The organism is Halosimplex carlsbadense 2-9-1 (assembly GCF_000337455.1).
GTDB lineage: Archaea > Halobacteriota > Halobacteria > Halobacteriales > Haloarculaceae > Halosimplex > Halosimplex carlsbadense.
Map to the genome: position 1 here is coordinate 57,672 of NZ_AOIU01000049.1, position 57,671 is coordinate 115,342.

Annotated in this window: 37 protein-coding genes and 1 pseudogene (2 of these 38 cut by a window edge); 17 read left to right on the forward strand and 21 right to left on the reverse strand. The window is 56.5% G+C overall.

Annotation, left to right across the window (positions count from 1 at the left end; all coding sequences use genetic code 11):
• A protein-coding gene (locus C475_RS21835) for a hypothetical protein (protein ID WP_049931198.1) crosses the window boundary here: on the reverse strand, positions 1–833 show its 5' portion. It extends 163 nt beyond the left edge of the window; only the first 833 of its 996 coding nucleotides appear in the window; its start codon is at positions 831–833; its stop codon lies off the left edge, out of view.
• A 100-nt stretch (positions 834–933) separates the two neighbouring features.
• Here C475_RS21835 and C475_RS21840 point away from each other — a divergent pair, with 100 nt between their 5' ends.
• Complete coding sequence (locus C475_RS21840) at positions 934–1,506, forward strand: hypothetical protein (protein WP_006886100.1); 573 nt, start codon at positions 934–936, stop codon at positions 1,504–1,506.
• Between the two features lie 85 nt (positions 1,507–1,591).
• Here the strand turns inward: C475_RS21840 and C475_RS21845 are convergent, their stop codons facing one another.
• The 6 genes from C475_RS21845 to C475_RS21865 all read right to left on the reverse strand — a co-directional run bounded on the left by C475_RS21845 (position 1,592) and on the right by C475_RS21865 (position 14,723).
• Positions 1,592–5,410: a hypothetical protein gene (locus C475_RS21845; RefSeq protein ID WP_049931199.1), complete on the reverse strand. Its 3,819-nt coding sequence runs from the start codon at positions 5,408–5,410 to the stop codon at positions 1,592–1,594.
• Positions 5,410–5,997, reverse strand: coding sequence for a BREX protein BrxB domain-containing protein (locus tag C475_RS21850; RefSeq protein ID WP_006886102.1), 588 nt, complete (start codon positions 5,995–5,997; stop codon positions 5,410–5,412). The genes C475_RS21845 and C475_RS21850 overlap by 1 nt, the downstream gene beginning before the upstream one ends.
• Positions 5,994–9,713: a hypothetical protein gene (locus tag C475_RS21855; RefSeq protein ID WP_049931237.1), complete on the reverse strand. Its 3,720-nt coding sequence runs from the start codon at positions 9,711–9,713 to the stop codon at positions 5,994–5,996. Before C475_RS21855 ends, C475_RS21850 begins: the two co-directional genes overlap by 4 nt.
• Positions 9,713–10,552, reverse strand: coding sequence for a BrxA family protein (locus C475_RS22700; protein ID WP_006886104.1), 840 nt, complete (start codon positions 10,550–10,552; stop codon positions 9,713–9,715). Before C475_RS22700 ends, C475_RS21855 begins: the two co-directional genes overlap by 1 nt.
• 63 nt (positions 10,553–10,615) lie before the next feature.
• Entirely contained in the window at positions 10,616–12,325 is a 1,710-nt protein-coding gene (locus tag C475_RS21860; RefSeq protein ID WP_006886105.1) for a DUF4143 domain-containing protein, read from the reverse strand.
• Positions 12,326–12,425: 100 nt separating this feature from the next.
• Complete coding sequence (locus tag C475_RS21865) at positions 12,426–14,723, reverse strand: MBL fold metallo-hydrolase (protein ID WP_161625242.1); 2,298 nt, start codon at positions 14,721–14,723, stop codon at positions 12,426–12,428.
• 131 nt (positions 14,724–14,854) lie between these two features.
• Here C475_RS21865 and C475_RS21870 point away from each other — a divergent pair, with 131 nt between their 5' ends.
• From C475_RS21870 to C475_RS21885, 4 genes are all read left to right on the forward strand, one after another.
• Positions 14,855–16,069 (forward strand): hypothetical protein, encoded by a 1,215-nt coding sequence (locus C475_RS21870; protein ID WP_049931203.1) that lies wholly within the window; start codon positions 14,855–14,857, stop codon positions 16,067–16,069.
• Positions 16,070–16,258: 189 nt separating this feature from the next.
• Positions 16,259–18,265: a PD-(D/E)XK nuclease family protein gene (locus C475_RS21875; protein ID WP_085946116.1), complete on the forward strand. Its 2,007-nt coding sequence runs from the start codon at positions 16,259–16,261 to the stop codon at positions 18,263–18,265.
• Positions 18,258–19,166 (forward strand): PD-(D/E)XK nuclease family protein, encoded by a 909-nt coding sequence (locus C475_RS21880; RefSeq protein WP_006886110.1) that lies wholly within the window; start codon positions 18,258–18,260, stop codon positions 19,164–19,166. The genes C475_RS21875 and C475_RS21880 overlap by 8 nt, the downstream gene beginning before the upstream one ends.
• Positions 19,163–22,624, forward strand: coding sequence for an ATP-dependent helicase (locus tag C475_RS21885; RefSeq protein WP_006886111.1), 3,462 nt, complete (start codon positions 19,163–19,165; stop codon positions 22,622–22,624). Before C475_RS21880 ends, C475_RS21885 begins: the two co-directional genes overlap by 4 nt.
• A gap of 81 nt (positions 22,625–22,705) precedes the next feature.
• On the opposite strand, the gene C475_RS21890 is transcribed toward C475_RS21885, so the two are convergent.
• Positions 22,706–23,170: a hypothetical protein gene (locus tag C475_RS21890; protein WP_006886112.1), complete on the reverse strand. Its 465-nt coding sequence runs from the start codon at positions 23,168–23,170 to the stop codon at positions 22,706–22,708.
• A 73-nt stretch (positions 23,171–23,243) separates the two neighbouring features.
• Complete coding sequence (locus C475_RS22705; protein ID WP_082223408.1) at positions 23,244–24,380, reverse strand: hypothetical protein; 1,137 nt, start codon at positions 24,378–24,380, stop codon at positions 23,244–23,246.
• Positions 24,381–24,556: 176 nt separating this feature from the next.
• On the opposite strand from C475_RS22705, the gene C475_RS24765 reads away from it, so the two are divergent.
• The 3 genes from C475_RS24765 to C475_RS21910 all read left to right on the forward strand — a co-directional run bounded on the left by C475_RS24765 (position 24,557) and on the right by C475_RS21910 (position 29,487).
• The gene (locus C475_RS24765; protein ID WP_204366209.1) at positions 24,557–25,522 is read left to right on the forward strand and encodes a hypothetical protein; all 966 of its coding nucleotides are present in this window, start codon (positions 24,557–24,559) and stop codon (positions 25,520–25,522) included.
• Between the two features lie 32 nt (positions 25,523–25,554).
• Positions 25,555–27,069 carry a Piwi domain-containing protein gene (locus C475_RS24770; protein ID WP_204366210.1) on the forward strand — a complete coding sequence of 505 codons (1,515 nt, stop codon included), beginning with the start codon at positions 25,555–25,557 and terminating at the stop codon, positions 27,067–27,069.
• A 156-nt stretch (positions 27,070–27,225) separates the two neighbouring features.
• Complete coding sequence (locus C475_RS21910; RefSeq protein WP_235728496.1) at positions 27,226–29,487, forward strand: tyrosyl-DNA phosphodiesterase; 2,262 nt, start codon at positions 27,226–27,228, stop codon at positions 29,485–29,487.
• Positions 29,488–29,672: 185 nt separating this feature from the next.
• Here C475_RS21910 and C475_RS25395 read toward each other — a convergent pair whose 3' ends face one another.
• From C475_RS25395 to C475_RS24560, 7 genes are all read right to left on the reverse strand, one after another.
• Positions 29,673–30,047 (reverse strand): HNH endonuclease, encoded by a 375-nt coding sequence (locus C475_RS25395; RefSeq protein ID WP_082223409.1) that lies wholly within the window; start codon positions 30,045–30,047, stop codon positions 29,673–29,675.
• A 502-nt stretch (positions 30,048–30,549) separates the two neighbouring features.
• Positions 30,550–32,043, reverse strand: a complete 1,494-nt coding sequence (locus tag C475_RS21915; protein WP_006886118.1) for an ATP-binding protein — start codon at positions 32,041–32,043, stop codon at positions 30,550–30,552.
• A 188-nt stretch (positions 32,044–32,231) separates the two neighbouring features.
• Positions 32,232–34,115 (reverse strand): hypothetical protein, encoded by a 1,884-nt coding sequence (locus C475_RS21920; RefSeq protein WP_049931212.1) that lies wholly within the window; start codon positions 34,113–34,115, stop codon positions 32,232–32,234.
• Positions 34,115–36,415: a VirB4 family type IV secretion system protein gene (locus C475_RS21925; protein ID WP_006886120.1), complete on the reverse strand. Its 2,301-nt coding sequence runs from the start codon at positions 36,413–36,415 to the stop codon at positions 34,115–34,117. Before C475_RS21925 ends, C475_RS21920 begins: the two co-directional genes overlap by 1 nt.
• A gap of 6 nt (positions 36,416–36,421) precedes the next feature.
• Positions 36,422–38,017 carry a DUF7139 domain-containing protein gene (locus tag C475_RS21930; RefSeq protein ID WP_049931215.1) on the reverse strand — a complete coding sequence of 532 codons (1,596 nt, stop codon included), beginning with the start codon at positions 38,015–38,017 and terminating at the stop codon, positions 36,422–36,424.
• Positions 38,018–38,473, reverse strand: coding sequence for a hypothetical protein (locus C475_RS21935; protein ID WP_006886122.1), 456 nt, complete (start codon positions 38,471–38,473; stop codon positions 38,018–38,020).
• Positions 38,474–38,684: 211 nt separating this feature from the next.
• Complete coding sequence (locus C475_RS24560; RefSeq protein WP_152436589.1) at positions 38,685–39,284, reverse strand: hypothetical protein; 600 nt, start codon at positions 39,282–39,284, stop codon at positions 38,685–38,687.
• Positions 39,285–39,616: 332 nt separating this feature from the next.
• On the opposite strand from C475_RS24560, the gene C475_RS21940 reads away from it, so the two are divergent.
• The 5 genes from C475_RS21940 (at position 39,617) to C475_RS25225 (ending at position 43,639) form a co-directional block, all read left to right on the forward strand.
• Complete coding sequence (locus C475_RS21940; protein ID WP_006886124.1) at positions 39,617–39,985, forward strand: hypothetical protein; 369 nt, start codon at positions 39,617–39,619, stop codon at positions 39,983–39,985.
• 124 nt (positions 39,986–40,109) lie between these two features.
• Entirely contained in the window at positions 40,110–42,434 is a 2,325-nt protein-coding gene (locus C475_RS24565; RefSeq protein WP_006886125.1) for an RHS repeat domain-containing protein, read from the forward strand.
• A gap of 45 nt (positions 42,435–42,479) precedes the next feature.
• Positions 42,480–42,983, forward strand: a complete 504-nt coding sequence (locus C475_RS21950) for a hypothetical protein (RefSeq protein WP_006886126.1) — start codon at positions 42,480–42,482, stop codon at positions 42,981–42,983.
• On the forward strand, positions 42,931–43,509 hold the full coding sequence (locus C475_RS25400; protein ID WP_394295286.1) for a DUF192 domain-containing protein: 579 nt from the start codon (positions 42,931–42,933) through the stop codon (positions 43,507–43,509). Before C475_RS21950 ends, C475_RS25400 begins: the two co-directional genes overlap by 53 nt.
• Positions 43,418–43,639, forward strand: coding sequence for a DUF192 domain-containing protein (locus C475_RS25225; protein WP_161625243.1), 222 nt, complete (start codon positions 43,418–43,420; stop codon positions 43,637–43,639). The genes C475_RS25400 and C475_RS25225 overlap by 92 nt, the downstream gene beginning before the upstream one ends.
• A 201-nt stretch (positions 43,640–43,840) precedes the next feature.
• Here the strand turns inward: C475_RS25225 and C475_RS22725 are convergent, their stop codons facing one another.
• From C475_RS22725 to C475_RS23620, 3 genes are all read right to left on the reverse strand, one after another.
• Positions 43,841–44,260, reverse strand: a complete 420-nt coding sequence (locus C475_RS22725) for an arsenate-mycothiol transferase ArsC (RefSeq protein ID WP_152436590.1) — start codon at positions 44,258–44,260, stop codon at positions 43,841–43,843.
• Positions 44,261–44,299: 39 nt separating this feature from the next.
• Complete coding sequence (locus tag C475_RS21965) at positions 44,300–45,301, reverse strand: arsenic resistance protein (RefSeq protein ID WP_006886128.1); 1,002 nt, start codon at positions 45,299–45,301, stop codon at positions 44,300–44,302.
• Between the two features lie 227 nt (positions 45,302–45,528).
• Complete coding sequence (locus tag C475_RS23620; protein ID WP_152436591.1) at positions 45,529–45,789, reverse strand: hypothetical protein; 261 nt, start codon at positions 45,787–45,789, stop codon at positions 45,529–45,531.
• Positions 45,790–45,981: 192 nt separating this feature from the next.
• On the opposite strand from C475_RS23620, the gene C475_RS21970 reads away from it, so the two are divergent.
• From C475_RS21970 to C475_RS25475, 3 genes and pseudogenes are all read left to right on the forward strand, one after another.
• Positions 45,982–46,329 carry a hypothetical protein gene (locus C475_RS21970; protein ID WP_006886129.1) on the forward strand — a complete coding sequence of 116 codons (348 nt, stop codon included), beginning with the start codon at positions 45,982–45,984 and terminating at the stop codon, positions 46,327–46,329.
• Between the two features lie 309 nt (positions 46,330–46,638).
• Positions 46,639–50,724 (forward strand): ATP-binding protein, encoded by a 4,086-nt coding sequence (locus C475_RS21975; RefSeq protein ID WP_006886130.1) that lies wholly within the window; start codon positions 46,639–46,641, stop codon positions 50,722–50,724.
• A gap of 1,446 nt (positions 50,725–52,170) precedes the next feature.
• Positions 52,171–52,348: pseudogene (locus C475_RS25475) on the forward strand (phage NrS-1 polymerase family protein); the annotation flags it as partial.
• 1,049 nt (positions 52,349–53,397) lie between these two features.
• Here the strand turns inward: C475_RS25475 and C475_RS23630 are convergent.
• Positions 53,398–53,580 carry a hypothetical protein gene (locus C475_RS23630; protein ID WP_152436593.1) on the reverse strand — a complete coding sequence of 61 codons (183 nt, stop codon included), beginning with the start codon at positions 53,578–53,580 and terminating at the stop codon, positions 53,398–53,400.
• Positions 53,581–54,035: 455 nt separating this feature from the next.
• On the opposite strand from C475_RS23630, the gene C475_RS21995 reads away from it, so the two are divergent.
• Positions 54,036–55,640 (forward strand): hypothetical protein, encoded by a 1,605-nt coding sequence (locus C475_RS21995; protein WP_006886133.1) that lies wholly within the window; start codon positions 54,036–54,038, stop codon positions 55,638–55,640.
• Positions 55,641–56,439: 799 nt separating this feature from the next.
• On the opposite strand, the gene C475_RS22730 is transcribed toward C475_RS21995, so the two are convergent.
• A protein-coding gene (locus C475_RS22730) for a DUF4365 domain-containing protein (RefSeq protein WP_161625244.1) crosses the window boundary here: on the reverse strand, positions 56,440–57,671 show its 3' portion. Its footprint extends 712 nt past the window's final position; 1,232 of the gene's 1,944 nt are visible here — the last part of the coding sequence; its start codon lies off the right edge, out of view; the stop codon is at positions 56,440–56,442.

A 57,671-nucleotide genomic window follows, 5' to 3' on the forward strand; every position in this document is an offset into this window, starting at 1 on the left:
TTCTCCGTCTCTTGGTACCGATCGGAACCGTTCTCCCGCATCAGTTCCACAGCCCTTAGCAGCTCGCTCTCCTGATGCTGGGAGAGGTCTGGATGACCACGGACCGTCTCCTCGTCGAGGGTGACGCTCTCGATAGAGCCGGTGACTTTCGGGACGGTTGTTTTGATCTCCCCATCCTTGTAGAACGCGAGGTGGGAGACCGGTTTGAAAGAGCGATTCGGCTGGCAGAAGTAGAGATCATACTTGTGATACTCCGGCCACGCCTTGCGGGCAGCGACGACCAACACTCGATCTTCCTGCCCGCTTACGAGTGATTCGTCGTAGATGAATCGGACGAGTTCACGAAGCAGGAAGGCTTCGCGTTCGGTCGGAACGTACATGCTCGCTTCGGCACTCCCAACATCCCGCTCTAGCACCGATTCAATGCTCCCGACGAGGGTATCAAAACTCGCCCAGACGATCCGTTCGTCGTCGATTGCCTGTACTTCGGGGGGAACCCGGGTATCTGGCGTGAGGATTATCAACCGCTGAAGATCAGATGGGTCTTCATCCAGTGCCTGCAAGTGATTGTCCAACTGCTCTCTACGGACAGCGTCACGACTGGTCTTCGTCTCGAACCACAACGCCGTGGAAGCCCGGATCGCAGCATCTGGAACTGAATCCGTCCCTGTAACCTGATTATCGAAGCCAACTAGAGAAAGGTCAGACTCGTCGGTGATTGCTTCCAGGATATCTTCGGCTAATCGGCTATTCACGTGCTCGAGAACCGCTAATAGTGTCGAAGTTACTCGGTTCTCGCCCTGAGTGTAGGTGGAGAAGAGAGGATTTGGCATACCAGCCGCGTACACTTGGGTATCACAAAGAAGTTGGTGAGGTCGTCTCCATGCTCACTAGAGCGGATGATTCTTTGTAGCCAGGAGACACAGCGGTAGTATGTCCAAACCTGATATCGTCGCCCTCGACGATGCTTCCACGTACGCTTATTCCTCCCATATTAGCATCGAGGGAACAGAAATCCGAATCGGAGATTTACTCCTTGTATTCGAACACGATGATGAGCAGTCGGTGAACTTCTTCGAGCGTGTCTACGGATTCAATTGGCCTGGTGCTATTACACATCAGATCAATGGCCCCGTTCCTGCCGACATACACGAGTTCGAGGACCTTGCGGACGATCTTGCAAATGGGAGGATTGCGGTCGCGCCTGAGATCGAACAGGCTAGCTTTTTCGTCGACGACGACACGGTCCGAACCCTTTCCCTGTACGAATACTCGTATCGAGATGGACAGCAGCCGATTTTGATAGACGAAATCCGAGATCCGCTGAGTCGGGCACCTTCTGACCAGACTGTCACTCTCTGTACCGATGGCAGCGATGTAATCGGGGAGTTATTCGAAGAGAACCCTCCTTCATCAAAGGGCGAAGCTGAGGAGATTCGTACATTTCTGCACTCGGGGGGCTACGATTCGTATGATCTCCCTGAGAGCGAGCAGTTCCAGAAATAGCCATTCGCCGAATTAAATTCCAGACTACCCTCAAAGGGACCAATATCACCAATTACGCAGTGTATGGCCCCTGAAGCGGTAGTCTTCACTCAACTTTGTCGATCAGCACGATCTCATCGTCATCCAGACCATCTAATTCCTCTTGCATCGTTCGCATCCGTTCCAAGATCGTCTTCGCATCTGAGAGCAGTTCTTCTGACCGTTCTTCGGTTGGCCGCTCGTCAGCGTCCACGACCGTAGTCACCTCATCGGTGACTTTCGCGTTTGGCAGTTCCTGGCGGAGGTCCTCTGCGACACGCTGCAATTCCGCCCAGACATCGTCGTCGGCATCCGGTGGTTTCGGATCGTCTGCTTCATCGATGAGTTGTTGTATCCGCTGAAGTGACGGCGGTCGCGATGAATCGAGGACAGTGTCTACTGCTGCGGTCGTGGGTGAGTCTGGATGGTCCGCACGAAGGGTTTCCCTGGCTGCTTCCAACTGGTTCCACGGACTCGAATCCCCATCGAGGATCTCGCGGATCTTCTCGTAGGCTTTCGCTTGTTGGCGCGCACTAGAGGCGACGAGTGCTTCTTCCTCGATCTGGTCAGCGGCCCAAGCAGTTTCGAACACTTGTTCGAGGTGGTCGAACGAAATGCCACTGAACGCATCCGTTGCATCCTCGAATAGCGTTTTGACCGTTGGTTCGTTCTCTCGCACCCACGCGGAGAGGTCCGCACAGATCTCTGCCGGATCCGACACGTCGATCGTTCTGCCCGTGATTCGCCGGTGCTGTTCAGAGAGAACGTCGATACGATGGCCGGTCGCATCAGCGATCCGGGTTGTCAGTGTCTCCTTCGTAGGTACAGATCCACCTTCGGCTGTAGTCTGCATTCGCGACGTAATCGTCGCACTGGGGTACAGCGATTCTACTAACTCTAGCGTCTCGGAAAACTGCGTCCAGAGAGATTTCTCGTCGCCTTCGACCGCAAAGAGCTCGCGCGCATCTGCGAACGTCTCTGCATCCGATTTAACGCCATCCTCGACGAGATCCGATGTGGAGATTTCGCCACCACTGTACGCCGGCGATAACGCAGATTCGAGCGATTCCAGAGAGACATTGAACTCCCGAGATACTCCTTTGAATGTCCGCTTGACGAGGACGCTCTGCTCATCTACCCAGGTCGCGAGCTCGGTGACCCACTCGTCGGGGTCGTCGCCGTCTGGTTCGTGACCCAGAACAGTCGAGACGACTGTACGGATCTCCTTCGGATTGATCGTATCAACGCCGAACCTGACCTGCAACGAAGTGAGTCCACTCTTCGTACGCACCTGCCGACCGATTGCTGCTGGCTCCGTCACGTAGTCGGTGTCCTGTTTCAGAGCGACCTTCTCGTTGGACGTCGCGAGCGTGATGAGGAGCGCTGCGATCGACTCTTGCGGCGTCCCCCGATAGTCTCCGTTGGAGGTGCGGGTTTGCTGGAGAAGCGTCTCCACGTCTACTGCGCTCTGTGATTCGTACTGGTCGATGAAGTCTCGACACCAGCCACTGTCTCCGATCCGACGATCTGCCCTGTCTACTCCTAATATGACTGCATCGCTGTCGGCGAGGGGCCACTCGCCGCTACCGCGGAAGAACTTCGCTAACCCTTTCGCATCGTCGACTTCGACGAGAGGGCGCGATAGTACCTTCCGAGTAGAGCCGAAGACAGACTGAACCTGGTCCTCGACGACTTCTTCGAGTACACCTGGACGTTCACCGCGATACTCGTGAACAGTGTGGATAGACGCACTTTCGAGGAGGTCGCCCACAGACGACTCTAACCGCCGTTTGTCAGTCCGATGTTCCCGTTCGAGCTCCTCGTGTGTCTCAGTCTCCGCTTCGAGGACTTCTCCCATCCCGAGGACGTTTCGAATCCTGTCGAGTGTCGTCTCGGGCACGTCGATCGCGATGAGAATGTGCTCGCCTCCTGCTCGGCCGTCGTTTACGTCCTTCCACGTTTCAACCTGATCAGTGACCGTGTCAGGGTCATCAGCTAAGACGCGGATTCGAACGGCATCGAATTCTGTGGTGGGTGCTCGACCGACGGGGTCGAGAATGGAGTACTCGTACCGAAGTGGAACGAGGCGTTCGTCGCCGACATCGGCCTCGTGAACGCTACTATCGCTCCGGAAGAAGTCGTCGTTTTCGCGGAGTCGCGTTTCTAGCCACGCAGACAACTGATGAGGTGAGATCTGCTCAGCTTTGGTCTGTGCTCGACTGAGAATACTCTCCTGTTCCTCAGAGACCAGTGTATACACTTCGTCACCTTTGTCGTTGGTCTCGGTGAGCACTTTTCGCTTGTCCACGAGTGTATTCAGCGCCGATTCGGTGTTGTCCACCGTCTCATCTACTGAAGAGTGGACGTCGTCGAGCATCAACCGGCCCAGATTCTCTGGTGTAGCTGGGACTGCCGGTGTCTGATTAAGCAGGTACAGTGCTTTCGATACCCGGACCTCCCAGGCGCTCTCATCGCCGTCGAAGGTCGGTATCAACGTATTATCGAGCATCTCTTGCACCCACAGCGGGACATACGTGGTTTCCTCTACCAGTAGATCGAACAGCTCGTCCCACGTCACGAGTGCCCCCTCCTCGGCCGTCGCCCACCCGAATTTCGTGAACAGCGAGCGAACCAACACAAGCAGCGCTCGGCCTTGGATGTAGTCTCGGTCGGTTGCTCGTCCCTGCGTGATCAGTTCCTGCATCACCTTTCGAAGTAAGGTGAGGTCGTACTCGCGGAAGGGGTACGACTCGGCGGGGTCGGGATCTGCACTTTCGACTGCCGAATACGTCTCTAAAGAGAGATCGGGCATCGATGAGACGAGCGAGGAGACCCGATCACTGCTGGAACCGTCTTTCTGCAGCCACCGTTTCCGGACGATAATCTCCGTGTCAGCGCCTTCGAGAGGTACCTGCTGATGCGTCCAGTGATCGTCCGCTGGCTCCCCGATGAGACTCTCGCGTGTCGCCGGGAGCGAATACTGCCCGGTCGTGACAACAACCGGATTCGGGCCATGCTGGAGTGCTTCCATCGTCTCCTCGAACTCTCGGTATCGGTGACGACTATCACCGACGAAGAGTGCAACCTCGTCGAGCCCCAATAGTAACTCCGTCTGTGGTCCGCTTTCGTTCAACGCGTCGGTGACGGCCTCGACTCGGTCGACCAGCTCTCCGGGGTCGAATGATTCCGGGTCGACCTCCTCCTCTGCACGCTCAATGGACGCTTTGACGCCGGATTTTCTGTCGAGATCGGTTCCACTCGTCTCCGACAATGACGGTAGCGTCTCGTAGAGCCAGCGTCGCAGCGACGCTCGTTCTTCGAGGACGTCCTCGAAGGTCTGCCCGTTTTGCTCGGCGGCAATGAGTGCATCCCAGACACCATCGTATTCCATATCGACAGTCCAGGCCCACTCAAGCAGCCAGTTGGGGTCCGTCGGATATCCGAGTTCACGACCAATCGCCTCGAAGATGAGAAACGGGAGAGGCGGTTCCTTGGAGGCGTCCCGGTCGAGAAGGTTCAGGAAAACAGGCTTGAGACGGTCGACGTGCGACTCGTCGATCGACCGGGCTAGGTTGTCGAACCCAGGCCACTGTTGGGCTAATTCGTCTCCAAGGTGCGCGAATTCGGACTCGCTGTCGGCTACGAGGCCGATGAGTTTCAGCAAGTGTGTCTTCCCCGAACCGAAGGTTGCGTGGAGATAGAGGAAACGTGCAGCCTCCCCCGGATGTGTCTGTATGACTTCTCCGAGTTCCGTAAGAACGCGTTTTGCGCTCTCAGTCTCGTGGAACTCTGCAACGTCGGTTTCAGCCCGCTCTCTGGCGTTTACTTTCTGGACTTCTTCGAGTTGTCGCGTGGGGTCACTACGGAATAGCTCTTTGATAGTCATTATTGGAGATGCACCTCCCGAATCTGCCCGTCGATCTGATGTGCCGGGTAGTAGTGTCGTGAATCGCCGCCGAAGAAACTCAATTTCCCGCCGACGACGTCGCCGGGGAAGGGAATGCCGATGGTGGACCTGACGTTGCGACGGTCGAGTTCATCGAGAAGTTCAGATGCACGGGTGAATGGATAGAGGCTGCCGAGATTGAGGAGTAATACGACGTGCTGTTGACTCTGCAGGCGGTCGTCGCCGATTTCGTTCGCAATCATCTCCTCGACGAGCTCTTCCGCTAGACGATCTTGCAGTGTCTCTTCGATACGCTCGGCAGTCGTCTCGCTGCCCAGTGCTACCGATAGGTTGTACACCTTGGTCTTCGGGAGAAGCTCGTCGAGCCAGATTGGTTGTACTGAGACCTCGGTTTCGACGGCTGGTGCTTCGTCAGCATCTACTGCCCATGCACTGAGCCGCTCTGCAACCCGATGCTCGACCGCTGGCTCGACCGCTGCGATGACGAATGGATTTCTGATTCCCGCTTGCCCGTCGGCAAACGTGCACAGTTTCTCTTTGAACGCGAGATACGGCGAGTCTGTCATCGAATGATCACCCCCGAATCAACCGTCTCGATATCCAGCTCTCGGTTCTCTACGAGCCGTTCGAGACGTTGATTGATAGCCTGCCTGTCGTCCGGAAGGGCCCCGATCCGGTCCACTTCGTCAGGTTCCAGATCCCCGACGATTGTCGAGAACCGTTCGAGTCTAGACTCCAGTACAGCGATATCGTCGTCGATAGCCTCTTCACGAGACTCAACGGCTGAGACATCATCAGCCGCCGAAACGAGCGTGTCTTCGTCGTCAGCGCCGAGTACGGAGACTGTTTCCTCGATGGTATGGTACCACCGACGAAGCTCTCGGAGTGGCGTGATGTATGTCCGCTCAAACGCAGGCTGCACACTTGTCGGAAGTTCCGTCGCGTCAACGATCCAGGGGTGGTCTTCGAGACGCTCCACGAACGCACCGAGGCCTTGGTCGTCGACATACTCGTCCCACGATCGCTGAAGCTCGTCGCTGAGTCCCGTGGCCGTCTCGCCGACTAACACCTTCCACCCCTCGGTCGTCCACCAACGCCCTTCGAACGTCGCGAGCGCATCACGTTGTTCCTCTACCAATGACTGAGCATTCTCGTCAATCCATTCGAACTCATTATCGCCCAGAAGGAGATGCACATCGAAGCGGTAGAGTGACACCAGCCGACGATTCCAAACGTCTACAACTTCATCGAGCCATTCCTGTTCGTCGTTGGTCTGTTCAATGGCATCTCCGAGTCCGTCGCCCTGCGACCTGACGACAGCGAGACGATCCGAAGTGGCGTCAATCCGTTCAGATAGCTCGTCAGCGAGAGACTCCAGAAGGCTTCTGACGGCTTTTGACCGGATGTCGGTGTCGGCAATGAGCTGGATATCCTCTCGAAGACCAGTGAGCGCCGAGTGGAGCTGCTGATTTGCTTCCTGAAGGTTGATCAGTCCGTCAGCGACTGTCTCTGTGGTTTCTTTGAAGCCACCCTTTTCGAGGAGCTTCCCGATCGGTTCGCGTGGGAGGAGTTTCAGCCTCGTCGTCGAAAGCCGGTTCTGATCCAACACCACCGAATTTTCGAGGGTATTCCCGTCTTCTTCGATGGGAACAAGCCGTCCTTCCCGACAGAAGCCCCAGATAATGGCGCACAGTGCCGGACGAGCGTCGTCGTAGAACGGCTTTTTGTCTGCAATTCCATCGAGGACCGTATTCAGGTTCAAGCCGTCTTCTTTGTCCTTTAGCTGTCGACCGGTGAGCGCCATCACGTTGCTCTGTATCGTTTTCTTCCCTTGGCTTGCCGTTGGGTCAGAAGACGGTACTTGAATCGTATGTGCCCATGCTGGCAGCGGATCTTCGGTGGAAAGCTCTGCGAGTTCCTGGAGACGATCTTCGTCCACTTGGAGCATCATAGGGTGGAAGTCATCTGGATACCCTACGTCGACTGCAGTCTGCACTGCCTTCGAGAGACTTCCAATATCCGTTCGATCTTTTACGGTGTAGGAACCGCTTTGCATGGCGCTGACGAGCTTACTCTTGACAGCACTGGCTCGCCGTTCGAGGTCACGTTCGACCGCTGAGGGGGCATTGTGTGTCGAAATAGCGTCTCGAAGCGCCCACCACTCAACGAGATGCTTACGAAGGTCTTCGAGGCCGTCGGTATCGATTTCCCAGTAGAGGGTTTCCCCATCCCCGTTGTCAGACGGATAGTCGGGATGAACACCCAGCACTGCGATGGAAACCTCTAGCCCTCCTTCAGCCTCTGTAGTCGTCTCAAAGTCTTCCCCGTCGATACGATACTTGTATGCAACGGGGTATTCGTCACCAGAGTCGCTATATGGAACGGACTCGGGGAGAGCGAGGTCCTGAATGATACGCTCCCAAAGATGCTCATCTAACGCATGGAGGATGGCATCCCAATCTGGATTCTCCTCGTTTGCTTCCGTGTCATCGTAGATCAGGCGCTCTTCCTGTGTGGCGAACCGGTATCTTGCGCCAGATTCGTCCTCAGTGGGTCGAATGAACTTCTGAAGCCGACCGAGTGATTCTTCGACCCGATTTTGCGTGCTGATCCACGACCGCCCGTTAAGATCGGACATGACCGAGACAGCGATGTTCCCTTCGTTCAGGGGGACGATGTCGTGGACGTGCTGTAGTAACAGAACTGCCTTCGCTACAGCAAGGTCGAACTCTTCAAGATTCCCGTCTTCAACCTCATCTGCGATCCCACGGGTCGTGTCCGATCCCTCGATGACTCGCATGTCCTGAGTGAGGATCTCGCGAAGCTCTGGCTTGACTAACTCGTAGAAATCGACCAAGGTAATGACGTGGTCGGGTTTCCCATCCTCAATCCAGCGCTGGAGGAGGTTGTGCATGAGCGCGAGGATTGCGCGAGCAGTTCCTGAAAAGATCGACTTTGCGGGATCTGTGGCTTCTCGCCTGAGATTAAACAGTATCTCGAGAAAGAGCGGTGCGTGATAGGGGAGGAAGGGATAGAACTCGACGAGTGCATCTTCGTCGATGCTGTCGAGTGGTGGCTTTGTGTTCTGTTTAATTTCGTTGTATACCAGTGATTCTGTGGGCTTCACAGAGGCAGTTTCGAGCACCTCATCGACTCGGGATTCGCCCTGGTCGGACTTCTCGAAGAGACGACGCTTGGCGATATCACCTACATGCTTACTGGGAAGTTGATAACGGTGTGGGAATCGATCCTTGACGATGCTAAAGTCTGCACCGTGTGCGGCGAACTTCGGCTGCACGTCTTCGATTTTCGCCTGAGCAGTGGCGACTAACTGAATATCACCATCACCGATATCGTCGATATTTTCTGCGAGCGTCTGAAGTTCGGTCAAGCGCTCGAAGTCAGTCCCGATGAAGAGACTCACTTCGTCAAGGAGTAAAACCAGTTTTACTGGTTTCTCTAGTTCTTCCTCCCGCTCTGCGCGCAATTGATCTAACCGAGTCACCACCTCTTCTGGATCGATGTCAGAGGGTTGAAGATCGGTATACCCGTCCCGGGTTTCGTTGACTTCCTCGAAGAGCTTCGGGAGAACCACATCTGCCAGTGCGTTATATCTCTGGATGTCTTCCCAGAGGTTCTCCGTATCCAAGTCGTACCCACTAGGTCCGGCCGCGACTGTTTCAAGCGCGTCCTGCGCACGAGTCTGTCGTTCAGGCCATGCGTCGGTCGTCCGGAACCACTTCTCGAAATACGCTACATCGAGTTGGGAGGAGAGTCCCTTCGAGATATCGTCGTCAACTCCGGTCAGATCGGGATCCTGATGGGCATGCCTGAGAACGATCTCACTGAAGCTCCGCTGCTTCTGCCCCTGATACTTGAGAAGATTGATCGAGACAGGAATCACGTAATACTCGTCGTGGATTGTACGCCAGTGGTCACGCAATTGGTCCACATCGTCGTCTTCTGCTACTTGCGTAAGGTTGTCCCAGACGTCGTCGTATCGTCCGTCGAGCCAGTCGGAGTCGAGTAGTCCGTCGAGGACGGTCAGCAGGTGGCTCTTCCCACTGCCGTAATAGCCATAGAGCCAATAGTTCGAACCTGTACGCATATCGTCTGCCTGTCCAAGTGTCCGATCGACGAAGTCTCGGATAAAGCGCTGGGAGTCCGCAGTCACGTGGTATGACTGGATGGCGCGTTCGCGATGATCGCGCTCATCCCTGTCGATGCGAACTGATTCCTCGAAGTCTTCTGGAAGGTCTTCGAACCAACTCGCATCGACCATCAACTGACACCTCCCCTGGAGATCCACGAATACGGTTTCTCAGCAGGGCGGAGATCAAGGTCACCGTGGAGTTCGAGATACTCCCATGCAGAGGTGCTAGCAGCTCGGTCAAACAGTTCTTCCCAGCGGTTCTCTGGTTGGAAGAGGTATAGGAACCCTCGTGGGGAGGTGATCCATTCCTCGTCGCCAATTTCGTATGAATAATCCATTGCTACGAGTAGCGGCACAGTCCCTACAGAAGGAGTTGCTCCAGTCACTGCTTGTTGGCCCTCGAGAACCCCTATCTCGCGCATCACTGACCGGATCCCTTCGCACCAACGCTCAGTTGTCGATTCTGCATAATCGAAGCTGCTGCCGTCAGAATACGTCAAGCTGTTGAGGATCTCTATGAGAGTTTCGTTAGAGAAGTCCAATGGTTTTGCCTCCTCGGAAACAAGACGGTCGCTGTATTCGGTGACGACGTATCGAACCAAGGTATCGTCGGAAACAAGATACAGATAGAGGATTTGTGCTTTGTCTCGTGTCGTCTCACATTGCTCGAACACCTGGGGGAGCAAACTGGGGTTCGGGAGCGTTGGCGGTGCGTTCTTGAAGCGAGATGTGAGGACCCGAAATATTTTCTGCGAGCTTCCCCGTGTACTCCGATTCGATAGGCGTTCGTCGAACCAGATGTTCTTCACTTCGTTCCAGTTTCCGTGATCTGCATACAGTCGAGTGAGCTCTTCGGCTCGCTCAACGAGGAGACCACACATCGTTAGATCCATGTTGACTTCGTCTGGTGAGATCGTCCCAGACAAAGAGGGGATGGGCGCGTCACCGCCGTCGGATATGAGGGTCATGTATGGGTGGATTGAACGGACCTACTTTATGTTTCGTCTATCATAGCATACCCACTCAGAACCTTAGCAGATGAGCAAGAAGAGCCAGTACGGCAAATAACAAAGCTTCCAGCCATCTTTCTCGATCACGAGGGACTCGCTTTTTACCAGGTCTTTCGGGAGGCTATCTGTGACAATAAACCGGAAAGGCGCCTGATACTCGAGGTCGATGAGATCCTCCCCATCTTCCTGAGGATGTTTCCCGACAGATGGGTCAAATTCCGACGCGATCGATGTTGACTCGCCGGTATGTGGGTGGTAGGAGAGTACCAGTGGGAGGACCAATTCGTCATTTCGGAGGACGTAATCCACCGTCCCGGCTTCAGTCTCACAGTATTCGACTTGTGGGTCTTCTCCCTCGAAATCATCCTCGACTTGGTATGCAAGCCGCTTGGCGTGGTCGAAACCGACAGTTCGAGCTAGTTTATACTCGAAGTCGTGATTGAGTCGCCCCGTTGGCTCGTACGATTCGAATCCGAAGTGTTCCTGCCGCTGTGAGAGGAGAACGACGTGCCGAGGATTACGCAGATAGAGTCGGGTCCGCCGGTATCGCTGTAGAGAGTAATCGTGTGATTCCGAAACTGAGAGCCCTTCGTCAAGAAGGGAGAGATACGTGTCAACGGTACGGCGGTCCACACCGAGTCGTTCGCTTATGTCAGTGTACTTTAGCTCCTGCCCAGCACGGCTCGCTGCAAGCGATGCGAGCCGATGGAGGTTCTCCGGGTTCTTGATCGATTCATACTGTGCAAGTTCTTTGTAGAGGTAGAGCAGGAAATGCGAGTGGACGAGTTCGTTGTTTACGGAGTAGTCGGGGACTCGCTGGAACAACCCTCCTTTCTGCAAGTATCGCCGTGCAGCTTCGTGTAGTCCGTCCCGGTCAGCCTCAGAGAGTACGTTGTAGTGAAGATCTTCAAGGGCTTCGATAGCGTCTGGGAGCGCTGTGGCATCTGATAGGTTATTTCGAACGTCGCTGATTAACGAATTGTCCTCATCGAAGCTTGTCGTCCGGTGCGTTTCGACTATCGATGCGAGATCCGAATCGACGTCTTCGAACACGGACTTGTTGTAGACCCCGTGTTGAACGGTATCGATGAATTTCATCGGAAGCATAGGTCTAGCCCACTTCACCTGGACCTCGTCACTGCCAGTGACCTCCTCCATATCCACTTCAGATTCAACGATCCCTGTGACTACAAGAGACGTGTCGTCGTCGATAAGATCGAGAAGCTGCTGTTTCTCTTCACCTTCGAGGCGGAGTGCGCCGACGTCGTCAAGTAAAATGAACTTCCGACCGGTCCGTGGGGCAATATGGGTATAGAAGTAATCAACAACATTGCCGAGTGCTGCCATGGCATCTTCCGAAGGCTCAAGATGGTAAAGCGAGTCCTCCAACGGAATGTACAGGACTTGTCGAGGATCAATACTACCGACGAGTTCTAAGTCGCGGTGGCTCGGGTCGAATGCCACCGTGTCCTCACGAAGAAGAGCTGCAACAATCTGTAGTAATAATGTGGTCTTTCCTATCCCCGTTGGTCCGTAGATTGGATAAACGAGACCATCCGTTTCTCCATCGTGTTCTCTATCGAGTTGTTTGAGGCAATTCACGACGTCGGAACGTGGCTCAAGCTCCGTGACCTCGGTGAGATCTGACGGACTGCCGGTTTCCCCATCCCACCATTGGTTATGCTGCTTTGCATCTTCGAGGAAAGAAGCGGTAGACTCAGACGACTCCATCATGTTGCTCTATCCTCCGTGCTGGACATAAATAATCATTCGTTCTGATGTCGCAAATCTGTGGATTTCTGTAATGTAATGCACTGGTTAATCCGTGGGTTCATTGGTCGGTCAGGTGATGTTCGAGCGCAACCTGTACAATCTGGTCGGGATCGGTGACTGCGGAGTCATCATTTTCAGCGATGGCGTCTACGAGAGGCACGAAGGTATCGAAACCAGCGACTGATATCGTTCGAGCCTCGGGGTCGATGCCTAGACCCTTATAGAGAGCCCGTCTGACAAAAGTCGATACATCTGCATCGTCAGCCATTGACTGTTCGATTACCTGCTCTAGAGCGGAATCCGCATCGATAGTTGTCGCCGGCGCATCTGGCTCAATGTGGACGTTGTCGCCACGAAGGACGGCAGCCAATAGTTCCTCGACGGCGTCCGCGACGACAGCGTCGATAGTTGTCCCGCAGTCGTCGGCGTACTCGGCTGCGAGTGACCTGACGACGGGATCTATCTCAACGGTCGTGGCATCGTCAGCGCCGCTTTCCATGGCCGCTGAGGACCGAACACCGGACACAGACTGCTCGCTAGCGCCGTCGTTATCTATCGGTTCCTCCGTTGTTTCCTCCCGAGTCTGCTTAGGCTCACCGCGTTCGTCCGCCTCGATCGATCCAGTGGATTCGTTCGACCCAGTAACAGACTCCAAGCGCTCGCCGGCATCGGTACCGTCCTCGTCGTACGTGTTTACGTCGTCTTTTGGAGTTGGCTCTGGCGCCGTATCAACGGATTCGGGAGCGCTATCGTTCGTCATATCCGCTTCGGCGCTCAGCGCTACCTGCGGAGAGACCGTGTCGAAAAGTTCCTCGGACTGGTCCACATCGCCCGTGTCCACTGTAACACGGGCGCGCTTTTGTTCGCTGATGGCCGGGCCCGTCGTCTCGTACAGTCCACCGTCGGCAACGGTCGCCCGACGTTCACCACCGGAACTGCCACTCGCCTCCGCGTTCGGAGTCGGCTGGGACGTGGTTTCCGGGGCAGGCCGGCCTGTCCGAAGCCGCTTGCGGAGGCGCTTCACGTCGACACCTTCGGCCGCGAGATCGATCTGGTCACGTCTCCCGATTTCCGGTAGCGACAGCTGTTCGAGGAGCCCGTCGTTGCTCGCGGCTACTGTTCGAGACTGCTCACGTCCCCGAACGCGGCTGTGGGTTTTTTCGCCGACCCACGGCGGGGCTACGATGGAACCGTCTCGGAAGAGTGTCTGTTCAGTCGCGTCGCCGTTCGCCCACGTATAGGCGTCCCACTTGTCCTTGTACCGTTCAGTTGCGCGGCCGTGCTGATGTTCGACGACGACGTGGATCGGCGAGATAGCGTCGACAACGTCGTCGAGGACGTCCTCGGACGGGTGATTCGTAAACATCGTCGAGAAGACCGTCCCTTTCGCGTCGCCACTGTCTTTCGCGTCGGTGTTCCCGCCCTGAACTTGCACGAGCGTCGCGTTTGGGTCTTCCTCGATCGCTCGGAAGAGCCGAGCGCTACTGCCCTCGACCGGGACCTCTGGTCCAGCGATGGTGACGGCACCGGCGTTCAGACAGGTCTTCGGATCGGAGTACGTCGGAACGGTCTCGACGTTGTCGTGGTCGTAGCCGAGGCGGTCGTACAGTTTCGCCACCTGGCCGGCAAGAATCACCCGCACGGCCCGTTCGGTATCCCGCTCGACGCCCGCAAGGAGCGTCGCCAGGTGGACGCCGGTCAGCCCGCTCGTCGTACACAGCGTCGTCGATCCTTCGCTCGCTCGCTGAACGAGCGTTCCGACGGTTTCCGTGAGCTCGTCCTCGAAGTCATCGTTCGTCGCCGCCGTGAGGAAGACGGCGTCGATGTCGAAGTAGTTCTCCGGCTCGAAGCCGGGATACCCGCCGGCGTCCCGACAAGTGAAGTCTCCGGTCACGAGCGCGTGGAACGGATCTTCGTCGCCGACCTCCACGAGGAATCCACACGCACCGGGTGCATGCCCTGCCGGAACGGGATGGACGCGGACAGTCCCGGCCACGACATCACGCCAGCCGTCGATCCCTTCGACATGTCCGAGTAGTGCTTCCGTCTCACTGAGTCCGTAGTGACGTTTGCCTTCGGCGAAGACGTCCTCGACTATCGCCGCTGTTCCCGGCGAGGTGAGAATCGGCGCTCGGTCACGGTGGGCGTCGTCCAGGGAACGGTAGTGGTCGACGTGTGCGTGCGTGAGGAGAATCGCTGCCAGATACTCGTCGTCACCGAGTAGTTCCCCGGCATCGACGCCATCTCCAGCGTCCACGAGAATGCACGGCGTACGCGCTTCGTGTTTTTCGCGAATACGCAAGAGGAACGATTCGTTCCCCGAATGCGGATTTGCGTGCTGGTAGGTAATCTCCATGTATCTGAATTGTGAGTCCATCAATATAGTTCTGTGGGTTAGGAACATCCCAATGTGTTAATCTCAGTAATAAACGAATCGCGGTGGCTAGTTTTATTTGGTGGGAGGTTATTGGTATGTGTTGAAAGCGCATGAGTCAGAAACCGGCCCCCAAAGTAGAACTGGCGGCAGATCGTGTCCAGGTCTCTGAGCTAGAGATCACGAACTCAGATGTGGTGGAATACTTGGAGGAAATCGAAGCTGAGGACCGAGAAGAGGCGATCCAGTATGCGCTGAACGTGGGGGTAAAAACCCTTCAGCTCGCCGAGACCTCTCGAGAAGAGGAGTTTGTCGAGCGGAAGTTCAGTGAGATGCACCAGGAGTTCGAAACTGAAATCGAGCGTATCGAAGACGAAGTCGAGGAACGGTTCGGGAGCGATGGTGACGTCCCCGAGATCTTTCAAAAGCATCTTGGAGAGGACGGAAAGCTCCAGGAACACATAGAACACGCGTTCAGTGAGGACGGGCCATTCGTCGACAGGCTCGATGAGGAGTTGGGTGAGGACGGCGAACGGATTCAGGAAGCACTCGACCCGGACGACGAGGGGACTCCCACGTACCGTCTGAAGTCCGCACTGCTGGACGAGATCCGGTCTCTGCGGGATAAGATCGAAGAACGAGAAACAGAAGAGGAGACGCGAGAGGAACTGAAACAGGAGACAACTCTCAAGGGTGACGACTTCGAGGAGACCGTCGGTAACATCCTCGGAGACGTCGTCCGAAATACGACGGATGAGGTCGAACCGACCGGCGAGGAACTCGGTGAGCGTTCAGACCGAAAGGTCGGTGACTTCGTGCTTACTCTGGGTGACACTGGTCAGCGAATTGTCGTCGAGGCCAAGAGTGCAACGAACTACTCACAGCCAAAGATCAAGGAAGAGTTGGCCGAGGCTATCGAAAACCGGGACGCCGACTACGCGCTCATTGTCTTCGAGTGCGAGTCGTATGTGCCGGACAAAATCGGATACTTCCAGGAGTTCGACGACGACCGGCTCTCTGTTGCGTTGAGTGCGGACGAAGACGACGACGTCGAACCCGGATTTCTTCGCATCGCCATCAACTGGGCGCGGGCTCGTGCCGTCCAGTCCTACGTCGATGCGGGGGCAGACCTCGAGCCGGAAGCCATCCAGAACGATATTGGAGAAGTCGAGGACGCTATCGGTCGCTTCAGTCGGGTCCGGACGAAGACGACGAACATCCGCGAGGCTGCGAACGAGATCGACGAGGAGCTGCGAAGCATTCAGAACGACGTCGAAGATCGCGTCGGAAAGGTGCGTGCAGAACTGCAAGGAGCGTCCGACTCGTGAGCGGCGACAGTAACTCAGATCGGGGAATCGATTCAGGGGATATGTATTTGGTCCTTCAACCGAAGCTACTGGCTATGTCATCGATTGGTTCCCCAACGCTTGCGACTTCGATACGAGTCGGGAGGTCATCTCGTGCCCGGTGAGCACTCGTTCAATGGGTCACTGATTATGACCCCATTCGCTAGCGGTATGGTCAGAGACGTTGTCGTAGACCGATATCAGCAACTGCTCGACGAGTACGACTCCGAGGAGATACTCGTACTCACCGGATCGCCGACGAGCATGGGTACATTCCGCACCCTCCTCGATGATATAGTTCCAGGCGCCGCTGTTCCTCGCGTGACATCGCTCGTCGTACAGGCGACGGAAGTAGTCAACAAAACTGACGATCGGACAATCCTTTCGGATACCCTCCGTCGTGAACTCGTCCACCGATTTCTCGAGGACTACGACTGGGAGTGTGATTACCTCCACCGAGCCGCCCAACAACCGTCGTTTGCAGAGGACATCGGCGGACTCATGGAAACCGCGACGTGGCAAAACGCTCCCTTCGATACGACGCGAGAGCTAGTGGAGATAGCCTCAGTACGAGATGCGTTTCACGAGTGGCTCGCCGATCACGACCACATGGTCCGGGGTCAGCTAATCGACGAAGCGACATCCGTCCTGGAGGACCCCGATCAGCGAAACGATATCGTCGACGCTTCGGCTATTCTCGCGGTCGAGTTCGAGGAGTTCTTGCCCCCTGACCGCCGCTACCTTCAGACGATTTCCGGCGGAGTAGACCTCGTGTGCGTCGCAGAAACGGACGCCAGCATTCGTCGAACGCGAATGGAGTCCGGGTCGCTTGCCGACCAAGTTTCGTTCACCGACGAGGAAACACTCGACCGAGAAGACATCACCAGACGTCCCGAGGCGGCGGCCGCATACTGGGCTCGCGGAATCGTGCCCGACGATCCTGAGCGAGGTCAGGTCAACGTCCTAGCCGCCGAAACCTCGGACGAGCAGCTCCACCAGGTCGCTGACGAAATCGAACGGCTCCGCGAGACGGAAGAATGGAACTATGACGACTTCGCCGTCGGACTCCAGCACAGTGGTTCGGCCCTTACAGATACTCTCCGAGGACTAGAACGCTCTGGCCTGCCGACCGAATCGTCCACTATCGTAGGGTTCGGCGACGATCCTGCCGTTCGAGAGCTTTTGCAGGTGACTCGTTACCTCGCGTCGGGCGGAGAGCACCGGGAACAGATTCTCGCCGATCACTCCACGCTAGACCAGGAGCTCCTCGAGGACATCGAAGCCATGAACGGACTTGCTGCTCCCCTTCGTCGTTGGGCCACTGATTCGAACTTGAAGCACCGCATCGCCGACGAGAACGATCCTCTGGATGCCCGCACCCAGTTCAGCGACGTCGAGCGCGTGTTCCGAATGGCGTCATTCGTTGAGGACACCGCCTTCATCGACACGAGTTGGCAGTCGTTCGCGGCCATGTTAGAACGAGCACACGAGTATGCGCCCCAGCATAATCAGACGAGCGCCACCGAACGCGACGGTGGCGTTCAGGTCGACCACGTCGAAGCGATCAAGAATGGGCGATACCGTGCTGTCTTTCTTCTCGATCTCGTCGATGAGGAGTATCCTGGGGATGCCTGGTTGACGAGGCTGTTTCCACAGGAACGCGTGGCTGGAATGCCAGATTATCCCGGCGTGACGAATGTCGACGCTGACGATGTCGAGGCAACCTTCAGCACTGACTCAACCGAATCAAGCCGACCTCTCAGGCGATATTACGCGGAACTATCGCGACGGCGTTTGGCATCAGGTGCGGCGGCCGCGACGGACCGACTGTACTGTTGCCTCTACGAATACGAGGACACGGCACTGGAAGAGCGGACACAGGCTTCTCGCTTTCTCGCAGACGCCTATCGGACACTCTTCTGGATCACAGAGGCCCCGGACGAGACGATCCGAAGTGAACGAGCGGCCGAAGAGTATCTTCTATCGCGCGTCGATCGGGCACTATCCGACGTTCGGCGCAGCCGCAGTCAAGACGTGACCGTAGCACTCGATGACCTCGAGGCGGATCTCACAGAGGTTCACGAGCTTCTCGAAAACAGCAGTCGGCGCGGAGAGAGGCTGAGAGATGCACTTCATGCGCGTGTCGACTTCGCTATGGGGGAGATCCGCAGTGAGTGACGTAGTTTACCTCTCGCCGTCGCGGCTGGCCACGTATGCAGACTGTGCCCGGAAGTACGACCACAAGTACGAGCAGCGGGTCGAAACACCCGACGAGACGACGCTGTATCTCAATCAGGGGCTCGCGTATCACGAGACAATAGAGGTCGTCTGTAACGAGACAGAACCTGACGACGAACCCGAGCAGATCCACGCTCGGGCGATGGCTACCTTCGAGGAGACCTGGGCCGATCACATCGATCCCGCCGACTATGCGTCTCATTCACACCAAGAGTTCCAGCGGGCAGAGAATCGCGCAGCGCTCGATACGTTCTTTGATCCGAATGGTGGGGACGGTATCGAGCACGCCAGAAGCTCCGTCGAAACAGAGAGATGGGTCAAGTTCGAGCGAAACGGTCGAGGTTTGCACGGAAAGGTGGACAATATCCTCAAGACAGAGGATGAGATCCACCTGATCGACTACAAGCGCAACCTCCGTGACGTCATTTCGTCGGGAACCGCAACGAGGCTCGAAGACCACAGGAACGGTGACGACCATGAGCCGAAGCGTGTGAAAAACGCCTTCCAGACGGCGACGTACATTGAGGGGATTAAGCAATCGCCGCTGTACGAGGACGGGATGACGGTCCGGTTCAGCTTCTACGGACTCATGAACCAAGGATCGTTCGTCAGCCGACCCGACGGTTACGAGGTATCTGCTCGAGGATACCCACGTGAAACGACCGGTATCTACGATGAATACAACGACATGATCTGGTCATTGATCGAGGAGGCGCACGATGGAATCACGTCGGATGTCTATGACCCGAAACCGTTCGACCTGATTAACGACGAGGCCTGTCCTGACTGTGACTACAGTGATGCATGTCCCGAGTACATCGCTGAGAGGGTAAGCCGATGACTCCGGAGCAGCCCGATTGGTTGCCCGTCGCTGAAGACGAGAAGACTCCGAGAGAGCAACAACAGACCATCATCGAATCGCAGACGTACCCGATGCGGGTCCTCGCTGGCGCCGGAACAGGGAAGACCTTCACGATGGTGCGGAAGATCGAGAATCTTATCGACGAACAGGGCGTTTCGCCCGACCGAATCCTCGCTCTGACCTTTACGAACAACGCAGCCGATTCGATGCGCGAAAAGCTCAATGCAAAACTCGGGACGGCCGGGTATGACATTGACGCATACACCTATCACTCCATCTGCAACGAGATTTTGACGGACTACGCCTACGAGGCCGGCGTTGATCCGGACTTCGATATCATCACTGACGCCGAAAAGTACACTATCGTCCTCGACGTGCTTGACGAGATTGAGTACCGGTCGGTCAAGCCGAACGTCTATGGCCCTGAATCCTTCGCCGACGGCGCCGCGTCGAAACTCCTCTCGTTCATCGGATCGATGAAACGTAACGGCATCGACCCGGCTGATGTCGACTCCTTCCTCGGGCCGGCAGAACGGCTGTACGAACTGGACGACCTACCCGAACGGATTGGAGCGATCGCCGGTGACCACCTCGGTGGTCGCTCCGTCGGAAGTGTGCTCGATGGGATTCCTGATGCCAGTCGAGACATCGCCGCTGAACGGGAACGCCTCGAAGCAGACGGCATCGAGGGGTGCCTCCGAGATTTTCTTGATCGTCTCGTCGATCTCTGCGATGCACTAGAGGCAGCCTTTGAAGCTCACCAGAATGGTGAGAATCCGCTTCCGGAGAACTCCCACAAACTTCCGAAGTACCTCCTCGGCGGGTACAGCAGCGGCGCTCCGAGTGGGATTCCAAACGACCTGAAAATGGAACTGCCCGACCAACTGGAGGACTTCCTGGAGGACTGCAAGACGGCACGAGACCTCACGGCCGGCTACAAGGCTTACGAACGTGAACTCACCGAGCGGGGGCTCATCGACTTCGACGGACTCGTCGTTGAGACCCAGAAACTTCTTCAAGGTGACGTCGCGGACAAGATAGCTGGTCGGTGGGATTACGTATTCTGTGATGAATTCCAGGATACGGATCGTCTCCAGTTCGACCTCGTCACCGCACTAGTCTCCGACGATCGACTCTTCGTCGTCGGCGACGACGACCAGGCCATCTACGAGTGGCGAGGGGCGAATGTCGACAACATCACCTCCGAGCTCGATGGCGAGTATGGCGACTCCCTCACGGACGAACCACTACTGCAGAACTTTCGTTCCCGCCAGCCAATTCTCGAACTGGCTAACGATGCCCTCGAGCTCGTCGACGAACGGCAGTTCGAGAAGACTCTCACGAGAGTCGAGGAGCCCGATTACGATGGGACGTCAGTCGCCGTTATCGAGGAGGCAGAGGAGGATCAGCAGCGAGGTGAACAGCTAGTCACGCTCATCAGGAATCTGCTCAGTGGTGAGGCACAGGACCTCGATCAGAGTTACGACCCAGAGGATGTCGCGTTGCTCGTACGGAAGAACGACCACGCGACGCCCATATTAGAGGCGTTCGACCGAGCCGGAATCCCCTATCAGGTATCCGGCGACCTCGCAACAGAGTCCATCGGCGTGGGCACAGTCGTCGCGTATCTCAAGGCACTCGCTCGACCCGAGACTGACGAGGTCAGCTGGAATCGCGTCCTGACAATGCGGTATCGCCTCTGTGATCGCGATCTGCGATTGCTTAACGACCACGATGATGGATTACTAACGGCGCTTCTCGACGCACCTCTCAATCAATTCGAGGAACCGGCTACCGTACGGGAGGCCCGAAACCACGTGAAGACGTTGTTAGAACTCCGAGACACTGCGTCGCTCGGTCATTTCTATCGAGAACTCAAAGACCTGACCGACATTGAATGGTACCTAAGCGGTCAGGAACGTCGGGACTTGGATCGGCTCGACGAGGTCATAGAGCAATACGGAACTGGCGCCGTCCAGCCACCGTTATCCCCAGATTTCATAGAATCGCTCCAGCACTACGATTCGTTGCTCGACGAGAGTGGTTCCACTCCATCGAGTCAGCCGGATCTGGCGGACGATGCGGTCAACGTCATGACTGTTCACAAGAGCAAAGGTCTCGACTTCCCCGTCGTCCTGATGCCTCGACTCACGGCCGATGAGTGGGAACCGAGTTCGAGAACGTTCGGCGCGCTAGAAGAGGCCCTCGCTACGGGACCAACAGCCGCGTTCGAGGAGGACTTCGTCGCCCGTGACGCTAGAGAGACAAGGCGCGTACTCCACGTCGGGCTTACTCGTACAGAAGACATCCTCGTGCTCCAGGGACGGAGCGACGACGAGGAGAGTGCAGGGGAAGAATCGAACGAGAAGTCAGGTCAATCCATGCACGAAGCCGTGGACGAGATTCTTCCGCCGTCGATCCCCTGGGAACCCGACAGTGGTCACATTCCGCTCTGGCGAGACCTGAACGCATGTCTCCCAGCTGGGGCTAGCGACTGGACGGACTCTCTGGCAACCAACGTCGTCGGGTCCGTAGGCGGTGGCGTGACCTATAGTGGCGACCGACTGGAGCCGGATGAGGGTCGCGAACAGGTGCTCTCCCTTGCGACAAAGTCACTACAGGGGAACGTTGAGTCCTCCATCGAAGAGCCAACGTTCGAAGTCAACGTCCTCACCGGTCTGTCGACGCCGATGCCCGCACTGCGTCACAGCTATACGTCGCTGGAGACGTTTGAGGAGTGTCCGCGTCAACACTACTTGGACTACGTCGTCGGTGCTTTCGACGATTACAGGGAGACCAGTGGCACTGTCGAAGGAGTTTCTCAGCAAGATATCGGGTTACTCTTCCACGATACAGCAGAGATCGCTGCCGAGAAGGAGACGACCGACCCCGACGGATGGCACGAGATTTGTGAACGACTCGCCGGCCAACGCCGTGCCCGCGATGCCCTTCCGGCCGCGAAGGCCTGCATCGATCGGTACTTCGAACTCGAGATAAGTCGCTGGGAAGTCGTCGACGCCGAACGGCAGTTCCAGGTCGAGTTCGACGGGCACGAACTCGTCGGATTCATAGACGCCGTTTATCGTACGTCCGATGGCGAGCTCGTGGTCATCGATTACAAAGCGACGGAACGTACCCGTGATATTGAATCGAATCGGCAGCTTCCCCTCTATTTGCTTGCCTGCCGCGACCTCTATGACGAACCCATTCACCGAGCGGGATACGCGTACGTCGGTGAAGTCGGGCCGAAAGTAGTCACGCGATCATATGGAGCGTCTGATCTAGAAGCAGTCCGTTCTTCGATCACGAAGTCGATAGAGCAAATTTCCGAGACGACATTCAATCAATACGAGGCGGACGACCACTGCCGTTGGTGTACTCACAACCAGCTCCCCTGTGCAGACAAGAAGTACGCAGTGCAGAAGACCAGCGACTGATTCGTTACTAGAACTTGCATTTCTGAGAGCGGGTTAAAGCAGCTACCACGACAGTATTCGTACTCTCTGGAACAGAGTATCCTAATCTTCTCGGGGAACGTGGGGCAGTCGCTCTTGGATAGTGACGAGAACGGCATCGCGCTCCTCGGTGGGATCAATTCTAACGACTTCGTAGGATTCCTCGTCGTAGTCGAGTAGCCATATCAGATAGTGGGTCCGAGGGTGACATTTGATTTCGTCATCGTTGGGGTCAATTACTCGCATTTTGAACGGCTTGCCCGTTCCATCAGGGTTTGGCTCGCTCTCGTATTCGAAGTAGACATTGTCAATAGAGTACTGCCCACCTCTCTTTTCGAAGTGTTGCTCGTTATCGAGGTAGTGCTCGTAGGTCCAGGCGTGGATTTCGCCCGAGACGACGAGGAACCAATCAAGCGGTACCAGATGGATGCACCTCTCTATATTATAGGCTGTCTCCCGGATTTCGACGGGGTCGGTGAAGTGGTTCTCAGTGGTCTGTGGAGCGATTTCGTCGCCAGGAGATGCCATGGACCAACTTGACTATTTAAGTGCTATAGCTCTACTGGAAGTAGAAGCACGAATGAGATATTGCCGGACAAAACTATCCCCCATTCACATCGTAGGACATCTGGAAGGCCGGTTGCCCCTGTGTGATCTCGTGGTCGGCTATCGAAAATAGCGGCTGGATGTCTGCTTTGGTATAATCCTCTATACAGTCATAGAGTTCTGTTGCGCGCGTATCTGATCCATCGGCAAGCGCCTCTAACCAGGCAGCACCGAAATAGGGGATGTCGCTATTGAAGATCTCCGTATCGTCCAAATCGTAGGACGGCGGTGTTCGACCGTTTTCATGCATCAACTGCCATTGGTCACCTCGCCAGTTTCGCGGTGAAAGGCCGGTTTCGTAATCCGTCCAGCAGGTCGTTGGGACAGGAGAACCGACATGGCTGGCCATATCCTCAAGAGATCCTGCACCGAGAGCTCTATTCTTCGCCGCTGAGAGATCCGCATGATGGTGGGATTCGAGTACTGTTCGAATTCTGTCTCCTCTTTCGGGTTCGCCAGTAGCTACTGCAGCTCTTTTTGCACGCCCTAGAAGCACGGGGAAATCGAACCACGCCCCACTGAAAGTCACAATAACCTCGATATCACGTGTCTCGATCCAGTCGACAACTGCTTCGATTGCTTCTAATTCCGCCGTCTCCGTCTGATCCTCTCGGAAGAGAACCTCGGTCTCGACTTCCGAGTCACAATCCGCTCGATATCCCAAACCGATACAGAGGATTTCCTGATGATCCGGATTCGTCGCCTCGCGGTCACTCTCCGATACAGTCGAAATCGTCTCAATATCCAAGGCAGCGATGGATTCAGCGTCACCGAGTTTTTTGACGACACCATCACCAGAGGACGATGAAGGCGCGGGGCAGTTTTCTAGCTCCTGAATCTGCCGTTCCCATTTTGCCTGAATGCCGATCGTACCTTGATAGACATCCGGCCTGACGTCATCGAATTCGTACCAGGACCCCTCGATGAATTCGTACCCGGCGAGCTCACAGTCCTCGAAGACGGTTATCTTCACGTGAACGCCGGTTACGTCAGAACAGTGGACTATCTGTGCCCAATAGTCGTGGTCTTTAGTTTCATCTATACTGTCTATCCTGAGGGGAATTCGGAGGCTATTTTCGTCCTGTTTTGCAGTGGAGACGATGTCCTCCGCTGTCTGAACACTCGATGCCATTGTCGCGACATGGACTTCCGAGTATATTTACTTTGGGATGGCCGTATCTTCTAGTTTGTTAGTTTGGGATGGGGTTAGTCACTAGGTTTATCACCTAGGCCGGCATTGACGGAACTACGGAACGAGGGATGAATACGCGAACAGACATCCGGTCCGACCAGCGTATCGATATCACGGTGGGAGTCGTAGAGATCGACGAGTGGGACCACCATACAGTAGCCCGGAAGATAGTCCTGACAGATATCGAGGGGAATAATGTCGCGCTGACGATTTTCAACAACAATGACTGTGCGTCCTACGAGTGGGACGTGGGTCGTTGGTATCGACTCGAGGAAGCGGTGGGCGACGTTTATAACGGAGAGAAGCAACTCAAGCCCTCCTGGGATTTCAACATAGTCTCACTCGATAAGACACCCTCTGAGGCCACCGACGAGGCAATCCGGCAACTCTCAGAAGAGGAGCCAGCCGAAGCCCAAGATTCGACTAGTTCGAAGTCGGCTAATTCCCTCGGAAGAGGGAACTATCTCTTACATTACTGTCTGGGAGAGCTCCCAGAGCTCCAAGTACATAGCTACCAACTTCGGGTCCCCGGCGGAATAGACGAACAAGATGATGGAGTCGAAAATGGTATTCTTGGCTTCACCGCCCGTGTAGCGGCCCAGTTTCGATATCAAACGCAAGGGCCGGCAACGACAAACGGCCCTCTTCGGATTTACAGTGTCAGCGAGGTGTCTAACCCCATAGAAGTGGCCGGCCATACGGTCGAGCCAGAGCATACCGGGGTAGAAACGCTAGAAGCCCGTTCATTTGATGATCGGGAGCCACTTCGAGAACTCGTCAAGCAAGATTTGAAAGCAGCACTAGCGGGTCAGTACGACGTCAAGGCGATCAACTCTATCATTGAATTTGAGCCGGAAATCCGAGCGAACAGCGGGGACTTCACAGCCTCCAGGGAATACAAGTGTCGTATCTGGATAGATCCTGATGGGACAGTCATTTGCGGAGTGGACAGCAGCTACCATCTCCAGTCAACCTTCTCTGCGGCCGAATACGTCCGAAATGGTCAGAGATCGAGGGAGTCACCGTCGAGCACGATACAGACGTCTATGAGAACGGTGGCACTGGAACGGTTCAGGAGTTAGTCGAGACTGGTTACGAGGATTTCGTCGACGAGATGGGGTCCTCCATCGCTGAGTATCACCGGACGCGTGGATACGTCAATGAGGAGACTATACAGACGGTCGCTGCCAGTGAGCCCATCATGGCTCAGATCGACTATGGGACGATGGACGGACTCCAAGCGCTCGAGTATTGCTCTGTGGTCCCGACGCTAGACCAGTTGAAACTCCTCGACGGAGACTTCCACGGACGGTTCCAATCTGTATCTCGAAAACGGCCTAACGAACGGTTCAGCATAGCTCGGTCGTTCATCGAATCAGTCGGAACGACGCCGTCGTTAGCACTAACACCCGAGTCCCGTCCTTCCAACGTCTGTTACGACGAAATTTCGATTGACGCGAATCGGTCAAATCTACGATTCAAGAACGGGAAGACTGCATCTTATGGAGCCAAAGGACTCGACCGCCACGGAGTGTATCAGTCCCCTCCGTCATTCGATCTTCTCTTCCTCTATCCACAGCGCTACCAAGACGAGAGTAGTGACTTCGTCAGGCTTCTCCTCAAGAAGCTCCACGCCTACGGGACGAGTCCAACGAAGATCGAACGAGAGGCGTATGCGCTCGGCTCTGAATTCGACTATACCCAGGTAGCCGAACAAGCCACTGATTTCGACGGCGTCGTTGCGGTTGTACCGGATGAGGGCTGGATAGAGAAGCAGACCGATATCGACGACCCGTACCCAGAGTTCAAACAACAGTTCGGACAGAAAAAACTCCCCTCCCAGATGGTCGCGGTCTCCAGCCTTTCTGAGGATGACTACCTAGGGAACATCGCTGCTGGACTCGTGGCAAAATGCGGTGGCATCCCGTGGCGAGTTCACGATGTTCCCGGAGATACCGACGTATTCATCGGACTCGACGTCACCTACGACGCTGAAACCGAACAGCACGTCGGTGCGAGCGCAAACGTCGTTCTCGGGGATGGCTCTATTCTTGCATCACAGTCGACGTCGCTGCAGAACGGAGAAACATTCCAGATTGACGATATCGTCGACGTCATCAAGAATCTCCTGAACATCTACCTCGAAGAGGAAGAGGGAACACCGAACCACGTCGTCATCCATCGCGACGGCCAGTTCTATCTGGATCTCGAAGCCCTCGTAGAACGACTCGAAAAGGCCAGTGATCTTATCCCAAAGTTCGATCTCGTCGAGATCCGAAAGAGTGGGAATCCGCGTATCGCCTCCTACACGGGCGACCGGTTCGAGAGTGCACGGAAAGGGACTGCATTTGAGTCGGAAAACGCCGATCACGCCTATCTAGCGACGACAGGGAAACCAGAACGGCTTCCCGGAACTCCACAACCGATCCGCGTCGTAAAGCGACACGGTTCGACAGACCTCTCCACGCTGACCAAGCAGGCCTATTGGCTGTCGGAAGCCCACGTTGCGTCGATCAGTCGATCGACCCGCCTCCCGATCACTACATACTACGCGGACCGATGTGCCGAACACGCGAGGAAAGGGTATCTCCTGAACGGTGAACTTCTCAAAGGAGTCCCATATGTGTAGACTAAGCCGCTTCATGAAATATCTCAACTCACCAAAACCAGATCACTACAAATGACGGAATCATTTGAACTCCCTTTCGGAGGGGACGACAGCGGTCGAGTCGAATTGTTCAAGAGCTACAATCGTTTTGCGTCGTACTTCGAGGATGCGACCAGGATGAAGGTCGTAACGTACTGCGACTCGCCGAAATTCATCCTCGAACTATTCGACCGAGTTGAGACGCTGGAGTATCTGGAAGTCGTCGTTGGTGATATCGACGATTACCGAGAACGTCTCATCGATAAGCCAGAACTCGCGGATAGGCTTGAACAATTGAAACGCGACGGAAAGCTCGTAATCTACCTCTGTGAGAACAAAGAAGTCCACAGCAAGGTATATCTCATTGAATACGGCCCAAGCAGTGACTCTTCTCGCCGAGAAGCCGAGTCGGACACACCAGACTCGTCAACTGGGGACGAAACGGCTAATCAGCAGACGCTTGGGACAGTAGAATCGGCAGTAGAGGAGGAATACAAAGATTCGTCCGGGGAGCAGCTAGCTGAGGAATCCGAGGAGACAGAACTATCAGCGGTCCGCGAAGCCACCGCAATCATTGGTTCACCAAATCTCTCCAGCAATGCGTGGACTCGGCAAGCGAACGCAGGAGCAGTGTTCGAAACGTCGACGGCCACCGAACTCTGGTCGGACTTAGAGAACTTCTACGAGGAGCATCGGAAGTACAACAAAAACGGTCCGTTCCTCGATGATCTAACTGAGCGTATCGCCAACACTGACGACGATCGTGAAGAGGTACTTACGCTCTATACGGAAGGCAAGGTCAAAACCCGTGACGAAGTAGGACAGCTCCACGGACGCCTCGACGAACGGGTTGAGGCAGAGGCTGATAAGGTCGATCTCGTGCTCGGGGACGATATCGACCTCAGTGAGGATGTTGAAGAAGCCGTTGAAGAACGGGCGGCCTCGATGGACGACGTCAGTCAGGGTGAAGAAGCCAAAAACGTCGAGGAATCAGTAGCCGAACTTGACCCTGGTGACTCGGGGGATACCCGCATCAATCTCTCACTTGTAGGGCACAGCGACGAAGCGATTGAGACGTTAGCGAAGATGACTGATTTCGATGCGTCGCTCTCCGGTGACTCGTTAACAGCTACTCCGCGGGCCGTTCAGCAGTACAAACGTGACGTATTCGAGGTCCCCACGATGCGCGTTTCCCGAATCAAATCCGACGAGCAGAACGCGACACCGAACGACGTTGAGTTCGGCGACCACCTGACGTTCCACGCTGACGGGAAGGTCTATCAAATCGGCCAGCCACTTCCAGATGATCGCGACCGAGTTGCGTCGGCTCTCCAAGGTATCCAAGATTACTTCGAAACGGTTGATAAGTACGGGAACTGCAACGATCCAGACGCCGTAAAGGCACACATGGCCGAGGCGCTCCTCTGGATGATGTGGGCTCCATTTGCTAATCGGACCGCGGCCTTCTACAGCCAGTACGGAATCGATCTCGACAAAGCACTCCCAAACTTGTACGTTTGCGGAGAATCCGACGCCGGCAAAGGGACGTTCGCCGAGTTCGCGCTATCACTCATTAGTGGCGGCCGCGTCAAACAGCCAGTAGACGCCGACGAAATAGGAAAGAGAGAGATTCGAGGAATGCGATCTGCTAACACGGCATTCCCCGTCGTCGTCGACGACATCACCAAAGACACCGTCAATCGGTTAGACACGTTCCGGAACTACTGGGGTAACTGGACCTCCGAAGCCAGCTATCCGTTATTTGCGTTCATCAGCAATGACAAGCGTCCCGACGAGTGGTTCCGGAACAGGGCGAAGATCCTCCATTTCGACGTCAACTTCGACACGAGTTACAAGGGCGAGGCGGAGGTAAATCGACTCATTGATCAAGAGAACCCCCTCTTCCTCTGGTTTACCCATGAGCTCCTCACTCGAGATCTTGAGCTGACTGACGATGACGATGCGCTCCGGGTCGCCCGTGAAGTCATGATCGACATCTACGAGTACGCCAACGAACCCGTTCCAGACTGGTTCCCACGGCGACCCGCGGACGAGGAACATGACTCCGGGAGAGACAGGTGGTACGATCTGCTCCAACGTGAGGATGTTTCTACTGAGGACCGGGGAGATACGCTGCGCGTCACCTTTCCGGAGGAGATGTCGACAGAGACTTACACCTACATGCGGGATCCTCCTACAGTTGCACGGGTAGAGAAACGTGGCCGAGACCTGTTAATCAAGTCTCCAAAGGAATTCGTTGGATGGTTGGGGACACCACCTGCCGGAGTTGATCTGCCTGATACGGAAGCCAAGACAGACACTCAGGAAGAAATTAGCGAGGCCCCCAATGACGACGGAGAGAGCGGCTTTCTGGGAAGAGTCCGTGGGTTATTCAGTTGATCTCGGTTGTGTCAGACTCAATCGAAGCCAGAGAGGAGTATTCCGTGTTACCAATCGAAATTACTCCTACTGCCGCATATTCACGTGGCAGATACTCCGGGCCTTCTGAACTCGGTTCCCTGTACCTAGATTACGGTCTCATAGAGCAAGGCTGTACCAACGATCCGCCACTGATCTGATGCCTTTCATAGGAATCTCCGAATAATGCGTATAAAGATGTTACCCGTCCTTCGAAGAATACGGACGCCTTTGTATCCGCGGTTCTCGTAGTTGCGCCCGGTAGGGTGGCCGTGGGCCCGATCATGACAGGACTGACAAACAGTCGCGAGATTCTCAAGGTGATTCCCACCACCACGATTTAGAGGGATCTGGTGGTGTGCATGAAGAACAGCGCCACCATCGCCGGCATGCGGGCCACTACGAACCCCGCAGTACTGGCACGTGTAGTTGTCCCGTTCATACACAGCCTTTCGGCGGAAATCCCAGTCAGGCGGATACTTACCCTCGTAGGTGTCCGGGTCATCCCATCGAGCGCTCACTCCAGAGCCACGACCGAACATTACTCAGAACGCGTCTCCGCTTTTGCCGTGCCTGGCTGTACAGACTCGGCTTTCAGCTCCACGAGATGGTCTACGGCTGCGAGATACGGTTTGAGTTGTGAATAGTGGATTTTGTCTGGCCCTCGGAGTAACTTCATGACGTTCAACGATACGCCGCGATCAATTATAAATCAGCTATCGGAATCAGTGTCTCAGAAGCTTAACACGGAATTTTCCCACACATCACCCCTACATCCAAATCGGACACACCCACTATCGATGCGAAAGTCCACTCGGGGAGGATGGGAGAATCGACTGGTGGGGAATTAGGCCCTGTACGACTTCCTGAAAATCCGTGATCGGATATCCTACGCTACGCTACACCAGTATTGTTCCTACTTGTAGCGTAGGTGGATGCTGTCCGACGCTACAGAGCCTTCACCGAACGGTTCTGAAGCAAATCATGAGGTCAGCCATCCGTGTTATACGGATAATCCATATAGTCCGGAGCGAATTCGCGAGGCTACTGATATCCTCGACTCTGATCGCCGAAGTTCGGAAGAGAAGATGTCTGCGATTGGTTCGACTCGGACTCCTCAGCGAGTCTATCCCCCGAAGGAAAGTCTTCGCGAGTTATCGTCTCGGCATCCCGGGTGGCTGCGTTCCGTCGTGCCTCGAGTACGAGTTCTTCGAGTTCAGCTCCGGTGAGCCCTCTAGTTTGAGCCCCAAGAGCAGCGAGTTCCTCTCCGGACAGCGACGAGGGTACTCCAGCGAGATGGATCTCCAAGATAGCGTGTCTGGTCTCTTCATCAGGCAGGTCAATCTCGAAGTGAGTGGCGAGACGACCGGGCCGGAGGACGGCGGGATCGATATCTCCTGGTCGGTTCGTCGCCGATATGACGATTGCCTCTCGGCCCTCACGACTCAACTGTACAAGGAATTCGGAGGTCACCTTCCTGTCCTCGACGTGGGAGCTACGGTCAGAGACGTCCCGTGCGCCGAACAGGTGCTCAGCCTCGTCGAGAAAGATAACACATTGCCCGATCGAATCCGCTTCATCGAATAGCGCCCTGATCTGCTCGCTGCTCGCGTTGATCCAGCGGCTCGTGACATCACCAGGCGAGAGCTCGAGGAAAGGAGCACTCAACTCCCCAGCGAGTGCCCGAGCAAACATCGTCTTTCCTGTGCCAGGAGGACCGTAGAACATGATGCCTCGAGCAGGTTCGATCCCGAACCGAGAGAAGCGGTCGTCGTCAGCTCCGGCCGACCGGATCGGTTCGATCACCTTGGAATGTAACTCACTCTTGATTTCGTAGTAGCCACCGATATCGGCGAATTCGGTGTTCGAGTACTGCCAATCGTAGGAATACCGATCGAGAGCGGCCGAAGAAGGCCGGTGATCCGGCGCTCCGACAGGTGATACAGACCGGTTGTGAGATGCGGTTTCGTCGAGGTGGTGATTTTCCGGAGTTCCCGTTTGGAGGGAGGGCGTAGCGGACTGATCCGACGAGTCCGTGGCGGGAAGTCCAGCGGAGACGGGGTCGGGTTCTTCGGTGTCGGTTTCTGCAAAAGCGAAGAGTGCAGACACAAGATACGCGCCGAAGAACTGACAGCCAACCGTTGCAGCAACGAAGAAGGGCCCAACGAAAGCGGGGATCTCCTCAGGGCTGGAACTGACGAGTCCCATCGATACGAGGGTGCCAAGAGCGACTACGATAGTAGACAAGACAGCCCCCACACCAATTGGAGCAAAGATGTAATGACCGAAATAGAGCAGAATGAGCGAGCAAACGACGAAGAGGACGCCATAGATGAAGAATCCCCCCATGCCCGACAGCTCTGAATTGAATCCCTGTGGAGCCGCCCACCAGCCCCAGATAGCGACGACCGCAGTAATACCCAGAGCTTCGGTGGCCCGTCCCCAGCGACCGTACTCGTCGAGATGGACTTTCTCTTTGAAGTTTAGATACGCGTAGTCGGCGATCAGATAGAGTGCTGTGGAGGCGATTAGTGACATGAGGGCGTTGAGGGCTTTCTTGTAGGCGTCTTCTCGGGTGTCGGTCTCGTACTACAACGCACCGAGCGTAGAGATTCGTGTGATGTTCAGTCTACGCTGTGTTGATATTTAAACTCGCGTAGAGAGGTGTGTACTGGCCGATATCAGGGATATTCCTGTGATGTGAGGCTCCGTTGCCCGTTGGGGCGCTATTTCTCGCCTCCATTCACGAGATCACTGTTCGCCGCACCAGCTTGTCCTGAAGCGACCATTCCGAACTCGTCGAGAGTGTGGTTTGGACTTCGGGAGCGGCCAGTGCTGCCCCCGCTCGGGCCAATCAGCGGCTTTGCGGCGTTTTGACCGATCGAATACGCGAGGTAGGAATTTCCACTGGCGCCACCGACGAGCGCACCAGTTCCAGTACGGACCGCAGTCGAACCTGCTCGAGCCCCTACCGTAGTACTCGTTTTCACACCTTCTTTCCCGTAGTGAGCCGCTGTATGGGCCTTTTCGAGTCTATCGAGTGTAGACTCCTTTGCAGCGACGTCCGCATCTGCTTCCTGTTTCTCGGAGCCGGCCCTTTGGACCGCTTCAGAAAGGTTCACCTGGTGTTCCTGACCGCTCTCCCCCTGGTAAGACGCCATCGTTGCCCCCGTCTCTCGGTCCGTGTAGACGTCGGCCTCTGAGCTCTCCGCAGGCGACTCAGGGAGGATCTCGTAATCGTTCGCCTGATCCAGGTCCAGCGTCTGTTCGTTAACCGCCTTCGTGACGAATTCGCTTTTCGCCTGAACCTGAGAGGCCACTTCTCTCGCCCCGTCGAGATTCGACCGAGCGGTACCGGTATCCAATCTCTTTCGGGCGTTCTCGACTGTCTTCTTGACAGTCCCGCTCCCAGGCATCTTCTGTGCCCCCCGGTTCATCGCTTTGGACGCAGCACCTTTCATCGGACTTGCTAAGCGGTTCGCCAGCCCAGAACCGCCAGCTCCGGGAGTCGCGCTCGCTGCTCCACTACCAGATGCTCCAGCCGCACCTGACGCCCCTGCACCGCTACTAGCGCCTGCGGCACCACTGGCCCCACCAGCACCGCCACTAGCTGCCGCGCTTCCACTGCCAGCAGCTGCACCGCCGCCACTACCTCCACCACCAGCGATCGCAGCACCACCGACACCACCAGTAACGGCCGCGCCGGCGAGAGCAGCTACCGCAATCGTGGCTTTAGAAGCGGCCTCACCAACGCCCAAGGGCTGTCCAGCCCAGGAGACCATCTTCCAGACGGTAATGATCAAGACGATCGGGAACATGAGGATAAGGACGAGCTCCGCAAACTGGAGCCCGACATTTCCGATAGCGCCGTTTCCTATCGTTTGCAGGATTCCGCCTTGTTCGAGGACCTGGAAGGTCAAGACGACGATCGCAATGATCGGGCCGCCAAGCAGCGAAAACAGTCCCATCCGCAAGAACGTCGCTCCGACGTCTCCGGCCGCCTTGAGCGGACCACGGCCCAGGAACCAGATGACCGCAAAGAACGGAGTTCCGATAAACGCCATCCAGACCATAAACCACCGAAGGAGGAGGAAGAATATGGACAGGAGCAACGCAAGCAGCGCCAAGATCGCGGAGACAACTGAGACGATGAACTCCAAAGCGAACGAAGTCGTCGTTAGACTTGCCCCCGTGAGATCGTTCCCGTATCCGTAGTTGAGCGAACCTGGGTCTGGGTCGAGGTCCAGGATCGCGACCGTCACAGCGTTCGTCGCGTCAATCGCGAACCCCCATGCAGGCTGGGAGATCCCGACGAAGAAGATCACCATCACGACGCGAACGGCCATCTCCATGAGGCCCCCTTCACGGTCTTCGCTGAACGGCCAAGCGATGAGGGAGACGGCGATAGCGATAGGAAGAAGGACCATCGAGATCTCGAAGACGCCGTCCCAAGCGGCACCCGCGTTTGCTGAATCGTAGGGATTCGGAATCCGGAGGAGACCTTTGATTAGCTCGTCAGTCAGCGCCGTCGACAGCTCGTTTGCGATGTCCTCAGTGAGATGTTGGAAGAACCCCCAGAACGCCTCAGCGATGGCGTCGGCGAGTCCCATCACCGATCACCGGACACTGGCGCTTCGGAAGAATCCGATCCGGAGGATGGCGTCCCGAGATCGTCGAATTGCTGGGCGAACTTGCCGGAGAGTTCTATATCCAGGTCGCGGTTCGCCACCTCCGGCATGTCAGTGAGGTCCGGAGTCGAGTCACTGGTGTGGTCAGGTCGAATTACGTTCTCCGTCTTCTCGATGTGCTCCCACGGGTCGAGGTTATTGTCGATCACATGATGCTCGAACTCACCCGAGTGGACCTCCAGACGACGTCGTCCGTGTCTCGTCGTCGAAAGGAGGCAGCCGGAGTAGCCGGACTCCTGGCCCCGTGGCGCCGATTGGAGGAATTTCACTTCGGCAGGCGAGAGGTCGAAGTACTCCTTCGTCACGTCGGCCACGGACTGCGCATAGAAGAGCATCTTGATGTCACAGTTTTCGTAGACCTCGCGACGCTCTTCGGTCCGGAGGAATTCGTGGGCTGTCTGGCTCATCAGCGTCAGACCCGCGTCATAGTGGCGAGCGTGACGGATGAAGAGGTTGATCAGGTCGCGCGTCGACGCGCGACCAAGCAGGTAATGAGCCTCGTCGAAGGTAACGTCGAAGCGGCTTGGGGAGCGTTTGGCTTCGAGATAGGCCCACTGGAGCATGGAGTGAAGGATCAACGGCATCTCACCCGTGTCGGCGAAGGAGCTCATGTCCATCACGACGAGTCGGGAGTTGAGGTCCAGATTCGTCTGACCGTTCAGGTTGTGGTTGATGCCGCCAGGCTTGAACGACTCAAACTTCGGCTCGAGCGCCTGTGCCACCTCTCTGTGAGTGTCAGAGGGCGTGAAGACGGCCTTCGGAACGGAGACGGGCGTATCCGTGATGGGCTCTCCGTCCTCCGAGAGGACGCCGAGTTCCTGGAAGTGGCCGATTTCGGCTGGGCTGGCGACACCTTTCTCGACGGCCTCGAACAACCCACCAGCCGAGATGACTTGGACACCACGGATCAAGTCATCGATGATTGGCGATTCATTCGCGTACGTGTCGTAATCACCGAGGACGATCCCCTTGGAGAGGTACGCATAGTGGGCTGCCTGGATCGCCATCCCCTCTTCAGCTGCTGGGAGTCCCCCGCGTTCTTCGTAGTGAGTATTGAGCATCTCGACGACAGACCGAACCGTGAGTGGATACGTATCCTCACTCGCACCGACTCCCTCTGCAGGTGGCTCGATATCCATCGGGTTGACCTTCTGAGCCCCACCGAACCGGATCACCTCTCCTCCCAGTTTTTCCGCGAAGAACGGATAGTCGTCGCCCGCGGGGTCGAACAGCACGCATTGTACATCAGGTTCCGCAAGCAGACGTCGATAGATTTCTAGCTTCCGGGCGTAGCTCTTCCCTGATCCTGTCTTCCCGGAGATCACGGCACCGAATCCGGAGTGAGCATAGCGGTCCAGGATGACCGGACGCGAGGTATCGTCGAACCCCAGAAGAATACCTTCATCGTCGTAGATCGGTGGCTCGACGAGGTTAAACAGCGTCCCCAGAGCTTCGAGCTGGATGGGGTGGACGTTCTTGATTGTGTCTGTCGCGAGCGGGACGATACTCCCGTTAGCGTCGATCTGCTGGTGGCGCAGGACGGTCGTCTCGACGTCCTGTTCTGCCAGTATACTGTCGACCCGCTCGCGCATCGCCTCTAGCTCGTCCCGAGAGTCCGCAACGAGTTCGATATAGATCGCGATGTCGTAGATTTTGGTCGTTCCTCTGATTACGTCCTGCAGGATTCGCAGGAGGTCATCGCGCTCGAGTTCATCCTGGTGCGTATCGGTTCTCCCTTTTCGAGACTTGAGCGTAAGGGCAGTCGTGGTTTGCGTATAGCGGCGTTGGAGTTGCTTGCGAACCTTCGCGGGGTCTCGAGGGTTAATGTGGAGCGAAAGCCGGAGGTTGACGTCCGCCAGGGTGAGCGGGACGAGCCAACCCAATCCCACTTTTCGCGGGAACCCGGTAACCGTCAGGATTTGACTCAGTCTTTCGTCCCGAACCTGGAATTCTGGGTGTCGATCCATCGCGCGAGGCGCGACGAGTTTCTTGTCGAGATTCTCGCGTTCTTCGAGAGATTCGACAGCTGAAACGAGCGGTAACTCGTCTGACTGGAGCTGATAGGCTGCCCACTCGATATTCCGCCGAGTAGCTTCTTGATCCAGAAGTTCGAGGTAGTCGATGGCCGTCTGCGTCTGTTCTCCGGAGAGATCGTCGATCGGGATTCGTTCCGACTCCTCGTCGGGCGTATCCGTTCCGAATAGTTTGTCTAATGGGTTCATGTGTCCTCAGATCCGCTCCTCATCCGCGCCCGCCCCAGCGTCCGTCTCCTCGGTAGATTCCGATGCTGCCTGTTCGATGGCTTCTGTCCCGCTACTGTCGTCATCTGAGACGCCTTCATCGCTGCGTGATTCGGGACCTCTCGTTGCTCCAGACTGGTCACCTTCGTCGGGGTCGTCGCGGTTGGCGCTCTGGGTCTCTTGGCCGCCATCAGGAGCGACTTCAACAGAGGCCAGATGTGAGAGGTCGAGCTGACGACGGGAGCGGACCGCTAACCCGATCCCAGCGACCAAGAGGAAAACACCGACGGCGTACACTTCGACGGTAAAGGTGGTGAGCTCGGGATTCGAGAAGTTCCAATCGGCGGGGTAGGCGTCGACAAAGAATTTCGTCGCGACGCCGGCTATAGCGAGTCCGACACCTCCGAGAATCTTCGCGACCCTCCCCGTGGGAAGGAGAATGATGAGACTCATAAATAACGCAGGCAGACTCGCCATGCCACCAGCGAACGCCGCCGTACGAACCATCCAGTAGGTGTCACTCCCACGGGTTGCTCCTTCCATCGTCCAGACGAACGCACCGAGAGATCCGAGGCCGATGGCGACACTCAGTAGCGATAGAAGTACGCCCGCGTATATCGACGCTGGAACAACCGGACGACGTCCGTATCCGACAGGACCGATGTTCCGGGCATACCAGCGGAGGATGCGGTCCTTCGAAACTCTGTCTACGAGGTCCGGATGTGCATACCCGCCCTCTTCGACCGGCACAAGCGGGTCTATGTCGGAATCCAGCTCAGGTTCAGGATAGGTCTCAGAGACGCGCTCGAACGTCTCTTCCGAGTCGACATCTTGCTCGTCCTCGTCAGTAGCTGCTTCTTCAGCGTCGATCGCAGCAGCGTCCTCATCTGGTCCAATGAACGCTCCTTGTGTGAACGAGATTGGCGGTTTTTCACCGTGGTAGACCTCGTACAGAACTTCGAGAACCGACGCCCTGGTGTCGAGGATTGTCGTCGTCACCTGCGTCTGGGGGAGCTTCGAAGCGACGCGCTGGGCGCGTGCCTGGACCTCTTCGAGGAACGCTGGTTCGTCCTCGACGATCTCCTCCCCACCGCCAGGAAGCATCGAACGAACGGTGTCCATAAAACCGTCGTCGAAGTCCTCGTTCTTCGGGACTGAGACCGCGACGTAGAAGTCCCGGTCGCGAATCTCAGCAACCTCGATGATGTTCCGAAGCCACTGAGCGTGATAGTAGCGTCCGTAGTCCAGAAGCGGTGATTCGTCGAGGGAGTCGTCGTCATCCTGCTGTCTGTCGTTTGGTCCGATAACTGGGTCGTCGTACCCCTCGAATCGGCTGAGATACGGCTCCGGATCGTAGACCGTCGTCATCGAGAGGATCTGCGTCGGGAACTTCAACCCCCGTAAGTACGTCAGGAAGGACACGTACAAGCTTTCGCGACGCTCTTCGGAGAGGATAAGCCAGTCACGAGGCTCGACTTTGATCAGCATCGCGTAACTCGTCGGAGTTTCGACGATGCCGCCATCACGGACGTTTTTGAAGTCCATGAGATCGAGCGTCGACCCCGTTGAGTGGAATTCACTCATCTATGCATCCCCAGTCCCAGCGGGCCCATCGAGAGTAACGAGGTCCTCATCCAGTCCGAGCGGATCGGGATTCGAAGTAGTGGTTCCTCCGGCCGATTCAGCGTCTTCGCTGTCCACTACTGTGAGCCAGACATCTTCCGGAGAGCTGGTCACGAGTCCGTTTTCCCCCTCCTCGGGAGGTTTCCAGATGTAGTGCGTCTGCCCCCGGTAGTGCCGGAGGAGTGCGCCGGCGAATCGGAGCGGCTGTTGACCCGGTGGAGTCTGCTTGTAAATCACCGCGCCGATGAGGACACCGACCACGACTAGCGGGAGGGTGATGATCAGCGGGAGTCCGATAGCGTAGAGAATCAAGCATGGGACGACGGGTGGCCCCATCGACTCGGCGAGTTTGCGAGCTGAGACGCCCAGAACCTTCGAGGCTAACAGGTGGGAGGCCATCGGGATGTCCTGCGTCATCGCTGTTCACCGGCCACGTCTGGTTGACTTTCAGCGGTCCTATCGCCGCAACCCGCGGTGGGCTCCTGCAGCCAGCCCTGCTCGGAAACCAGCAATCGCTGTTCGGCTTTGAGCATTAGCCCCCGCCAGGTCAACCCGAGATCGTCTCGAACAGCGTCCAACCACGCGTACTGGTCGCTGTCAGCGATCTTGATCCGAGTTCTGTGCGCACTCACGCGATATCACCCTCGTTGGTTTCGAGTGCGTACTGGTCGTAATCGCAGTAAGGATCGACCGGATCTTCGCTACCTTGGGGTTCTACCCCTCCGGTCTGAGGGTCTTCTACGCGAGGGGGTAATGCTGCAGACCGGACCGGGTCTCTATCCCGACAATCGTCCGCTTGTTCGTCCCACCGTCGATACAGCCGTTTTCGGGAGTGTTCTGATTCGACCTCAGGATCCGGCTGCTCGATTTCAGTTTGCCCGATACCTGAACTCGATCGAGTCTCTTCCGCAGAGACGGTGTCAGTTTCTTCCTCGTCAGACGGCCTGCTACCGAGATCATGGTCGGAGTTACTCCGTTCTGCCGTCTGTTCACGCAGTTCCGAACGAAGGGAGACGCGTTCGGGCGCCATGCCCTCGTATTCGCCCGGAGTGTTCTGGTTCGCGAGTTCGGGGTTGAGTTCGAAGAGTGCCTGGAGCAGATCCAAGCTCTCAGCGTTTTTTGCGCCCTCTAGAAGGACTCCTCGCCATAGCAGCCCGTGCCTGTCTCGGAGATCCCGAAGGCGTTCGTATTCTTCTCTGGAGTGCCAGTCAATCTGGATTTCGTGCATAGGAGGGTGTCCTCTGTAGGCCTGAGTGGGAAAGAACTCCCGAGCAAGACTCGCCAATCGAGGAGAGTGGGTAGATGCCCCTGAAAGGGGGTCCGCTACCACGTATTCCACCAATTGGAAACGCGAGAAACCATCTGTTCGAACAGAACAGTGGTTTTGCTCAGGGCTTTCCATCGGCGCTGGATACGCCAGTGTGGGATAAGCACTTTCCAGAATTAGAACATTTGAAACACTTACAACCGTTTCAATTTTGGAGTGTATATGGGTTCAGACACCGATTTTCCGGATAGCTCAGCCATCGCCAAAGTAGAAATGCGATGGAACCACCTCCTATGTTCACACCAGAAATTCTCGAGATTGGTGGGGTGTTCGTCCCTATCGGTGGGTCGATCACTCACACCGAACTCGATACACTGTGGCTTCTCGACGTAGCCCTTGCACAGTCTGTCGATATCCCGCTTCAATCGGGACTATCGAGTGACCTCCTCGATGCAGTCCAGGTTCCCGCCTGGGTCGGAATGACTATGAAAAAACTCGGCCTCGTCGTCTTGATCCTCGGAACGATCGGGTATTTCATGAGTCCTAGTCTCCGCGGCCGTCGGCGGAGCTTCCAATTCGCAGTAAGCGGCCTGTTTCTCACTGTCTTTGGAATCGCATTCGTCCCGCTCCAGAACCTGATCGCATATGTCCTCAATGGGTGAGTCAGGTGGGCGGAGAAGAGGAGCCAACGTCTGGAAGAGAGCGGGACGTATTCTCCCGCTTCTTCGGAACGTTGGAGCGCAGCTCGAACCAAGGTCTACAGCTCTCCTGAAGTCGGTCGTTGGAATGGGGGCCAGGAACCGGTCGCAGTGCGTCGATATCTTCGTGGCATCGGTTGTTTCGGTAATGCTCATCCTCGGTTCGTTTTCGGCGGTCGTTTCGGCCGACGACATTGGACCTCTCTATACCGTTCCGACCGCGAGCCCTGGAGACGACCGTACCTACGAGGAAACCTATCGCGTGCTCGCGAGTAATGACGAGGACCTCGACCCGGGTGACGTCAGCTACGGTGGCTACTTTGAGTCGGATTTCCCGTATGAACCCGTCTCCCTCGGTGTTACTGCGCACGATCCCTCGCAAGTGCTTCGCTACGCAGCTACGACTGACCTCTATCGTACACAGGCCTCCGAACTCGAACACGTCCCGTATGCCGACCAATGGGTACCGTATTCAGAATGGAATCCCGCCGGATCAAAAATCAGCTTCTGGAGGGTTCACGAGCTCAACGCCTACGACGGGCCACCAGACAATTCGGGGGAATGGTTCGTCCGGACGACGAACCAGTACGGAGACTGGAGACCCGTCTACAATGCGGAAGTGACCTGGAACTCGACGGCAGAGGAACCAGAACTCGCCAACCCCGACGAGGCCCTCGTCCACGACGTCGAGACGGAGTCGACCATCGCTCGGGTAAACCACGTGACCGAGCAGTACCGTGCATACTCGGACGATCCCACACGGGCAGCAGTTCCGATGAACCACGGGACGGAGCTCTTCCCGACGTTCAGTGGAGCATCGGTTCCACTCCGCTTCGGGCGAGGCAACGCTGATACCGTGAACGACGCTTGGGTCGGCGTCGCGAATGTCGCAGATGGTGCTTGGTATCGCGGTCGCTACGTGGTCGGAGACGTCATCATCGCCGCGTACGTGCCTCACGACTACCGAGCCGTCGTCCCGGAGGACTTCAGCCGCGACCGGACCTGTACCAGGACGCACACCCATACTCGCTTAGTCCTCAACGAGACCACCGGGAACTGGACCGAAGAGGAGTATACAGAAACACACCAATACCCGAAAACGCAGTGGGCAGAGTTCGAACTCGTCGACTCCGAAGCCGAGGTGACCAACGTCACCTTAGATGCTCCGTGGTTCAGCGGGAATTCGAGCTTCATTGACGTCGGGGACTCCGGAGTCTGGCTCAGTCTTGAACCGGGTTCGACAGGCTCTCTGGATTTTCCGCCGGGAGACTACAATCTCACCGCTCAGTACACCGTCAGAAACGAAATTCGGACCGACTGGGGCGTCACGAGCAATCGCTGCAACGAGTGGGACCGTACGACGACGAGAAACTACACCGTGTCCAGAAACTACACTGTGCCGGTAACAGTGACCACCTGGGATGCAGAGGACCTCCGGGTCGACGTCTTCGTCGCTGACAGCCCAGGCCGAGACCGCGTCAACATTTTCTGGGCCGGCAACCAGGATCTCCCAGCGAACCCCTGGGAAGAAATCGAGCTCGTGATCGGCGAGAAGGTCGTCACCATCAACTCCCCGTGGCGCTTCTACGATGTCTCGCGGAACACAGAGGTACAGGTCCGCACGGGCGATCCGGATGATTTGGAGATACATCCAGTCACGCATTCCTACAATGACCGCTGGCCGGCGATCCATCACTCGGTCGTGAGCGTTGCTAACGTCACGATTCAGCACCCAGAAGCCTTCAGAAATCAGGAGTACCTGTTCTGGAAAGATATCGATTCAGCACCCGCGATGGGGATCCCAGCGACTGATCTCCCGGACGGGATAGACGATACGGACAACGCGTATCCAACCACCGTCTACAGTGGGCTCGTCGGCGACATCAGGAGTAGTGACCCCCACACAGCCGAACCCGTCTCGATGGATGTGACCAGTGTCTTCGGTGGAGGGGTTGGCTCCACTACCCTTACAGTTGAGCCGATGGCTACGGCGAGTTTGACCATCGTAGACTCTAGTCCCTCTCCAGATGGCGAGGGACACGAGATGACCGTCCGGTTGGTTGATTCGAGCGATGATCCCATCCAGGGCCGTGAAATCACCGTCGCAGCGCGCACCGAACGGACCTACGTAACTGACTCTGACGGAGAAGTGACGTTCACCTATGACGGCTATCTAGCTCGGGTCATCTACGAGGGCGATGTCTGGTATACCCCTGGCGAACCGTTCTACGGTGAAGACCAGTTATACTACGTTCCACCTGTGTCCGCCGAGGTTTTCGCACCAGTCGGGACGATCGGGGAGTACCTAGCCGCCTCTATCAACAACACGCTTCTCGTTGTCGAGTGGATCGCTCTCGGACTCTTCGCTCTCTGGTGGGTCCGGCGGCACAAAGCATCGAGGAGAGGAGCGTGAGAACTCCGATGCAGCAGCTCTCCACTGAGCTAATCGAGGACACTCATGTCTGATCCTGCTGGGTTAATCGACCCCGCATTCGCTCTCTACGAGCTGGCCGACGTCGCCGGTCGATACGGGACGCTAATCGCGATCGTCATCGGCGTTATCGGGTGGGCGACAGCCTCGGATAACCCACAGCGCCTCGCTCGGTTTCGGGGGATGGCTATCGGAGGCACCTTCGGATACCTCTTAATCATCAGCGTCGACGTGATCTACGAGGTGCTGCGATTCATTCTGGGGACTGAGTTCCTCCCCTCGGATTGGCCCTACGGGGCTATCACCGGAACCGGATTGAACGATCTCACCCTTCTCTCGACCGCCCTGAGTGGAGTTCTTCACAGTTTAGGGCTGGCGGTCTTCATCGTCGGCGTCACGCTCTGGGCGTTCGGGAAACCAGGCTCGATAGCCGGGACAGGAGGTCGCCGTGCAGCGACGATGGGCCTCGTACTGGTCGGTGCGAGTATTGGCGGGAACGTGGTCGGGGTATTCGCTGGGGTCATACTGTGATTCCCGAAGAACTCAGAATAGGACAAAGGTCCCAGAGGAAGCATATCTCGGCCTTCCGCGAAGCTCTTACTGTTCGGCGTGTATCAATCCTAGCCCTCGTACTCCTCGGCCCGATGGCCGGAGTCGTCAGCCACGAGGTCTATCTCGACCTCAGTATCCCCGATCATGCTACCGCAACCATCGCCGACGCGAATGGAGCACCGCTCGCTCAAGTGAGCGGGAAGTAGCAGGAACGTGGCACGAACGATACGTCGGTCTAAGCGATTCAGAGTCTCTCGAACCCGGAGAGGGCCTGTTCTTCGCACATCCGAAACAGGGACAGCACAGCTACGTGATGCGAGAGATGGCCTTCCCAATCGATATCGTCTTCATCAACACCGAGGGAGAAATCACAACGATTCATCACNGGACAGCACAGCTACGTGATGCGAGAGATGGCCTTCCCAATCGATATCGTCTTCATCAACACCGAGGGAGAAATCACAACGATTCATCACACCCCGATCGAGGAGCCGCCGTACACTGAATACACCGGCGTGGCGAAGTACGTCCTCGAGGTACCATACGGGTGGACATCGGAGAACTCAGTGACTGTCGGCGACCGGATCGAGATCGAATGGAGGCATCGCAGATCGTCACCTCTTTCGTCGATATGATGTGATGTGCCTTCCCTCTATAACATATACAAGTGAATTCACTCCAGACGGAGCTACTGCTTGATTCTATGGCGCTATAGAACAGTTCTCATAGCCTTCGCCGCGTGCCCAATTGCTCAGTACAGGCCAACGATGTAACGCGAAACACTCTGAACTATCCACTAACTGGTAAGACAGTGCAAGATATATTTGACGGAGAGATCACTCCGCCGGAGTCGTCCCTCCTATCTCGTCAAAAAACCGCTTGACCTGCTCACGGATCTCATCTCTAACTGGACGATATGATGCTACTGTTTCGCCCCCAGATGCTTCCAAGTTCCATTGGCGTGCTTCTCCTTCCCATCCTTCGGGGCGGAACTGGTCTACAGAACATCCCATAGTAACGACGTAATCAGCGTCTTCAATATCGGCTGGCGTGATTTCTCGCGGCGTTCGGTCGCTGATGTCGATGCCTTCTTCCTTCAAAACTCCGACAACCTCGTCGTGGACGCTGTTGGCCGGATTGACGCCTCCCGTGACGATCTCAACGTCTGTCCCTCGCTCATCTCGTTCACGTTCTGCGAAGGCCGTCGCCATCTGGCTCCGTCCGGCGTTCCCAACACAGACGAATGCGAGTTTCATACTCTGTTGTTGCAGGCGTAGCGGCAAGAGTGTGAAGGCTCAATCACCTCGTACTCTGTCGGGAAGTGAAATCGGCGTCGGGCGCTCCGGTAGAAGCCATGCCGGAACCACCCGCGTGAGAACGACCATCCCCGTCAGTTCGACGAGCGTCTGTGTCACGACAACGGCGGGAGCCAGCCCGTAGCCTGATGGGAGTGCCAGCGCCAACGGGAGGACGACCAGCGAGTTTCGGGTGACAGAAGTAAACACGAGGGCCCGACTCTCGCCAACGTCCATCTGGAACAGGCCAGCCGCCAGTCTCCCGAGTATGGGCATAATGACGAGAAACGCGATATACACCGGGACGACGGCTATAATCTGGCCGATGGAGTCCTGCACCCGTGGAAGTTGGGAGGCAATGACGATGAACAGCGTCACACCCATCATCGGGACAGGTAGCCATCCCATTGTCTCTTGCCAATACTCGCCCTTGGGAGACCGTTCTGCCCCCACCTCGGTAAGCCACGCGAGCGTCAACGGAAGTGCGATGATTATCAGAAACGCCTCGATGAATGGTCCCGGTTCGATGACCTCAGCGACTTGCGACCCCATGAACAGCCAGAGATACACCGGGAGCAACAGTAGTTGGAGAAGCATCAGGGCTGGCGTCGCGGCGGTGACCTGCTCGGAGTTGCCGCCTGCGAGTTCAGTGAAGGTGATGACATAGTCGATACACGGTGTCAGAAGAACCATGAACGCGCCGACGAGTATTACTGGTTCTTGGGGGAGAAATCGAGTAAGACCCCAGACGACGACAGGGACGATGAGGAAGTTCATCCCGAGAGCCGCTGCCATGAATCGTCCGTTGGTAAACGCACGACGAAGCCGAACGAATGGGATTTCGAGAAAGGTCACGTATAGGAGAACCGCCAGGACGGGGTCAATGAGTTGTTCGATGAATGAAGCCGAATCCGGACGGCCCACTCCGACCCCAATCGCCAGCATGACCGCGACCGCGTAGACGGCGACCTGATGCCGTTGGAGCCAGTCTTTCGTATCCATTCTTCCGATACTTCGAGACTGGTGGATAAACTATCATTGGTACGTTCGCGCCCTCCATCTTCGGAACAACGAACTTCATCTGAAATTGGTAGGAATCCCGGCGGTCAGTTCGCAGACGTACTGAGCAGTCGAATCATTCCTTACCTTGTTGAAAACAACCACCTTGTGAGCGTTCTATGGCACCCTGATTTTATAGACTAGAACTGGGCCTTACACCCAGTTACTCTTCAATCTTCAGCTGGAGCGAGGTTCTTCTGTCCGAACTCGACGTTCGGCATATACATGTTCTCGATCTCGTCGGCTTGCGGAAACTCGATCGCGTCGAGGACCTCGTTCAACGCCGCATCGAACGATTTGTCGACGAGTGGATTGAGATTCTTGAACGCGGTCAATCGCGCGTAGGTACATTCGTGGAGTGCGACGTTCTTGTACGTCGTAGCGGAAGCGCAGTCTTCCGGTTTGGAGTTACCGGGCTTGTTGGCTGACAAATCCCTCACCTTTGGACAGCACCATTGGAGGATGCGATTGTCCGACGATAGATACGACCCACTTTGATATAACCATTACCCCCGATAATCCACACACTCAGCGTCTTTACCGCCCGGATTGAAACAGTTGTAAGGCTTGAAATCTACTTTTGTTTATACTCAGACAACACGTACCCGGGAGTGGAGAAACCTATGCAAGGTAACACCCTCCGGAAGTACCTCCTGAACAAGAACAGCGCGACCCTCGTCACCGTACTCGTCGTACTCACAGTGTTCACGGGCCCTGCCGCGGCCCAGGGCAGTACCGCAGAGTTCGAGGGGATCATGAGTAACCTCTACGACGTGGTCCTCCTCGTGCTGAAGTACGCGGGTCTCGTGGCGCTGGCAGGAGGAGCCGTTATCTGGTTCACCGCCAGAAAGAACAGCGACCGGGCTGAGAACGGGATGAAGCTCCTGATCGGTGGCGGAGCGATGACCGTGTTCTACTTCGGCGTCACGGCCTTCGTCGCGATGCTCGAATGGATCGGTACCCCTCCGTGAAGGGCAGCCGGTACTGACGAGGGTTCGCCCTTGTTGGCTTGCTCGGCATGACGGGAATACAGACTCACGGATCGGGTAGCGAGACGTTGTCGGTCACCACCTCGCTTGCGTCCGGTACCGAAGCTGGGCGTGATTTTCGTGAGCGGATTTCGAGCCTTCGAGAGCCACTGCTCTCAGATTGATACACTAACGACATACTATGATCCACTACCAGAGTCCCTCAAACTCAGGAACTACCCAGCAGGACAGCCCGATGCCGTTCTTGGCACACGATCGGATAGAGGCGACGGTCCTCTGGGAGCGATCGCGATGACTGACCCATACTTCGGTGTGGACGACGATCGGATGACCGAATCCGATACTGACGAGGAGGTCCCTCGAGGCAGTGTCTTCGACGGGAAGAACGTCGATATCCGGCGAGCTAAAAAGCTCACCGAGGAGCCTGGAGAGAGCGGGTCTGGATCGAAAGGTATCCCGAATCCGGAACGCGTCGACGCTGTTACCGAAGACGACCTCCCAATTGAGCGAACTACGGAATCACAGGACATCACCCCATCCTCAGGCGACCGGGAAGACGTCGACGACAGGAACGACCAGATAGTCCGGCGTGACTCCGAGACAGAAACGGGCCCCGGGAAACGACTCGGAGATCCCATCGAAGCCAGACCGTACATCCAAATCTCACCAGCTCGCGAGCAGACTACCCCAGGGAACGTCATCAGCGGACTATTCGGCTTGTACCGCGCGGGGGTTACCAAGACGTCCCGTTTCAACCTCAAGAGCCAGCTGGGGTTGAAGGACTACGACAAGACCTTCGAGTTCATCATTCACAAGCCGAGAGATACCAAGCGGTTCGATTTCTATCTGAGTGCAACGCCTTACGACGCGACTTCGTTCAAGACGCTCGCCGCGAACATCAGAGCGATGTATCCCGAGTCGTTCGAGTTCGAAATTGTCCCGTTCAACCCCGTAGCGGCATTTTCATCGGATTCGGGGAACGCCCGGGTCGGGGGCCGGCGGATCGCTGCGCTAGAGGACATCACCGACCTCGAACACCTCAACGGCTTCGAAGATCCGGAGGTGTTCGAAGACCACGACATCGGGAGTGGGACGGAACCTACCCCGGAAGAAGCCAGCAACGAACTCGAGACGGAGGGCGTGACCCTTCGTCCAGAGGAGGTCACACCGGAGAAGCGGCCGTCTCTCGTCCGATGGAAGGGCATCTCGATGAAGAACAACGATTGGATGACGCTGCTTCGTCCCTTCAGCGATATTGCCGTCGACAGGGATGAACAGTACCGCTCTCCGTTGAGTGTACTACTCGAACAGGCGGTTCACACGGATTCCCCGTTCGTCTTCCAGGCCATCTTCAAACCCCGGAAGGACTGGACGAAGGAAGCGGAGGTCCACAAACGGAACCTGAAGATGGGAAATCACGGGACGCTATCCGCGTTCAAGAACGAGCTAGCCCGTCAGGCCTTCGGGACGAGCGAGCAGGAACGTCGGAACATCCATCGTGGAGACATCTCCGAACAGGTCGGAGGGAGTGTCAGCGACAGTGAGTCCAACAAGATCTCCGGGTCGAGGATGACCCAGATCGACCACAAGCAGCCCACCACGACCTTTGACCTCTCTCTTCGCGCTGCATGTGACGAAGAAACAGTCCAGAGTATCTCGAACGCATTCACGAGCCTGAGCGGCCCGTACTATGGTATCGAGGGGGACATCCTCCTTCGAAACGACGAGGAGTTTGCGCGGCTCTGCCACTCGCGGTTCCCGAATGGAAGCGGACTCACAGAGCGCTTCAAGAAGGGAGATCCGGTCATTTGCACGTCACCCGACGAGCTCGCGAACTTCGTCGTGGTTCCACACACCGACGCGCTTCCTCGGGCGAGTCGTGGATCGTCCGGCGGGTCTCCCGATGCTCGATCACCGCTCACGGCCACTGACGAGGATCTCCTCTCCCAATACAGTCAGGGAATGCAGATTGGGTACGCGGAGACCGCTGTCGATAACAGACCCAACATCCCGATTCGCCTCTCGGCCGAGCAACTCACGCACCACGTTCTCAGAGCAGCGACGACTGGTGGAGGGAAGACTACCGCCATGATAAACGACGCTCTCAGTGCACACGAGGCGTTCGACGGTCCGACGTTCATCTTCGACAAGAAGGGCGGGTCGATGAGCAAGGAATACAAGCGGGCACACTTCAAGAAATTCGGCTCTCTCGACAACGTCGTCCACATCAAAGTTCCCGGGCCCGAAGACGAAGTCCTGGCCTTCCCGTATTTCGACATCCGACCCCAGTTGGCAGCGGGTGTCAGCAGGAGCGTTGCCATCCAGGAGAAGGTCGACCGGTACAACGAACTGCTGGTGTACGTCCTCGGAGACGAATTGACTCAGCAGGCATTCGTGGCCCAGGAGATCCTGAACAGTTTGATCAAAGCCAGGTTCGACCCGGCTGTCGGCGACGACGCCTGGAAGATCGAGGATCTCTTCGAGGACGCCAAACGGATGCAGGGAGGCGACGTCCCCTTCCTGGATGAACTGTCTGACAGGACCCTCCAGAAGATGCTCGAACGGCATCTGAACGCAGACCCGCAGCGGTTCCAGACGTCGATGGACGCCGTGCTGAACCGCATCACGAAACTGGCTGAACGGGAATTTATCTGGAAGATCCTCAATTTCGTCCCGGACTGGGACGATGAAGCGGGCTGCTATGCTGAACAGTCGCCGATGTTCGACATCCAGGAGATCCTCGATTCCAAGACCGTCGTAATCATCGATACCGGGGACCTCCGACCCGCATCGAGCAACCTGTTTACCTTCATGCTCCTTGATTACATATGGAGCGGTGCGCAGCTCCGCCACCGTGTCGGTGAGACGCCTACCGTCAGCGAGGACTACGTGATCAATCTGATCATCGACGAGGCCGCCCCGTTACTCCAGTCCGAACTCGTCCGAGACGATATGATTCCCGATGGCCGTGAGTTCGGTCTCTCGCTTGAGGTCATCATCCACTTCGCCGAGCAAGTGAAGTCGGATGCCCTGGACGTATCCAGCTACAAAGAGATCCTCCGGAACATCAATACGAAGCTCATCGGCAAACTCGCCGTCGACGACGAGCTCATCATGACCCTCTTCCACGAGGGACTCGAAGATGAGGAACTCGTCGATCGGATAACGTCGTTACCGCGTGGGGAGTGGGTCGCTCAGCTTCCCGACACTGGGTTCATGACGGATATCCCCGAACTGGTGACTCTCCTCCCGGTCGACATTCCCGAGGGACACTCAGATTCTGAAGACCCAGTGATGGATAATTTCGTTTCGCCACAAGGCGTCCTCTATAGCGACATTGAGGCCGAGATGGTTCGAGTCGCCAGAGATGACTACTGTCTGATCCCCGGAAGCAACACCGAGGGGTCTCCAGAACAGTACTACCAAGAGCAGCAAGGAGCCACTACACGGCGTACGAGGACGGAGGCAGTAGGCAACGAGGTAGGAACTCAACTGGGGACTGGAACGAAAGTTTCCCGTCCTGCTCCCGAGCAGATCGACGGTACGGCGCACACGGACCATCATGAAGGGGGAGACAGGACAGTCCGCAACCACGAGGAAGTGGAGACCAATTCAGAGCCCACCAGGCCCGAGACGTCGAAGCAGTCGTCGCCGTCCGCAAGTGATGAGACGGCTGAAGCAGGCATCGACGAGGATCTGACAGTTGAAGAGCGACACTTCCTCAGTGCCGTCGTTACGACCGTCAACGGGCAGCATCCTTCGTTCGACCTGCTCGACTCGATGACTCATATCAAGAGTCGGTTCCCTGATATAGATCTCGAGGGGTTAGAAGAGCTGGGCTATCTTGAGAAACACAACGAGATCCGCCGCACCTACTATACTGTAACTCGGGAGGGACAGCGAGCGTGTGGAGCGATGATCGCGACCGGTGAGAACCAGGGGGACGTGAACGAAAAAACCTTCCACAAAGTTATGGTTGAAGCGTTCGCCCGGTCCATCGACGCTGACCCAAACAATCAGTATTTCGTCACGAAATACACGCCACTCAACGGGGGTACGTCGAAGCCAGATGTCGTCGCCTACGATGGAGACCAACCCGCCATCCTGGGCGAAGCAATTTCGAATGTCCACCCCTCCCTCATCGTCAAACACTACGACGATTACCACGCAATCGACGCCGAGAGAAAAGTCTGGATCGTGCCACATATCTCAGTAGCGTGGGAGATAGCTCGAGCACTCGCCAACGAGGGTCGGATTATCTCGATTCCGCCGAAACGAGAGGGGAAAACCTACGACGACCTGAACGCAGAACTCTGGGGGTCGGGCAGCGAATGGGAGTTCATGAGTGCGCGGAAATTGATCCATGATCTCGAATAGTGGATCATCTTCAGTCGTGGACTGCCTGCGAACGCCGTGCGCGTGGAGTACGAGCCCTCTCCCGTCCAGATTCGGTTCACGAATAGAGGAGGCGTCAAGCTATTCGAAAAGCCGTCAAAACGGATTAGGAGTCCTTTCGGCACACCATAGGCCTTCTCGTGGATTTTTACCCAAGCGGCGAGCGTCTGCCACGCGCAAATCCGGACGAACCGTCAGGCTATTCGAAAAGCGCGCAAATCAGTGTAGCGACCGTATAGACCTGTCTCGGTCCACTAGGCAACGACCCGCGCCGTCAAGGTATTGCGCATCGTCGAGAGGGCACCTAGAGAGTCTATCGACGGATCTCCTGCCTCGGTTAGGGCTTCCACGAATGACTTTACATAGTGTTGGAAAGGGGCAGTCTGCGCGGTCTGCGCGGACCGAAAGCCGGCGCTCCATCGTCGGTGTTCGACGCGGGTTCGAGGGTCGAGATGTTTGTCTTGCCCCGGCAAGTGAGGCAGTTCGCTCTCCCCAACTGAGGTTCATCTGATGGTCAAAATCAACGTCATCGAAGAATCGATCCCTTCGGAACTCCGGCCGATCGAGCAGTGGATTTGCTGGCGCGAAGGCGAGCGAGACGGAAAACCTACCAAGATTCCAACAAAGCCGTATCGAACCAGTGGAAGCCCGAATCTAGACGTCACCGATCCGAGCCAGCGCCGTGATTTCGAAACGGCCTGGAAGTCACTGAACGACTCCCGAGTAGATGCGGATGGACTCGGCTTCGTGTTCACCGAAGACGTCAGTATTACCGGCGTAGACCTGGATAAGTGTCGTGACCCTGATACAGGAGCGCTCGAAGAGTGGGCCGACGAAATCGTCGAGCGATTGGACTCGTACACGGAAGTCTCCCCCTCAGGAACTGGCGTCCATATTCTGGTCGGTGGTGAACTGCCACCGGGCGGCAACCGAAAGGGTCGTGTCGAAATGTACGACACCGATCGATACTTCACCGTGACCGGGGCACACGTCGACGGGACTCCCACTGAGATCCAGAAGTGTCAGGAGGAACTAGCTGCGGTCCACCGCGAATATATCCAGGGTGGGGTGGATTCTGATGGCCAGCTGAGTCTCGACGCCTCGACCGATACTGATGCGTCAAAAAGCGGGGAGGAGGGACATCGAGAGACCGAGTCATCCGTTCGAGAAAGTTCGACCGATCTTCGCGAACGGTACCCTGACGGCCTCTCATCCGTCGAAGAACCTGCAGTTCGTGAGGCGATCGAACGAGTAGCGGCTAAATATCTTCCCAGGGAGCTCCCCAAGACGTTCGACGACCTTGCCGGACCAGGCGTAGACCTCTCGAATAAAGAAATCCGCAAACGGATGTTCGACTCCAAGGGCGGGGATCGCAAGCGCCGCCTGTACGAGGGCGATGCGTCGATGTGGGGATCGCCGAAAGCGGATTACCCCTCTCAGTCCGAGGCTGATATGGCCCTCGCGCATAATCTCGCGTTCTGGACTGGGAAAGATCCGTCTCAGATGGATTCACTCTTCAGGGAATCCGGGCTGTACCGTGAGAAGTGGGACCGCAAGCACTACGGCTCGGGTGCGACCTACGGCGAAGTCACGCTAGCCCGTGCATTGCTCCGGGTCAGCGACTACTACGAACTCCCGTCCCGTAACGGTGGGAGCCACACGAGCGGTTCGCCTGCGAGGACCCCGTCGGCGGGGGACGATCGTGAAGACCCGCCGCCCCCCTTCGAAGGAACGCCGACGTCCCCGGCCCACGTCCCAAAGGCCGACAGCTGTGACTCTGCTACGAGAAATGGATCGGACCCCGTGTCGAGGAAGAGCGGAAGAAGTTCAGCGACTCCCCAGAGGGCGCAGGATTGCGCTGGTGGCGAAGGGATGGATCAGAAAGGGAAAGCCCCGAGTGACGAATCAACGGCCGTTGAGAGAGCGGCAGCGTCTCAGGACGGTATTGTAGATGGGGAACGACCCCCGGCTAGCGATGACGCTAGGGGGAGATCGGCCTCGACGAAACCGGCGTCTCCCAGCGGCATCGACACTGATGGAGAGCTCAACGAGAGCACCCAGCGGGCGATGGAAGAAACCGCCGCAAAAGCTGGGAGTGAATGGGAGCGAACCAATCCAGATCTCTGTGATTGCGAAAAGCACCCCAACGACTGGACGGTCCCTCGCGCCGGGCGGTCGCCGTCGGAACAGGCGCTTGATCTGGCGCGTGAGGATAATCGTGTCCTCGCCAGACGACTGAGACGTGAATCCCAGCGTCTCGAAGACTACCACGAGCTCGAAGCAGAGCGAGAGCGCTTCGAATTCACCGCTGAGGTCTACCTACGAGCCATTGACGAGCTGATGGGTGAGCGTAACCGGTACCGGACGCAATTACGGCGTGCAGGGTTACTCACGCGTGAGGATCAGCGGCTCCACGACGACCCGGTAAAGCACCTCAAGCAGATTCTCCGGCCGATGGTCCGACGCAAGGATACAGCGACGGCGAAGGAGACTCTGACCGGCCTCGATGCCGTGCTTCAGGAATACGAAGAAACGAACGAGCGTATCCAGGCGAACGAACGCGAGAAGCGCGGCGGTGTTCGAGAGACCATCTCGCGACTATTCGGTTGACCAGTTCGGAGCTTCCAGGTATTGGCCCCCGAATGGGGTGAGGGTTCAGAGATGAATGACATCCACCCCAGCGAGCAGAGCATCGAACAGCAGCACCAGATCGGCCTCACTGACGGTCGCAATATCGAAGAGCGTCCCCCGTACGTCGCCTCGTTCAAAACTGGCGACGAACCGATGTTCAAAAAGCCCGATCACGATCCGCACGGAGAGGTGTCCGCCAGGGCTCACTACTCGTCGACCTCGTGTGATTCGCCGGGCTGCGAGACGACAGGTCTCGTGGCGACCGAGATCCTCGAAGACTCGGCCGGTCTGACGGGACTCCCACCGTTCGACATCATCTGTACGATCTGTGCCGAGTCCGGTGAGTTCGATTCATCGTAACTCGGTTCCAAGGTCGAAATTCGAGAAGCACGATGTCGCTCGTGTTTCTTCCGAGTATTCCAGTGTTTTCTGGACGGTCCTGAATAGAGTGCCGAGGCAGGACTTCAGAGTCCCGCGTCGATACGGGATGTCCTGTCAGTCACTCTCACGGATGTCCCGGCTCGCCTCTCCCGTGTATTGGCCCCCCAAGTGGGTGAGGGAGTTGCGAGCGGGGCGAGGCGCGAGAGATGGTAGTGATTGAGCTACTGTCGTTCTCGTGTTTCCGTCCGAATTGTACCTCACATCCCTCAGAGAGTTCAGCAATGAGCAAGACTACCAACATCAGCGTGGCGCAGCGTGCGGAAAACATCAGCGGCGAGTTCGGCGAGATGGGCGTAGCGGTCCCGTCGAGCAGTATCGAAGAGAAGATGGAGGCCCTCATGGAGTTCAAGGTCCCCGAGGGCGACGCGCAGGCAACAGTCGTCCGCCAGATCATCGACGAGCACGACCTCGACAACAGCGAGCTGCCGGAGGCGGTGAACGACCTCGTCGGATTCTCCGGGAGCGGTGGATCCCAGGGGTTCGACCGGACGCTACTCGGGGACATCGAGGACGTCGGCGACGAGGCGTGGGTGGACGTCCGAGCACAGGTCGTCGACCTCTGGGAGGTCAAGCACGACTCGATGGCCCAGGTCGGCCTCATCGCCGACGAGAGCGCCCAGATGAAGTTCGTGAAGTGGGCGAAAAACACCGAGTCTCTGCCGGTTCTGGAAGAGGGCGTTACCTACGACTTCGCCTCAGTCATCACGAACGAGTACGAGGGGAAGTACTCGATCTCCCTCAACAAGGCCAGCGAGGTCTCTGAAGCGGACAGCCCGGTGGAACCTGCCGATGGAACGGTTCAAGCGAGTGGGGCGGTCGTCGCCCTCGAGGACGGATCGGGCCTGATCAAGCGCTGCCCGCACGAGGACTGTACCCGCGTCGTGAAGAACGGCCGTTGCTCCGAACACGGTGAAGTCGACGGTGAGTTCGACCTTCGGCTGAAGGCCGTTCTCGATGACGGACAGTCGTCGATCCGCGCCCTGTTCAACGCCGAGATGACCGAGCGCGTTACCGGAACGAGTCTCGAGGACGCCACGCAGATGGCCTCCGAAGCCCTCGATGCAAGCGTCGTCCTCACCGCATTCCGTGAACAGCTCGTCGGACGGACGTTCGAAGTTCGTGGTCCCGTGGTCGGCGATTACTTCCTCGTCGATACGGTCGTCTCAACGACCTACTCGGAGGACAACCCAGGCCTGGAAGCATCGGCTCTGGACGCAGCGCGGACCCAGCGGCAACCCGCCAAGCGTGTGTTCGCACAGGAGCTCAACGGTGCCACTCACTCGTTCACTCGCGAGGAAGACGCCGACGATGAGCGGGCGCCTAACTTCCACCTGCTGCCGTCGGGAGAGGCGGCCAACCGTGTCCTCGTGGTCGGTGCGCTCTACGAGACGGCGAACGTGGGAGACGATTCGGAGTACTGGCGAGGCCGCGTGATGGCCGCGTCCGAGGCCATCAACGTCTACGCTGGCGAGTACCAGTCGGACGCGATGAACGTTCTTCGAAGCGCAGAGACGCCCTGCTACGTCGCTGTAGTCGGGAAGATCCACAGCTACGAGACCGACTACGGCGTCAACGTCTCTGTCCAACCCGAGCACATCTCGGTCGTGGACGGCGAAGTTCGCAATTCGTGGGTCGCCGAAACCATCACTCACTCACAGGACCGTCTGGGCGCGCTCGAAGCCGGCGAGGCTGATGGTGGCGAGGCCGCTGCATCTCTCTACGGCGGAGATATCTCGGCCATCGAGAAGGCTCTCGACGAGGCAGCGATAGATCTCGTCCCTGAGGACCACGTCCCGGCAGAGGGTCCTGAGGTAGCTGCTCAGTAAGCCGGTTCCAGCTTCGATGGTTCTCTCTCCTCTCGTCCCGCAGTGCCGGCCTCGCCGTCGCTTCGCTCCAGCTCGGCCGGTTTCCGAGAGTGGAACCCCCATCTGCGTGTAGCTGAGATAGGGCAGTTCAGTCAGTCTCGGCACTCTTGCACCTCATCTGGGAACTCTTTGAAAAGTGAGTTTGTTCCCCCAAAGGAGGTGAGGTGGCGGGAATCCTCTGCATCCCTCAGCTCATCGATGCCATCACGAGTTGAGCAGCGAGGGTCTTTCCCGTTACACCTCAGCACTGTCCGCTGTCAGCTCCAACAACGTGTCGTCTCCTCACCCTCGCTGTGGAAGCAAACCGATAGACGACCCGATCGACTCAATCTGAGCCACAGCCGACCCGAGCGAAATCAAACATCAGTCGCTCTGCGGACGTCGGTCAGTATCGCCGTCACCGACTCGGCGCATTGGCTCACGCCAGTCTCTTTCAGATACATGAGAATCGTGATGCATATTTTCGAAACCTCTGAGGACATCTGATTTCCCCGGCGTTTGAAATCCTACGCTACAATTCGAACTACTAATTCAATCGTAGCGTAGGAGTCTGCTTGATTGAGGACCGGGGAAGCCCTTGTTTTACCTTAGGGTGTCAGAGACCAGTTCGCGCACCCATCTTTTGGCATCCTGAATCGCTCAGTACTGGATGTATATTTGCACCGGCCATCTTTCTGTCCACAGGACAGAAGATTGCAAAGGTGAGTAAAATAGGCTATCTTCCTGAAGTTGACTAGTACGAATTAGCACTAAACCGTAACTAGTCGGGGCTCTCGGGGATGTTACCTGAAAGTGAGGATTCGAACTGGTTGATTACAGCTTGAAAGTCTGGGTCGTTCACTTGTTCCTCTGCATATTCATCCGTAAGCTCCCAATCATCGGGATGTGGACAGTGATGCTCGCAGCCGTCACAATAGTCCTGCTTATACTGGCCAAACATGTCTGTAAGACTTGTTCCGTGCATGAATCCGCCGTGTTGACACCAGAGATATTTCGATCCGAACGAAACCATTCCCAGAACTTTGCCTGCATAGCTTGGCGAGTATGCTAGATGAAGGTGTTCACAGTGGCGGTACTGTGGTTCTGGGTCAGCATCACGGACAGCATGGTATCCCATCCTCACCATAGGATCTGCTTCATACGGGTCCGGAGGATTGTCAAGATCAATCTCGATTCCTTGCATTTCAAGGATCGTTTTCGCCGCTTCCTGTGGATCTCGTTCTTCTTCGTCATTATATTGCGCAGAATCGTATGGATCAGAGATATCTTCAATGCGGTCGAGTTGGTTATTCAGGGCTTCTTCAAGAGCGGTATCTCCGCTTTCGACCGCGAGATCGCGGGCGTCGGTGAGATATTCAGATGCGGTGTCCGGGTCGCGGTCATAGTAGTGGTACATTCCTACGCTTTTCCGGAGATTGGCTTCAAGTTCTGGTTCGGTAACGAAGTCCGCGAGTTGTTCAGCCTGTGCGACTAACGGATGAGTATCCCCAGATATTTCCACTCCATCTTCATCTTCACTACTTGATTCATCCTTTGCGGAGCCCTCATTAGCAGTAGAAGTACGGACAGACTCTGGACCCTTCTCAGAAAGGAGTTGAATACTTCGTCGTTTCATCAGGTAATCAATTATTTCGGGTAGTGCTACTGCATAGGCGTAATACTGCTCGTTTTCAAGGAGGGCTGCAAGTTCCTCGTTGAGTGCGTTTACTGTAGCGAGTTCGTCAAGGAACAGTTCCGTAGAAAGCTCATTCCGAAGGTACTCGTATTCTGGCACGTCAAATTCGTCGAGCGACTGAATACGGTCAGTTACGAGCATTTCTTCGCGTTTCTCAGCGAAGATAAACAATCCGGCTACTTGCTGGAAGATGTGCGCGAGTCGTTGATCGACCTCCATATCGAGGTCAGCAGCGAGTTCCCGGGCTTCCTGTGCGAATTCCGCAATCTCTACAGCTTCTTCCCCTTCAGCTGGGTTACGCATATAGATTTGCGCAA

Excerpts from the sequence above, each read along its gene's own strand:
- C475_RS21845 (WP_049931199.1), bottom strand. The coding sequence starts at position 5,410 with ATGACTATCAAAGAGCTATTCCGTAGTGACCCCACGCGACAACTCGAA.
- C475_RS21890 (WP_006886112.1), bottom strand. The coding sequence starts at position 23,170 with ATGGCATCTCCTGGCGACGAAATCGCTCCACAGACCACTGAGAACCAC.
- C475_RS21855 (WP_049931237.1), bottom strand. The coding sequence starts at position 9,713 with ATGGTCGATGCGAGTTGGTTCGAAGACCTTCCAGAAGACTTCGAGGAA.
- C475_RS24560 (WP_152436589.1), bottom strand. The coding sequence starts at position 39,284 with ATGCACGAAATCCAGATTGACTGGCACTCCAGAGAAGAATACGAACGC.
- C475_RS21920 (WP_049931212.1), bottom strand. The coding sequence starts at position 34,115 with ATGGGACTCGCCGACGCCATCGCTGAGGCGTTCTGGGGGTTCTTCCAA.
- C475_RS21840 (WP_006886100.1), top strand. The coding sequence starts at position 934 with ATGTCCAAACCTGATATCGTCGCCCTCGACGATGCTTCCACGTACGCT.
- C475_RS21970 (WP_006886129.1), top strand. The coding sequence starts at position 45,982 with ATGCAAGGTAACACCCTCCGGAAGTACCTCCTGAACAAGAACAGCGCG.
- C475_RS21875 (WP_085946116.1), top strand. The coding sequence starts at position 16,259 with ATGGTCAGAGACGTTGTCGTAGACCGATATCAGCAACTGCTCGACGAG.
- C475_RS21975 (WP_006886130.1), top strand. The coding sequence starts at position 46,639 with ATGACTGACCCATACTTCGGTGTGGACGACGATCGGATGACCGAATCC.
- C475_RS21925 (WP_006886120.1), bottom strand. The coding sequence starts at position 36,415 with ATGAACCCATTAGACAAACTATTCGGAACGGATACGCCCGACGAGGAG.
- C475_RS21885 (WP_006886111.1), top strand. The coding sequence starts at position 19,163 with ATGACTCCGGAGCAGCCCGATTGGTTGCCCGTCGCTGAAGACGAGAAG.
- C475_RS21915 (WP_006886118.1), bottom strand. The coding sequence starts at position 32,043 with ATGTCACTAATCGCCTCCACAGCACTCTATCTGATCGCCGACTACGCG.
- C475_RS21850 (WP_006886102.1), bottom strand. The coding sequence starts at position 5,997 with ATGACAGACTCGCCGTATCTCGCGTTCAAAGAGAAACTGTGCACGTTT.
- C475_RS21950 (WP_006886126.1), top strand. The coding sequence starts at position 42,480 with ATGTCTGATCCTGCTGGGTTAATCGACCCCGCATTCGCTCTCTACGAG.
- C475_RS24565 (WP_006886125.1), top strand. The coding sequence starts at position 40,110 with ATGGGGGCCAGGAACCGGTCGCAGTGCGTCGATATCTTCGTGGCATCG.
- C475_RS25225 (WP_161625243.1), top strand. The coding sequence starts at position 43,418 with ATGGCCTTCCCAATCGATATCGTCTTCATCAACACCGAGGGAGAAATC.
- C475_RS21870 (WP_049931203.1), top strand. The coding sequence starts at position 14,855 with ATGAGTCAGAAACCGGCCCCCAAAGTAGAACTGGCGGCAGATCGTGTC.
- C475_RS21995 (WP_006886133.1), top strand. The coding sequence starts at position 54,036 with ATGAGCAAGACTACCAACATCAGCGTGGCGCAGCGTGCGGAAAACATC.
- C475_RS21860 (WP_006886105.1), bottom strand. The coding sequence starts at position 12,325 with ATGGAGTCGTCTGAGTCTACCGCTTCTTTCCTCGAAGATGCAAAGCAG.
- C475_RS21940 (WP_006886124.1), top strand. The coding sequence starts at position 39,617 with ATGTTCACACCAGAAATTCTCGAGATTGGTGGGGTGTTCGTCCCTATC.
- C475_RS21910 (WP_235728496.1), top strand. The coding sequence starts at position 27,226 with ATGAAGGTCGTAACGTACTGCGACTCGCCGAAATTCATCCTCGAACTA.
- C475_RS22700 (WP_006886104.1), bottom strand. The coding sequence starts at position 10,552 with ATGACCCTCATATCCGACGGCGGTGACGCGCCCATCCCCTCTTTGTCT.
- C475_RS21965 (WP_006886128.1), bottom strand. The coding sequence starts at position 45,301 with ATGGATACGAAAGACTGGCTCCAACGGCATCAGGTCGCCGTCTACGCG.
- C475_RS22725 (WP_152436590.1), bottom strand. The coding sequence starts at position 44,260 with ATGAAACTCGCATTCGTCTGTGTTGGGAACGCCGGACGGAGCCAGATG.
- C475_RS21865 (WP_161625242.1), bottom strand. The coding sequence starts at position 14,723 with ATGGAGATTACCTACCAGCACGCAAATCCGCATTCGGGGAACGAATCG.
- C475_RS21930 (WP_049931215.1), bottom strand. The coding sequence starts at position 38,017 with ATGAGTGAATTCCACTCAACGGGGTCGACGCTCGATCTCATGGACTTC.
- C475_RS24770 (WP_204366210.1), top strand. The coding sequence starts at position 25,555 with ATGGGGTCCTCCATCGCTGAGTATCACCGGACGCGTGGATACGTCAAT.
- C475_RS21935 (WP_006886122.1), bottom strand. The coding sequence starts at position 38,473 with ATGACGCAGGACATCCCGATGGCCTCCCACCTGTTAGCCTCGAAGGTT.
- C475_RS22705 (WP_082223408.1), bottom strand. The coding sequence starts at position 24,380 with ATGGCATCGAGTGTTCAGACAGCGGAGGACATCGTCTCCACTGCAAAA.
- C475_RS25395 (WP_082223409.1), bottom strand. The coding sequence starts at position 30,047 with ATGTTCGGTCGTGGCTCTGGAGTGAGCGCTCGATGGGATGACCCGGAC.